This is a genomic window from Bradyrhizobium sp. INPA03-11B (assembly GCF_040446015.1).
GTDB lineage: Bacteria > Pseudomonadota > Alphaproteobacteria > Rhizobiales > Xanthobacteraceae > Bradyrhizobium > Bradyrhizobium macuxiense_A.
In genome coordinates this window covers 1-55,089 of record NZ_JASGSR010000035.1, presented here as the reverse complement: position 1 = coordinate 55,089, position 55,089 = coordinate 1, and the positions used below count along the sequence as shown (strand labels likewise).

The window sequence follows — 55,089 nt, the reverse complement described above, 5'->3', positions numbered from 1 at the left end:
CGATAGCCGTCGAGCAGGCGATAGCCGCCCTCGGCGCCGCGGTCGGCATAGACAGGCACGCCAGCGGCGGCCAGCGCGTCGATGTCGCGGTAGATCGTGCGCACCGAGACCTCGCAGGTCTCGGCCAATTCGGGCGCGGTGACCTGTCCCCGCGCCTGCAGGGTGGTGAGGATGGAAAACAGCCGGCTCGCGCGCATGGGAAAACTATACCTGACACAAGATGTCAGGTATAGGCGGACATAAGGAGGCCATGCCGCTGTCGGCGCAAGGAGACCTGCCCATGATTACCGCTGCCACCACCGAGCGCGTCACGCTGTATTACTCGCCCCAGAGCCGCGCCACCGGCACCCGCGTGCTGCTGGAGGAGCTCGGCGCGCCCTATGATCTGCACATCCTCAACATGAAGGCGGCCGAGCAGCGCAAGGACGCCTATCTCGCCATCAATCCGCTCGGCAAGGTGCCGGCGATCCGCCACGGCGACGCGCTGGTGACCGAGCAGGTCGCGATCTTCATCTATCTCGCCGATCTGTTTCCGCAGGCAGGTCTTGCGCCGGCGCTGAACGACCCGCGCCGGGGCCCGTATCTGCGCTGGATCGCCTATTACGGCTCCTCATTCGAGCCGGCCGTGATCGACCATTTCATGAAGCGCGTGCCGGCGCCGATCACGCAGTCGCCCTATGCCGATTACGATACCATGCTGGGCGCGCTCGAGGCGCAGCTCGCCAAGGGGACCTATCTGTTCGGCGATGAGATCACTGCGGCCGACATCCTGTGGGGGGTCGCGCTGAGCTGGACCATGATGTTCGGCATCGTGCCGAAAAGGGACGTCTTCGTCCGCTACGCCGAACGCATCACCGCGCGCCCGGCTTTCGTCCGGATGTCGAAGGCCGACGACGAGATGGCGGCGCAGCATGCCGCCGCCACCGGAGTGTGATACGGATCGTGCCGATGGCGAAAGTCCTGCACAGCACCAACTGCTTCAACACCCTGATCCGCGTCGCCGAGGATTGCCCGGCGCAGCGCGGCGAGGAGCCGCAGCCGCGCGGCGGTCAGCCGACGGTTGCCGTGCTGCAATTCCGGATGATTTCAGGCGCCCCCTACAAATACACCTCCGACGACGTGGTGTTCGCCACGTCTTCGGCCGGCCGCGCGCTCGATGCGAAGGCCGCGAAGAAGGAGCGCAGCCTCGCCCGGGAGACCTTCTTCTCGCGCGGCCAGGCCTGCATGCGCGCCTCGCCGCTCGGAAAACGCTTCGGCTGGGGCGTGCACGCGGATGCCGAAGGCCGCATCGCGATCTACGCCGTCGACAGCAAGCGCTACCAGGCACTGGCGCGCGACCCTGACATCACGCAGACGCGCGCGATGCGGAGCAAGCGGGCGTAGAGGGCTCTTCTTATCCTCCCCTGGAGGGGGAGGATCGACGCGAATGAAATGAGCGGCGAGGTGGGGTGATCTCTCCACTCGGGCAGCGCCCGTGCTGAGAGATCACCCCACCCCGGCTCACATTCCGCTGTGCTCCATGTGAGCCGACCCTCCCCCTCCAGGGGAGGGTAGCATCAGTCCGTTCCTGCTAAACCCGTCATCCCCGCGCAAAGGCTTCGCCTTTGTCGCTGGAGGAGCGCCAACGGGTCCGCGCGAAGCGCGGCCCGATGACAGGCTCCGCGCGTCTCGAAGGATGCACGGCCACCAGCCGGGCCGTCGACCCTTCGAGGCTCGCTCCGCTCGCACCTCAGGGTGACGGTATTGGTAGCACCATGCGCCGCGCTAAAACCTCCGCGCCCGCTTCTCCGCAAGCGCTTTGATGCCTTTCTTATCCTCCCCTGGAGGGGGAGGATCGACGCGAATGAAATGAGCGGCGAGGTGGGGTGAAGGTCTCTCCAAGCAGGCGCTGCCCGTGTTGAGAGATCACCCCACCCCGTCTCACATTCCGCTGCGCTCCATGTGAGCCGACCCTCCCCCTCCAGGGGAGGGTGAGAGAGCTCTGCCGCACGAGGCTGAACTAAAACCTTGGCGGCCGTTTCTCGGCGAAGGCCTTGATGCCTTCCTTGATCTCGTCGCCGCGCATGCTGTCGCGGTGGCGGGCGTCGGCGGCGGCCTCATCCAGCTCGCCGCGGGCGAATTCGTTGATCGCGCGCTTCATGCCGGCCATCGCCTTCGGCGCATTGCCGGCCAGGATCGTCGCAAGCCTGTCGACCTCCTCGTCGAGCAGGTCGAGCGACACCATCGCGGTGAGGTAGCCGATCCGCAGCATCTCCGGCGCGGTGATCTTCTGCGCGGTCAAGAACAGCATCTTGGCGTTGTCAACGCCGAGCCGCGTGACGTAGCGCTGGATGCCGCTCTTGTAATAGTGCAGGCCGAGCCGCGCCGCCGGCATGAACATCTCCGCGGTATCGACGCCGATGCGGAAGTCGCAGGCGAGCGCAAGGTCGGTCGAGCCGCCATAGACGCCGCCATTGAGCCGGCAGATCGTCGGTACGCTCAAATCCTCGAGGCGGTTGACCACGACCTCGAACGCCGAACCCGCGCTCTGCTGCTCATTGGCGCTCACTGCGCGCTCGGCCACCGAGTTGAGGTCGTAGCCGGCCGAGAATGCGCGGCCGGTTCCGGTCAGCACCAGCACCCGGATCGCGGGATCGGCGTCGATGCGGTCGAACAGGCGGACGAGCTCGCCGAGATCCTCGGCCTGCAGGCGGTTGAGATGCTTCGGCCGGTTAAGGCGGATCGTGGCGCGTGCGCCCGCAATTTCGAGCACGGGTCCGCTGGCGGTGTCGGCCGCGTCGGCCATCTTGGTCTCCATCATTGGTTCTCACGTTCGCGCCGCTTCGCCTCGGCGTCGATGGTCTCGGCGAGATCGGGATGCCTTGCCATCAACAGGCGGAAATCGACCAGGTCAAGCACCAACAGCCGGGTCACCTTGCTGGTCGCGACGCTGGCGCCGCGCTTGGCGTTGCCCAGCAGCGCCATCTCGCCGAAGAACGCGCCCTCGCCGAGCTTGACCTTGCGCCCGGGCAGGTCGACCTCGACCTCGCCGGCGGCGACGAAATACATGCAGTCGCCATTGGTGTCCTTGCGGATGATCATGGTGCGCGGCGGCAGGTCGATGGTCCGCAGCACCTGGGTGACGTCGGCGATCGCGGCGGGGCCGAGATGCGCGAAGAACGGCACCTTGCTGACGGTCTCCCAGGTTTTCAGGAAATTGTCGCGGCGGGTCTCTGCGGCAAAGCCGGTCGCCAGAATACCGGTCCACAGCCCGAACACGCCAAGGCCCGAGATCATCACCATGGCGGCGACCATGCGGCCGAGCGGCGTGATCGGCACCACGTCGCCATAGCCGGTCGTGGTCAGTGTCACCACCGCCCACCACAGCGCCGCCGGCACGCTGCCGAAGGTTTGCGGCTGGACGTCCCGCTCCAGGAAGTATTCGGCGACCGAGGCCAGGAACACCACCATCAGGAAGATCACGAGCACGCTGAGCAGCGGGCCGGATTCGACCACCAGCACGCGGCGGAGCTGGCGCAGGCCGGGAATGCCGGGCACCACCTTGAGCACCCAGAGCACGCCGAGCAGCCATGCGGTCTTCGGCTCGAGGCCGGCGAGCAGCGCCAACGGCACCGCCAGCGCGCCGGTCGCATCGACGATGCCGGCACTGGACAGCTGGTAGAACCAGAACTTGTCCTGCCGCCGCATGTGGCGCAGCCGCACCAGCCATTCGAACACGAAATAGGCAAGGCAGGCCCACAGCAGCGCATCGACCCAGTGCGGCACCGCGTCATAGGCCGGCGCGACCGTCAGCAGCGTCATCATGGCGACGCCGACCGTGACCGCGACATAGGCCGCCGTGGTCATGTTGCGGCCGGCGGTCGCGGAAACGAAGCGCGTCAAGGCCGGAAGGACGAGCGGCTTGGACATCGGAACGGAGCTTGCCTGTCGCTGAACTGCTGGAATCAAGGCCCTGTGAGCGGCGGAGCCTGTGTCACAACGTGCCTCTCCCGGTTGAGGCCGTCAACGCGCAGGCCGCGGCGGCATGATCGCGGCGAAGGTCCCATATGTTGGACGAATGGCCTAACCATGTTGCCCCGTTTTTGCGCTCGCGAATGTGAGAAATCAGACAAATCGTCGCTTTTTCTCCGTATATCAGGGATGCTGGCCGCCGACGCGAGGGCAGGCAACCTCGGCAGGAATGAAGCGACTAATAAGGCGATCTTGTTCACTTCTTGAGAATTGGTTGGTTTCCGATGGATACCTCACATCTCGCGGAGCACGCAGGCGCCGCCGGCAGTTTCTTCGCATCGATCTTCGTCGTCGCGACGCTGTCGATGCGGACCATGATCCCGTTGCGCGTCTTCGCCATCCTGACCAACATCATCCTGATCGCGACCGCGGTCCCGACCCACAATTACGCGACGCTGATCCTGCATGCCGTGTTGCTGCCGGTGAACACCTATCGTCTGCACCAGATGCTGCAACTGGTCCGCAGCGTGAAGAAATCGGTCAACAGCGATCTGTCGATGGATTGGCTGCGGCCGTTCACGACGGAGCGCAAATGCACCGCGGGCGAGGTCTTGTTCTACAAGGACGAGAAGGCCGACAGCATCTTCTACATCGTCAGCGGCCGCTTCCGCCTGGTCGAATCCGGCATCGAGCTGCCGGTCGGCGCCCTCGTCGGCGAGTTCGGCATGCTGTCGCCGTCGAACACGCGAACCCAGACGCTGGAGTGCGTCGAAACCGGCATGGTGCTGTCGGTGACCTATGACCAGGTGGAGCAGCTTTACGTCCAGAACCCGGCGTTCGGCTTCTACCTGCTGCGTCTGTTCAGCGCCCGCCTGTTCCAGAACATCGCGACGCTCGAGCAGCGGCTCGCGCAGCACGCCACCCCACAGGTCGCGGAGCCAAAACCTGCATGAGCCCCGCGACCAGTTCTGGAGGCGCCGCAGTGCCGGATGACGACAGTCTGCTGGCTTCGCTCCGTTACCTGTTTGCCGATATCATCGGCGATGAGGACGAGGGGCCGCCGGTGCTGCCCGAGGCCTGCCCGGACCATCTCGGGCCGGCAGTCACTGCGGCCATCCACCTGTTGATCGTCTATCAGAGCACGAGCTACGCCCAGCTCTATGTCGACCGGCTCAAGCGCTTCGTCGGGCGCCGCGGCGTTGACGACACCCTGCTTGCCGAGATCGCGCGGCTGATGGCTGAGCGCATGGCCTATGAGGATGCGATCCGCATCGCGCAGCTCAAGCTCGGCGAAGTCAGTGCGGCGGGCGGCCTTGCGGCGCGCTCCGCCGACGACGTCAAGAAACTCCGCCTCGACGAGCTGATCGATGCCTTGCCGGAGATGGTCGCCGATCCGGTGCTTGCCGTGCTCGATCAGTTTGGCTGGCGCCGCCGCCGGGTCTCGATCCGCTTCAGCGCCAACAACCGCTTCAGCGTTCGCCGGCTCAGGATCGAGGCTGGCCTGAAGCGCTGGCGGCTGTTCTCGGGCCGCTACGCCAAGGAGCGTGTCTGGGTCGAGCGCTGGCTGCACATGATCGACCGCAGCCTGACCAAGCAGCCGGCCGCGGCCCCGGCGATCGTGCAGACCGCGACCATGATCCAGGGCTATGGCGATCCCTATCGCCAGGGCATCGCGGACTGGCACGTGATCATCGACGGGCTGGTCAAGCCGACCTTCGACGGCGTGCTCGCGCTTGCCGACCTTGCCGGCGCCATCGCCGAGGCCCGCGCCGCCATCATGCCCGATCCGCGGCAGGTGTCGCTCAAGCGCAAGATCGCGGAGATTCGCGCGCGGGTGCCGGCGGCGTCCTAGCGCCGGCCTATCCACGTCATTGCGAGCGAAGCGACGACGCAATCCATGTCTGAACTTGCGGCACTATGGATTGCTTCGCTTCGCTCGCAATGACGCGGGGAGGGAATGCGTACCGTCATCCTGAGGTGCGAGCGGAGCGAGCCTCGAAGGATGAATCGGCCCCGCTGGTCGCCGTGCATCCTTCGAGACGCGCTACGCGCTCCTCAGGATGACGGGACGGACATCGCGGAGTTAAGCCTTCCTCGAAACCACCTACCGCTTCACGTGCGGCGGCTCGTCGTACCCGCGGCGGCTGGAATAGAACAAGAGGCCCATCAGGCCGACGCAGACCGTGCCCAGAACCGCAATTCCGATCGTGAACATGACGATGCCGGAGGTCGGCACCGGAGCGTCTACAGTGAGCCCTTCATAGGCGTAGACGCCGACGGCGACCAGGAAGACCAGCAGGCCGATGCTGATTGCAATGCGCATGGGTATCTGCCTTTGCTGAAGGCCAGAGGAGCAAGGCTGGCTGCATGCAGGGCAGGTTGTGCTGATTATCCCGCCGCCGCGGTGACCTTGGCCAGCGCCTGCTGTCCGGCTTGGGTGAGCTCGGAGAGCGTCGTCCTGCCGCTCTTGGCGCATTTGATGATGTATCTGGCAACGCGCCTGCGGGTGTCATGTTCCTCGCCGTGAAGCGCGTTGGCGCAGACGTGGTCGAGCGCAAAATTCATGGCGGCGAGCGTCCGTGAGTCAAATCGTTCCTCGATCATCCCGGCTCTCCCATCGCAGCTTGCTCCGGCCTTTGCGGCTATTTGCGGAGTGTCAGCTGCTCGCTGACTTCCATCACGGTCTCGGTCTGTCTGGCTTTCTTCATCAGCGTCTCGCGCTCCCGTCCCGGCGGCAGCTTGCGTGCCGCGATGCGCGAATCCTCGGCGAATTTTTGCAGGCGTTCCTCGAATGATCCGGGAGGTCGTGACCTGTTGCGTTTCCTCTTGACCATGCCGCCTCCTCGCTGGAACCAGCGATACTAGGCATGTCCCCGGAGGGCGTCGTTAACCCATGACATCGGCTTAAACGAAATCGCTGCCGGCACCGCAGGAACGATCTTCGGCGCCATGCGTAACGCTCACACGTTCGCTGCTTTGCTCCCCGAAGGCAGTGGACCGTTCCGGTGACGGGCCTCGGCGAATTGCATCGCCGGGGCCCGCATAGCTTCAAGGCAATTGAGACAAAGGAAGTGAACCAAGGGAAACAAGCCAAGGGAAACGAGCAATGGCACATTCGAACCACGGCATCGTGAAGGACGACAAGGGCCAGGAGCAGCCGGCCGACAAGGCGCGCGCACAGACCGCCCACAAGACGGATCAGCGAAAACCGGGAAAGCCCGAAGCGACGCGGGATCCGAAGTTGAACGACGCGGACAAAGCTCCGGGATCCGGCATGACGGCTGACGATCGCGGCGATCCCCCGACCGGCTGAACCGTGTTTTGCTGTGCAGCAACTGCGGCAACGTGGCAGGAACCAGGAACGAAGACCCTGCTCCATCGTTGGCCCCCGGAGATCAATGGAGAATGATATGGCGACGGACGAGAGGGAGCTCGGAAACCTGATCGGCAGCGACAAGGTCGAAGGCACCGCGGTCTATGGCTCGGACGAGCGCAAGATCGGCTCGATCGAGCGCGTGATGATCGACAAGAAGAGCGGCCGTGTGTCCTATGCCGTGCTCGGCTTCGGCGGTATTCTCGGCCTCGGCAACGACCACTATCCGCTGCCTTGGCAGTCGCTCAAATACGACACGAGGCTTGGTGGTTATGTCACCGGCGTGACCGAGAGCCAGCTGCGCGGCGCGCCGAAATACGGCAGCGAGCGGGACTGGAATTGGGCCGACATCGGCACCACGCGGGCGGTGAATGATTACTATGGCGTGCCGCTCGTCTGAGCGGCGGCAAATCCCGGAAGGCCCGCGCCTCAAGAGCGACGGGCCTCTGACGACTGAGCTGTACCGCGCATGAGGACAATAACCGTCGAGTCCTCTGGCGTCTGTACACTTGTGCACATACGTCAATAGCTGTGCAATGTAACATACGTTATTGAAAACGGCCCGGCAGTTACCCGATTAAACATGCGGGGAGATCAATGTCGTTGGCGTCGCTAGTCCGGAAATTGGAGCAGTTTGTACGGCTTTCGCCGGTAGACCACGTCATCCTCAATCGCGCATCCACCGAGCGCGTCCGCCATTTTGCGCCGCGCGTCGATATCGTCCGTGAAGGCGAGAAGCCGACGGATGTCCATCTGATCCTGTCCGGCTGGGCCTATCGCTACAAGCAGCTCGAGGACGGCCGGCGCCAGGTGGTGTCGTTCTTCCTGCCCGGCGACATCTGCGACGTGAATGTCTTCATCCTGCGCGAGATGGATCATTCGATCGGCACCATCACCGCGGTGTCGATCGCCGATCTCTCGCGCGAGTTCTTCGACAAGGTCGCAGCCGGGCATCCGCGCATCGTCACTGCGTTCTGGTGGGAAACCCTGGTCAATGCGGCGATCCAGCGCGAATGGACCATGAGCCTCGGCCAGCGCACGGCGCTGGAGCGGATCGCCCATCTGCTTTGCGAGATCTGGCTTCGGCTGCGCCTCGCCGGCCTGACCCAGGGCGACAGCTGCGACTTCCCGCTGACCCAGGGCGATCTCGCCGACGCCACCGGGCTTTCCAAGGTCCATGTCAACCGGACCCTGCAGGAGCTGCGCGCCGAGGGACTGATCGTGCTCAAGGGCAAGACCCTGTCCGTTCCCAATCTCGACCGGCTGATGCGCGCGGGCCTGTTCAATCCGAACTACCTGCATATGGATCACGAGGGGCGGCAGCTCGACGCTATCAGGACGCCGTCGGACGTTGCAGCGGGATGACCGGCGCGTCCTTCGGGGGAGGCGCAACGCGCTGTGCGCCACGGGCGCAAGCAGGATTTGGCGCGCCGCAGTTCCCATGAGCGGATGGCAGTTGCCGCCCAGCTAGGAACGATTTCCCTGTGGCTCCCGTTGTTGACCATGGCCGCCGACCATGACGGAGGCGATCGGATGTTGCGCTATTTCTTCGATATCAGGGATGGCACCGGGCTCTATCCGGATGAAGAGGGCCTGGAATTCCCGGATCAAAGATCCGCCGAAATGGAAGCCGCCCGCACCCTCGGCGAACTGGCCAGGGACTTTGCGGCGCTGGACGACCGGCACGACGTTGCAATTGAGGTGCGGACGGAAGACGGCGCCGTGTTCAAGGCTGCCTTCATTTTCGAAACCCGTCATCCAAGGCAATAAGTCTGTCTCTGTTCGGGGCGCAAATCGCTTATCCGTGTTCCGGATTCCCGGTCTGGCCGGTCAACCGGCGACCCCCGGCGCTGGAGGTTTCACGGCGCCAGGGATCACCACTCCCGATGGGCTTGGGGGCTGAAGTCGGGAGCTTCGAGTCGACTCCCGGTGTTCCGCTTGGTTCCAAGCGGGGTCTCCTAATTTCTGTTCGCCGGTGGTCCAACCGGAATGGCTGCCGGCTATCAGTGCGCGCCAACAGCGTGTTGTTCATTGGGTGCAAGTTTTCGATCTGTATCAGCCGCGCCAACGCAGCTCATCGCGTGCCGGGATGCTTCGCAACGGTAGCCTTGGCCCTGGCGATCGCCTCCTGGGTGCTTTGGAAGGTCTGCGTTCGGATCGTCGGACCGCCGGCAAGGGGCGTGATTTCGACCAGATAGCCGCCGCCGCGTTGCTCGACGATGGTTAGTCGATGCCCCTGATATTCGATCTCGTCGACTGGCATTTTTCGGGCTCGCCCATCTTCAATCGGTCGGTGCGCGCTTTCTGCTGATCCGGAGGCTTCCCGGATCGGTGGTCTTAGGTCGGCGAAGTCAGCCACTCGGTCATCTGGACGGCCATGTCGTCCTGACGAGCCTTGCGGAGCAGCGCATCGCGCCTGGGGCCGAGAGGAAGGGCTTTCGCCTCCTCGCGCAGATCGTTTGCCTCTTGGGCGAGGCGTTCTTCCAGCGACTGGATTTGGCGCACGCGACGACGACGTTTTGTCATACGCTGCTCCCTTGTTGATGCAGGCGGGAGCACTATTGGTCTCTCAGTCACCGACGCCTACGGGCCACGCCTTGGCCGGTGATGCAGGCAAACGGCTTGGTTGAGGGAAGGTTGCTATAAGTCGGAAATCCGACTCACGAACCTCTACTGCCTCTATCGCTATTGCCTCTATCATTCCTCCGGCCACCACGTCACAAGCGAGTCCGTCGCCGAAAGCTGGCTGGGAACCAGACATCCTTGTTTGCCAGGAGGCCTGGCTTCAAACGTGACGACCTAATTTTTGCGCGCGCCCTCGAAGTTTGCGAGAGGCAGACCCTCCTCATTCCGAACGGTGAGCGTTCGTCCGGTCAGCGCCGCAATCCGGCGAACGACGTCGAGCGCGGTTTCCTCGTCTGTGAGATCGAGAACGATGGCCGACGTTGAGGAACGCCCGGCGTCCGAAACCGTGAAGACGGAAGATCTTCTATCGTTCATGACTATCTCGGCGGCTGCAGTCCGGGCGAGCTGAGCCACTCGTCCAGATGCGCTGCCGTATCAGCCTGCCGCGCCTTGCGGAGCAGATCCTCCTTCCTGGGGCAGGGTGGGAGCGCAGCAGCATAGTCGCGCGCTTGCTGCGCGTAGGAGATGAGGCGATCTCGAAGTGTTTTCGTTTGCTCGAAACGACGCCGCTTTTGCATGGCGCACCTCCCTTGAACTGGGCGGGAGCGCAACTGGCGTTCTCATCACTGATGGTTGCCGAGGGCTAAGCAGTGATGGGGTCAGTAGATTCCCGTTATGTCGGGTTGTCGACTCAATTCTGCGCAGGAAGGGCAAAACAATTAGGAACCAGCTCGCTTCAGCAGCTCGTAGCACTCGCACGAATTGGCCAGCAGAAGGCGGCGATTCAGTATCTGCAGCTTCCCGCGCGAATAGGTGATGGCGCCCCGCTTTTGTATATCTTTCGCAGTATCCGTGATGGTGGTGCGGCGCACTCCGAGCATCTGGGAGAGCAATTCCTGCTTGAGGTCGAATTGATCGCTCTCGGCCCGGTCCGCAGTGTGAAGCAGCCAGCGGCAGAAGCGCTCCTCAACAAGGTGGAGTGAGTTGCAGGCCGCGGTAATCCGGGCCTGGTCGAGCAATACGTCAGCATTCTTGAGGCATATTTCTGCCATCGCGCTGCTGCTTGCCAGGATCGCCCGGAAGTCTTCCATCGAAATCCTCAGGGCGCGCACGGGCAACTGAGCGACGACACGGACCAGCGATGCCTGCGAGCCAAGGCCTGCGCGGGCACCGATCAGGCCTTCTCGCCCGACGACCGAAGTCTCAGCCATCCGCCCGTCTCTCAGAACAACCAGAAGCGAGAGCATGCCCGATAACGGGAAGTAGATGTCCGTGACTTCCTCGCGCTCCTTTTGGACGACGTCGCCTTGGGTGAACTCCACGACGCCTGACTTCGCCGTCAGCGACCGCAAGTCGCGACGAGGCAGCAGCGCCAGGAGTCCGTTGCGAAGAGGATTGTCCACGATGCGCAACCTTTCGCCCGATCGGTCGGGCAGGTCCGCAGTAAGTAGGTAACGCTCCGAAGGCGTTCCGCGGAATGGGATATGAAAATCCAATCAGGCCGGCACCGGTCCGTTCCTATTATTTTGGGGCATACGCGCTGACCATAGGTCGCGCAGCAACGCGCCCGTCGAGGGCATTCGGGGCCGCGTCGAAGCCTTGGCGGAGACGGGACCGGGCGATCCAGTACGCCGCGACCTCTCGGCTCAAGCACAGCCGCCTCTGGATTACCGGATCACCCGCATGCGCGGCTGATGACACCGAACAAGCCTCGCGAGCGTGACACATATTCGATGTCGTCCCTGCGAAAGCAGGGACCCATAGCCACCAATGGTCATTGTCGAGCGATGCTGGGACGACAGGTCCGATTCATGACAACCGCCGCGGAGTATGGGTCCCTGCTTTCGCAGGGACGACCCATGGGAAGAGCCGTGGACTCACGTACTGGATCACCCGCATGCGGGTGATGACACCGCGTGTCTGGCATCTTGAATCGAGAACCCATCCACATCGTCGTCCTGGGCAAGCCAGGACTCATTGCCCCAAATCTCGAATGCCGCGCGACGCTGTGGCCAGGACACCGTTCATCACCGAGTGCGGTGGTTATGGGCTGGCTTTCGCCAGGACGACAGCAATCAATGTGGCGCGACCAGCTCGCAAGATCAAATTTGGTCTTCACCCGTTCGCGGTCTTCACCACCACGAGGTTGTCATCCGGTGCTGCCGGATGGCGCTTGAGATGATCGCGGCGCAGGGCGATCTCGTCGCGGACCAGCTCGTAGCCGAGCTTGAAGGTATCGAGGCCGTCGCCGGAAACCGTGCCGTCGCGCAGGCCGATCACCGCGCCGCGCAGGATCGCCTCGAGCTCGTCCTGCAGTTCGTCGAGGTCTTCGCTGCAGGTGGTGTGCTCGACGCGCTCGCCGATGTCGAGGATCCGGCCCGCCAGCTCGCTGGCCCGCGCGGGCGCGACGCGGGTGATCTTGGTGTAGATCGCTGCGAAGATCGAGCCGATGATGCTGAGCGCGGCGGCGCCGAGATACATCACGTCGCTGTAGCGATCCATGAACGACTTGGTGTCGTCGTTGATGTATTCGGCAGCGCCCTGGTGGGCGACGATGAAGGCGTCCTTGTCGGTCGCGGCCGGTTCGATCCTGGAGGCGAAGCCGTTGTCGAGCGCGAGCTCGGACTTGTTCTCATAGACGATGCGCGCGAGCTCGGCGGCGGTCGTCGTCGGCATCCAGGATTGCGCCACCAGGAGCCATTCCAGACCGATGGTGTCGACCTCGTCGTCGGGGATCGCCGGCGAGGACGACAGCATGCCGGTCGAGACCGTCTCCTCCGAGATCGCCGGATATTTGCGCGCCAGCGCCTTGGCCTCGTCGATCGCGTTCAACGTAAAGCCGCCGGCGCGCTTGGTGTATTGCTCGTAGGTCTTGTCCTTGATGATCTTCGAGGCATGCTCGATCACGACCACGGCGGCAAAGCCCGACGCGAACAGTTTGTCGAACGGAGTGTTCGGCGGCGCCTGCTGCACCCGCTGCGCCGCATCCGGGCTGTCGGAAATCTCGAGCGCGCTGCGGACGAAATTGACGCCGTTCTCGCCGTCGCCGACGACGGCGATCTTCTTCCGCTTGAGTTCGGGCAGCGACTTGATCTTCTTGCCGCCGGGGCTGAGCACCAGCACCACGTCATGCTCGAGGATCGCGATGGCGCGGGCGCGCGGCGGCACCTTGGCGTCGGTGCGCAGGATGGCAAGCGAGGCGTCGCGACGATCGAACTGCGCCAGCGCCTTGGCGTTGTCGGGGTTCGGCGCGATCTTCAGCCGCAGCCGCGACGAATTGTTCTTCAGCACGGTCGCAAGGCGGGCGGCGAACTTCGCCTCCGGGCCGTTGGCATCGCCGACCGCGAACACCAGCGTTTCGGAATTGCGCAGCCAGACCCGGCCGCCGATCACAGTGATGGCGCTGAGCAGCAGCGTCAGCAGGGTGAAGATGATGATCTGCGTACGGTTGCTCTTGGCGACCGGAGCGCGCGGCCGCGGCGGCATCGGCGAAGGCGCGGGGGCTTCGGCACTCATGGCTGATCACCTGGCTCATCACGCGTCCGGGACGGCCCGTTGCCGGAACGGCGCTGCGCTGCCCGGTGAATCCGTAAATGACTATAAAAGAAAGAAAATTTCCCGTGCAGCCGACGATATACCTCACCGGCGGGAATGCAAACTAGCCACCGGCCGTAACCTTAATCCCCGGACGGCCTGCGCCGCGATGCCACATGACCATCGCCACTATCGACGGCTGAACCCAGATGTGATTTTCGAGGGACCGCAGGTGCATTCCGCCGCGGGAGATGTCATAAATGATACAAGCTTCGGTTTGCGGAATTGTGCTGACGGCCTGACCCGGATTTTCTTGCAATCACATTCATCGAAGTAAAAGGGCGTCAGCTTGTTGTTTCCTGCCATGTCATCGTCGGTGTCGGTTGGTGCCCTGGTGGGATGGATGTTGCTTCTCACCGCTAAGCACATCATCGCCGACTTCATGCTGCAGAACGCCTGGATGGCGATCGGCAAGGACCAGAAGACCGGTTGGGCCATGCCGCTGCTCGCGCATTGCCTGGTCCATCTCGCGGTCGCGCTGGCGCTGATCCTGGTGGTGGCGCCGCGGTTCTGGTACGTCGCCTTCGTCGACTTCGTGATCCACATCATCGTCGATCGCTGCAAGGGATACTGCGCCTCGCATTTCGGCGTGACGCTCGAATCCGGCCATCCCTGGTTCTGGACCCTGATCGGGGTCGACCAGGCGCTGCACCACCTCACCGGCTTCGCGCTGTCGATCTACATGGCCGCGAACTAAGCGGCCGGCGCACGCCGCTTCCTTCATTGCGAATCGCTGACCATCCGCCCACGGCGGGGGAATGTGATTCGCGTGCAACGGGCAAGCGTCTCCGGAAGCGACCGGAGGCCGTGGTTAACCTTTCGTTAGAGGATTGCGCGGCATCTTCCCGGTCGAGGGGGATTTGCAAATGTTTTCAAGCCGCGACGCCTTCGAGAACGATGCCTGCCCAGTTGCGGACGACCTGCTCGGCCAGATGTACCGCGCCAATCCCAACGGGCTTTCGCTGCTGGTTGCCAATGTCGCGCCCGACGTCAGGGCGAGGCTCGCGCTGTTCTGCTATCGCCGCAGCCATCTGCACGCACTCGCGGTGGCGATTGCGTCGAGCTGCAGCGAATGGGAGCTGGTCAATTCCGGCGGCCGTGTCGGATCGACGCTGTACGCGCTGTCGCGTGAGCCGGCTCGCGTGACGACCGCTTCGCATGGCGGCCGCAAGCCGATCACGCTGTCGACCAAGCCGCTGTCGAGCTTCGCACCTGTTGTCGACGACGAACTCGACGACGAGGACGTCAGCGAGACGGTGACTGTGACGGCCTAAGTCGTGCTCAATCAGGCTGTGCGCTCGGGATGAGCGGCAGCCCATGCCGGCGCCGCGCCATCGCACATTCCGCATCGCCCGGCAGACAGGTTCGGCACACTTCCGGCCGCACCGCATAGACCTCGCAGCGCGTTGCTTCTCCGACCCGCCCTGACAGCGCCGAGCAGCGGTCGCCCTCACAGCGCATCCCCGATTGCCGGGCGTTGACGAATTGCGCCGGGATCAGGTCGAGCTGCGCATCGTCCTCGATCGTGAAGCGCGGCCAGTTCGCCGAATAGCTGCAGCAGGCGCCGCAGGACTGGCAGGGGCTCGCATCCGCCGTATCGATCGCGTTGCCGGCCATCAGGTGTCCCTCGGTGCTTCCCACACCAGGCTGCGCCGCCAGCGCGCCCTGAGCAGGTCGCGCCGCTCCGGATACTTCTCGTCGTGGTAAACAGCGGTGACCACGCGGTCGGTGCGGAAGCTGCGGAAATCCTTGCGCAGCTCGCACCAGGCGGCGAGCAGCCGCACCGCTTCGTGATAGCCGACCGCGATCGGCCAGATCGTGCGCTCAGAGTCGCGGCCGTGCTCGTCGCGATAGTTGAGCGTGATCTTCTTGCCCTCGTGGATCTGGCTGCGGGTCCTGACCATGTCGATGCGGTCCGGCTCCCGGTTCCAGGCCGAGCGCGCGCGGCTCGCCGGCTCCAGCACGAACGGCCGCAGCCGGTCGGGCACGGTCTCGGCGATCTTGGCCATCAGGTCCTCGGCCGCGCGCGCCAATGCCGGATCGGCGTGACCGACCACCCATTGCGCGCCGAGCACGCAGGCCTCGATCTCGTCGGGTGTCAGCATCAAGGGCGGCAGGTCAAAACCCTTCTCGAGGATGTAGCCCATGCCGGCCTCGCCGCGGATCGGCACCCGCTGCTCGATCAGGCTCGCGATGTCGCGATAGATCGTCCGCTTCGATGTCTCGAGCTCGGCTGCGATTGCATCGGCGGTCAAAGGCTTACGGGTGCGGCGGAGCACCTGGATGATCTGAAACAGCCGGTCGGCGCGTCTCATGGCAGTTCTCTTCGGTCGCTCTCTTGCAGCTGTCTTGACGACTGTCTTGACGGATCTCGCGGTGTCTCGACGCGTCGGCTTTTCGCGCCCCCTGTCACTGCTGCTGACAGCATGTTGGCAGCAGGTGGGGGCTATACCAGGACAACACCTCAAGTGAAGGGAATTTGTCCATGACGAATCTTGACGAACTCGGTTTCAGGCAAGCGCAGAGCTTCGCGCTGGAACAAATGATCACGGTCTACTCTACCTCCGGCGACCTGCGCTGGGCCCTGGTCGCGCTGGTCGCACAGTCGATCGGCGCCGCCTGGTCCTATGGGCGGGCACGGCTGGTCAAGCGGGTTCGCGAGGCGGTTCGCCGCCTCGCACCCGCAGGCCTGCTCGGCAGGGAATGCCACTACTGCTGACACCATGCTGGCAGCAGGGGACAGCTAGCTTCGTTTTACGACCACAGGCGATCGGGAGCTTCATATGATTACGCTTTTTGGCTTTGGTACGGGCTTCGGTCTGCCGGAAATCAGCCCCTTCGTGACCAAGACCGAGGTCCAGCTCAAGATGGCCGGGCTTGCCTACACCAAGGAAAAGGCGATGCCGCCGGCCTCTCCCAAGGGCCAACTGCCGTTCATATCCGATGACGGCGAGACGATCGCCGATTCGACCTTCATCCGCGCCCATATCGAGGGCAAATACGGCTTCGATTTCGACGCGCCGCTGAGCCTGCAGGCGCGCGCCCAGGCCTGGGCCTTCGAGCGCATGATCGAACATCACGTCTACTGGGCGCTGGTCGGCGCGCGCTGGGTCGACGATACCAATTTCGCCAAGGGACCTGCGCATTTCTTCGACGGCGCGCCCGATCACATGCGCGACAAGTTGCGCGAGGACGCCCAGTTCCGCGTCGCCGAGAACTATCTGTTGAGCGGGCTTGGCCGCCACGGGCCCGACGAGGACGTCGATGTCGCCATGCGCTCGCTGTTTGCGCTGTCGGTGCAGCTCGGCGACAAGCCCTATCTGATGGGCAACGCGCCTTGCGGGACTGACGCCACCGCGTTCGGCGCGCTGGCGGGGATTCTGACGCCGTTCTTCGATTCGCCGCTGCGTGAGCGCACCGAGAAGTTCGACAACCTCACCGCCTATGTCGGCCGAATGATGCAGCAATATTATCCGGAGTTCGTCTGGGCGCCGTTGCAGCAGCAAGCGGCTTAAAGCGCGATCGCGCTTTCCTGTTTGGGCATGATCTCCGCGCAAACGCGTTCCGCGTTTGTCGCGAGGGAAAACCGCTTCACACTTTTCCGGATCATGCCTAGGGAGCGGGCTCGCCCTTCAATGCGGCGAGCTCGGCCTCGAGCTCGGCGATGCGCTGGTCGCGTGAGGCGAGGGCTTGTGCCACATCGGCCGCGTCGAACTTCTGCGGGATGTGCTGCGGGCAGTTGGTGTCCCACGCGGTGACCTTGAACAGGATCACCTGCTCGGGCCGTGCGCGATAGCCTTGCGGCATCAGTGCGCGTGACAGCGCCGGATCGTCCTCGACGACCCGCGCCTCGCCCCACAGCTTGACGCGGCGGCGGTGCGCATAGTCCATCACGAAGATGTACGCCTTCGCATTCTCCGAGAGATTGCCCTGCGTGATGAACTGCCGGTTGCCGCTGTAATCGGTGAAGGCGAGCGTGTGCTTGTCGAGCACCTTGATAAAACCCTTCGGCCCGCCGCGATGCTGGATGTAGGGCTGACCGTCCGCCGAGGCAGTCGCGAAATAGAAGCTGTTCACCTCGCCGAGAAAGTCGGCGAGGTTCTCGTCGATCTCGGTGCGCCAGCCGCCATGCGACTCGACCTCGGCGTAGGCGTCGCGCGAGCCCTTGCGGGCCTGGATCGCCTTGACCACCGGAGTGAAGGCGATATCGCTGGGATAGGTGCGGGCATCGGACATCTGGGCCTCCCGTAACGGGCGTCCTCACCCGACAACATGGATGTTTCCGGATCGTAGGCAATCTTGTAAATTGACACTTTACTGTTGCCGATTATGCAATAGTGCCATGGACCGGATCGACGCCATGCAGGCCTTCGTCGCGGTGGCGGACCTCGAGGGGTTTGCCCCCGCCGCCCGAAAGCTCGGCCTGTCGCCCTCGGCCATCACGCGGCTGATCGCGGCGCTGGAGGAGCGGCTGGGTGCGCGGCTGCTGCAGCGAACGACGCGGCAGGTGACGCTGACCGACGCCGGCTCGCGCTATCTGGAGCGGGCGCGGCGGATCCTGGCCGATGTCGAGGAGGCCGAGGATGCGGTCGAGAGCGAGCGCACCCGCCCCGAAGGGCGCCTCGTGATCTCGGCGCCGTTCGGCTTCGGGCGGCTGCACGTCAGTCCCGTCGTCTCCGCCTATCTGAAGCGCTATCCCGATGTCGGGGTCGACCTGCGGCTGTCGGATCGCCGCATCAACCTCGTCGAGGATGGCGTCGACCTCGCGGTCAGGCTCGGGCACCTGCCGGATTCGACCCTGGTGGCACGGCATGTCGGCCAGATGCGCCGGATCGTGGTGGCCTCGGCCGGCTATCTGAAGCTCCGCGGCGAGCCGAAGCGGCCGGCGGACTTGACCTCCCATGACACCATCCAGTTCGGCGCCATGACCGCGACGCCGGACTGGCGCTTCATGGAGGATGGCCAGGAGATCCGTATTACGCCGACGCCGCGTTTCACCAGCAACAGCTCGGACGCCGCCATCCAGTTCGCCGAGCAGGACGGCGGACTGACCCGGGTGATGGCCTACCAGGCCGCCGAATCGCTGAAAGCGAAGCGGGTCCGAATCGTGCTCGCCGCCTTCGAGCAGCCGCCGGTGCCGATCCACGTCGTCTACCCGACATCCCGGCTGCTGTCGGCGAAGGTGCGGACCTTCATCGATCTCGTCACCGAGATCACCGACTGGCACTTCGGCTAGCGCAAGTGCTTAGCTCACCGGCGGCTTCTTCGGCACCACGCGGAACGTGCCGCTGGCGCGCGCGATGGTCACGCCATCAGCCTTGATCAGGCTCTGCGCGAAGCAGATCGTGCTGCCGGTCTTGATCACATCGCTCTCGATCGCGAGCCACTGCCCGACATTGGCCGAGCCGACGAAATCGACCGTGAGCGAGATCGTCACATACGATGTCGTCCAGCCGGTGGCCTGGCCGCAGCTGTAGCCCATTGCGTTGTCGGCAAGGGCCGCGATCAGCCCGCCATGGATCAGGCCGCGGCCGTTGGTGTGCGGCCTGGCCAAGCGGAGTCCGATGATGACGGACCGCTCGGTCTTCTTTTGGTAAAGCGGCTCCCACGGCTCGGTGAGCGGGCTCTTGCGCAACAGCGGCTCGAAGCCTTGCGGGACGTCTTGGGGAATGTCGGGTGCGACTTGTGTATCGGTGGTCATCTCTGGCTCGCCTATGGCATTGCGTTGACGCCATTGAATGCGATGTCGATGACGGTTTCACCGCCTACAAAGTTTTAAACGGGATTTGCGCGGATGTTTGAAAGCGGCCCGGCGCTCGGTGCAAAATACAATGTCAGTCGCGGCGCTGTTCCTGATCGTGCTGGTGCCTGCCTATCTGGTACCAAGGCCGAAGGTTGCCACGGCATAGCGCCGGTACCACTTCCGTCACCCTGAGGTGGCCGCTTCTTCAGCGGCCCTCGAAGGGTCGACGGCCCGGCTGGTGGCCTGCATCCTTCGAGGCTCGCTGCGCTCGCACCTCAGGATGACGGAACGGACAGTCGGCGATCAGAACGGCAGCCCCACGTAATTCTCCGACAGCGAGGTCGACGCCGCCTTCGAGCTGACGAGGTAGTCGAGCTCGGCGATCTGGATGCGCGCGGCGAATTCGCCCTCGTCGGGGAATTTGTGCAGCATCGAGGTCATCCACCAGGAGAAGCGCACCGCTTTCCAGACCCGCGCCAGCGCCTTGGCCGAGTAGCCGTCGAGGCCGGCGGAGGATTTCTCGTCGTAATATTCGCGCAGCGCCTGCGACAGATAATGCACGTCGCTGGCCGCAAGGTTCAGCCCCTTGGCGCCGGTCGGCGGCACGATGTGCGAGGCGTCGCCGGCCAGGAACATGCGGCCGAACCGCATCGGTTCGGCGACGAAGCTGCGCAGCGGCGCGATGCTCTTCTCGATCGACGGGCCGGTGACGATCTCGTCGGCGGCCTTCTGGTCGAGACGCCGCTTCAATTCATCCCAGAACCGCTCGTCCGACCATTGATCGACATGATCGTCGAGCGGGCACTGCACGTAGTAGCGGCTGCGATGGGTCGAGCGCATCGTGCAGAGCGCAAAGCCGCGCTCGTGGTTGTTGTAGATCAGTTCCGGCGAGACCGGCGGCGTCTCCGACAGGATGCCGAGCCAGCCGAACGGGTACACCCGCTCATAGCTGGTGATCGCCGAGGCCGGCACGCTGGCGCGGCTGATGCCGTGGAAGCCGTCGCAGCCGGCGATGAAATCGCAGGCGATTTCGTGGGTGACGCCGTCCTTGACGTAGCTGACGCGCGGATGATCGGTGTCGAAATCATGCGGCTTGACGTCGGCGGCGGAGTAAATCGAGGTCAGGCCGGCCGCCTTGCGGGCGTTCATCAGGTCGAGCGTGACCTCGGTCTGGCCGTAGATCGTCACGGTCTTGCCGGTCGCCGCATGCATGTCGATGCGATGCCGTGCGCCGCCGAACGCCAGCTCGACGCCATGATGGACCAAGCCCTCCTGGTGCAGGCGGGCAGCGGCGCCGACACTGTCGAGCAGCGACACCGTGCCTTCCTCGAGCAGGCCGGCGCGAATCCGCCCCAGCACGTATTCCGGGGTTTGCCGCTCGAGAATGACGTTGTCTACGCCGAAAGTATGAAGTAGTTGCCCAAGCAACAGTCCGGCCGGACCTGCACCTATGATTGCTACTTTTGTCCGCAATACCTGCTCCTCCCGATCGGATAGGCTTGAGCCGGGCGCCCGCGCCGGGGCGGCCACCGTCAACTTGCCATGGCAACTATATCATATAACAGGTTTGGCAAGGCCGATTTGCCGCGGAATGCTTTCGCCGCAGCGCAAGATGCCGGAGGGCCGGGTGCGACGAGGCGTCCGCCCGGCGGATTTCGTCTTGAATATTCGCGCGAATTAGATAACATGTTAAGTAATGAGACCGGGCAGGAAGCCCGCCGTCCTGGAGAGGAGGAGACGTGATGAGGAAGAGTTTGTTGGCGCTGCTGATGGCAGCCGCCATCGTGCCGGCCGCAGTCCCTGCCATTGGACCTGCCTTGGCGCAGGACAAGACCGTCAATCTCAAAGTGTCGCTCTGGGTGCCGCCGGCGCATCCGCTGGTGCCGGCGACGCAGGCCTGGGCCGCCGACATCGAGAAGGCGTCGGGCGGCACCATCAAGGTCACCGTGTTTCCGTCCGAGCAGCTTGGCAAGGCGTTCGACCATTACGACATGGCGCGCGACGGCATCGCCGACGTCACCTATGTCAATCCCGGCTATCAGCCCGGCCGCTTCCCGATCGCAGCAGCCGGCCAGCTGCCGTTCGTGTTCTCGGACGGCAAGAAGGGCACGCTGGCGCTGAACGAGTGGTACCACAAATACGCGCCGACCGAGATGAAGGACACCAAGCTGTGCTTCGCCTTCATCCACGATCCGGGCGCGCTGCACGGCAAGAAGAAGATCGTGCTGCCGAGCGACCTCTCCGGCGTCAAGGTGCGGCCGGCGCAAAGCACCATCGGCGAGATGGTCAAGATGTTCGGCGGCACCAACGTGCAGGCCTCCGCGCCGGAATCGCGCGACGCGATCGAGCGCGGCGTGGCCGACGAGATCACCTTCCCCTGGGGCTCGATCTTCCTGTTCGGCATCGACAAGGTGGTGAAGTACCACATGGACGTGCCGCTCTATACGACGGTGTTCACCTACAACATGAACCTCGCCAAATACAATTCGATGTCGGATGCCCAGAAGAAGGTGATCGACGATCACTGCACGCCGGAATGGGCTTCCAAGGTCACCGACCCCTGGACCGATTTCGAAGCCAACGGCCGCACCAAGATGAAGGCGCTGCAAGGCCATGAGGTCTATCCGCTGACGCCTGATCAGCTCGCCGAATGGAAGAAGGCGGTCAAGCCGCTGCGCGACAGCTGGGCCGAGGCGGTGAAGAAGGCCGGCGGCGATGCGGAGAAGATCGAGGCCGATCTGCAGGCCACGCTGAAGAAGTACGAGGCGGGGATCTGATCGCGTTCTCCCTTCACCTCTCCCCGCTTGCGGGGAGAGGTCGGATCGCCCCTTGGGCGATCCGGGTGAGGGGGTACCGGTCTTTTCACTCGCACCAGTTTCGCGGATAGCCCCCTCACCCCAACCCTCTCCCCGCAGGCGGGGAGAGGGAGCTCATCGAGCAGCGCATGACGCAATCTGCCGAAGTCTCTCAAGACGGCGCGATCACCGGTCCACCCGAGCCGGTGCGCAAGAATTTCATGGACCGCTTCATCGATTCGATCGAATGGGTGGCGGCGTTTTTCGTCGGCGTCGTCGCGCTCAACACCTTCACCGCGGTGTTCATGCGCAAATTCTTCGCGGTGACGATCCCCGATTATTACAATTTCGGCCAGTTCCTGCTCGGCATCCTGATCTTCTGGGGCATCGCGGCGACCAGCTATCGCGGCACCCACATCACGGTCGATCTGGTCTGGGCCAATGCCACGCCGCGCCATCAGCGCTGGATCGACATCTTCGCGACGCTGGTGCTGCTGTTCGTCGTGTCGGTGCAGACCTACACGCTGGTCGACAAGGTGATCGACACCAGGAACAGCCACATCGTCACCATGGATCTCGGCGTGCCGGTCTGGCCGTTCTTCCTGGTGTCATGGATCGGCGACGTCTCTGCGGTGCTGCTGATCGCGATCCGCACCTATCGCCTGATCTTCCATCCGGAAGATATCCACGATGCCAAGATCAAGACCGCGGAGTAGACGGCCATGAGTCTCGATTTGAGTCCCGAGGCCGTCGCCGTCATCGGCTTTGTCAGCCTGTTCGTGCTGATGCTGCTGCGCGTGCCCGTCGGCATGGCGATGGGCCTCGTCGGCATCACCGGCTTCGGCTATCTCACCGGCTTCGCCCCGGCGCTGAAATTGGTCGGCCAGACCACGATGCGCACGGTGACGGACTATTCCTTTGGTGTGATCCCGATGTTCCTGTTGATGGGCGCCTTCGTGTCCGTCTCGGGCATCAGCCGTGAGCTGTTCCGCGCCGCCAACACCTTTGTCGGCCACTGGAAGGGCGGGCTCGGCATCGCGACCATCGCGGCCTGCGGGGGCTTTGCCGCGATTTCGGGCTCGTCGGTTGCGACCGCGGCGACCTTCTCCGCGGTGGCTTATCCCGAGATGCGCCGCTTCGGCTATCCGCAGTCGTTCGCCACCGGCGTGATCGCGGTCGGCGGCACGCTCGGGGCGATGCTGCCGCCGTCCACGGTGCTCGCGGTCTACGGCATCATCACTCAGCAGGATATCGGCAAGCTGTTCATCGCGGGCGTGGTTCCGGGCCTGCTCGCGATCCTGATGCACATGGTCACGATCGGCATCATCGGCGTGACCCGGCCGGGCTTCCTGCCGGCGGGCAAGAAGGCGTCGTGGCATGAGCGCTTCCTGGCCCTGCGCGACGTCTGGTCGCCGCTGTTGCTGTTCCTGTTCGTGATCGGCGGCCTCTATGGTGGCTTCTTCGTCCCGACCGAGGCCGGCGCGGTCGGCGCGGTCGGCGCCTTCATCATCGGCATCCTCCGCGGCAAGCTCACCAAGGACGGCATCCTGCAATCGCTGCTGCAGGCGACGCGCACCGCGGCTGCCGTGTTCACCGTGCTGATCGGCGCGCTGTGCTTCGGCTATTTCCTCACCATCACCCAGACGCCGCAGAACGTCACCGAATTCCTCACCGGGCTCGGCATTGGACCCTATGGCGTGCTGGCGCTGATCCTGCTGATGTATCTGGTGCTCGGCTGCCTGATGGATGCGATGGCGATGGTGATCCTCACCGTGCCGATCGTGTTTCCGGTGGTGACCTCGCTCGGCTTCGATCCGGTCTGGTTCGGCATCATCATCGTGATGACGGTGGAGCTCGGCCTGATCCATCCGCCGGTCGGCATGAACGTGTTCGTGATCAAGAGCGTGATCAAGGACGTCAACATGTCGACCATCTTCGTCGGCGTGCTGCCGTTCGTGATCACCGACCTGATCCGGCTGGTGATCCTGATCCTGTTCCCGTTGCTCGCGACCTGGCTGCCGCAACGCATGATAGGTTAGGCGTATGAGCCCCGAGCTTCAGACCAGATACGTCTTCACCATCACCGCCCGGATTGCCGAGGTGACGTCCGCCGGCGACATCGGCACCGGCGTCCGCCGCATCATTCCGATCATCGGCGGCGAGGTGAAAGGCGAGGGGATCAACGGCAAGGTGCTTCCCTTCGGCGCGGACTTCCAGATCATCCGGCCCAACGAGCTGATCGAGCTTGAGGCAAAATACGCGTTCGAGACCGACGACGGCGCCGTGGTCTATGTCGAGAACAAGGGCGTCCGTTTCGGGCCGGTCGAGCTGTTGCAAAAGCTCAAGCGCGGCGAGCCGGTCGACCCGAAGCTGATCTATTTCCGCACCGTGCCGAAATTCGAAGCCGGTGCCGAAAAATACCGCTGGCTGATGGAGCACATCTTCATCGGCTCCGCCGCCCGCCACGCCGACCGCGTCGTGATCGACGTGCATCAGGTGTTGTGACCTCCTCTTATCCTCCCCTGGAGGGGGAGGATCGCCGCGCATGAAATGCGCGGCGAGGTGGGGTGACAGTCCCTCCATTCAGGCGCTGCCCGCGTTGAGAGATCACCCCACCCCGTCTCACATTCCGCTACGCTCCATGTGAGCCGACCCTCCCCCTCCAGGGGAGGGTGGAGACATCGCCACAATCTCGGGGTGTTGCTGACCGTGTCGCCAGCGATGTGCGTGGGGTGCTGTGAGGAAGCGCCCTGATCTCCATCCTCCCGTGGAGGGGGAGGATCGCCGCGCATGAAATGCGCGGCGAGGTGGGGTGACAGTCCCTCCATTCAGGCGCTGCCCGCGTTGAGAGATCACCCCACCCCGGTTCGCATTCCGCTGTGCTGCATGCGAACCGACCCTCCCCCTCCAGGGGAGGGTGAAAGATCCGTGGCATCCCGCGTCGCCGCACCCGTATTGACTCCTGCGATGATAGTTATAAAACATAACTATTCTAACCAGGAAACAATAACGCCATGGGAAACGCTGCCGACGCGGGTGACGCTTCGCTGCTCAGGATCGAGACGCGGGGGGCGGTGCTGACGGTCGGGCTCAACCGGCCCGCCAAGCGCAATGCGCTGAACGACGGCATCATCCTGGCGCTGCGGGATTGCTTTGCTGCCATCCCTGAAGAAGTCGGCGCGGTGGTCGTCCACGGCGTCGGCGATCATTTCTCGTCCGGCCTCGATCTCTCCGAACTGACCGAACGCGACGCCACCGAGGGGCTGGTGCATTCCCAGATGTGGCACCGCGTGTTCGACCGCATCCAGTATTGCCGCGTGCCCGTGATCGCCGCGCTGAAGGGCGCGGTGATCGGCGGCGGGCTGGAGCTGGCCTGCGCCGCGCATATCCGGGTTGCCGAGCCTTCCGCATACTTCGCGTTGCCCGAGGGCCAGCGCGGCATTTTCGTCGGCGGCGGCGGATCGGTGCGGCTGCCGCGCCTGATCGGGGTGCCGCGGATGGCGGACATGATGCTGACCGGCCGGGTCTATTCGGCGACCGAAGGCGCAGCCTACGGCTTCTCGCAATATCTCACCGAGCAAGACGGCGCGCTGCCGAAGGCGCTGGAGCTCGCCGAGCGCGTCGCCGCCAACGCACCGCTGACCAACTTCGCCGTGTTGCAGGCGCTGCCGATGATCGCCGAGGCCAATCCGCAGACCGGCCTCCTGATGGAATCGCTGATGGCCACGGTGGCGCAGAGCGACAAGGAAGCCAAGAAGCGGATCCGCGCCTTCCTGGATCGCAAGACCGCCAAGGTGAAGCCGACATGAGCACTACGTCGCCTGCGTCTACTGCGAGCGTGCATCCGCTGCGCCCGATCTCGTTCGGCAATCCCGACGTCACCGTCGAGCGGCGCGACGACGGCACCATCTATCTTCGTCCCAAGCTCAAGCTCGCCGACTTTCCCGTTCGTCTCACCGACCGGCTGCATCACTGGGCGCAAGCCGAGCCGAACCGCGTGTTCATGGCCGAGCGTGCCGCCGGCGGCGGCTGGCGGCAGATCACCTACGCGCAACTGCGCGAGACCACGCGGCGCATCGCCTCCGCGCTGATCGCGCGCGGATTGTCGGCCGAGCGGCCGATCGTGATCCTGTCGGGCAATTCGATCGATCACGCGCTGATCGCACTCGGCGCGCTCTATGCCGGCATTCCATTCTGCCCGGTGTCGCCGGCCTATTCGCTGGTGTCGCGCGACTACGGCAAGCTCAGCTTCGTCATCAAGCTGCTGACGCCAGGCCTCGTCTTCGTCGACGACGCCGACAAATTTTCCGATGCGCTGCGCGCCAATGTCGGGTCCGATGTCGAGATCGCGGCAAGCCGCGGAGACGTGGCCGGCCGCGATGTCACGCGGCTCGCCGATCTGATGGCGACGCCAGAGGACGGCGGCCTCGACGCGATCCATGCGGCAGTCGGCCCGGACACGATCGCGAAATTCCTGCTGACCTCGGGTTCGACCGGCAATCCCAAGGCCGTCATCAACACCCAGCGCATGATCTGCGCCAACCAGGTGATGCTGCGCGAGACGCTGGCGTTCCTGAAGGACGAGCCGCCTGTGATCGTCGACTGGCTGCCGTGGAATCACACCTTTGGCGGCAACCACAATGTCGGGCTGACGCTGTTCAACGGCGGCTCGATGTATCTCGACGAGGGCAAGCCAATGCCCGGCGGCATCGAGGAGACCGTGCGAAACCTGCGCGAGATCTCGCCGACGGTCTATTTCAACGTGCCCAAGGGCTATGAATCGCTGCTGCCCTATCTGCGTGATGATGCGGCCTTGAGGGCGAAATTCTTCCACCGGCTGCACGCGATGTTCTTCTCCGGCGCCGCGCTGTCGCCGTTCATCTGGAACAGCCTTGATGCGCTTGCCGTGCAGGAGAAGGGCTACCGTGTGCCGATGCTGACCGGCCTCGGCGCCACCGAGACCTCGCCGTTCTTCATGTCGGTGCGGCCCGATACCAGCCGCTCCGGCCACGTCGGGCTTCCGGTGTCGGGCAATGATGCGAAGCTGGTGCCGAACAACGGCAAGCTCGAGGTGCGTGCCAAGGGCCCGAATGTGACTCCCGGTTACTGGCGGCAGCCCGAGCTGACAGCGAAGGCGTTCGACGAGGAAGGCTTCTACAAGTTCGGTGACGCGCTGAAGCCGGCGAATCCCGGCGATCTCGACGCCGGATTCGATTTCGACGGCCGCATCGCCGAGGATTTCAAGCTCGCGAGCGGCACCTGGGTCAGCGTCGGGCCGTTGCGGGCGCGCTTCGTCGGCACCTGCGCGCCGCTGGTGCGCGACGTCGTGATCGCGGGCCTCAATCGCGACGAGTTGGCGGCGATCGTGATCCTCGATCTCGATGGCTGCCGCCTGATCAATCCGGGGCTTGCCGCCGGCGACATCGCAGCCGCGGCCAACGATCCGCTGGTGCGTGCCGCCTTCCGCGAACGTTTCGCGCGCGTCTTCGCCAGCGCCACCGGCTCGTCGAACCGGATCGCGCGGGCGATCCTGCTCGACACGCCGTTGTCGATCGATCGCGGCGAGGTCACCGACAAGGGCTCGATCAACCAGCGTGCGGTGCTGGAGCATCGCACCGACATCATCGAAGCGCTCTATGCGCCGGTGCCCCCGGCATCGGTCATCACACTCGTCTGAGTATTGAAGAGGAGAATGCCATGCAGTTGAAGGACCAGGCCGCCATCGTCACCGGCGGCGCATCGGGATTGGGCGCTGCGACCGCGCGCCGGCTTGCCGCGCAAGGCGCCAAGGTCGCGGTCTGCGACCTCAACGCCAAGCTCGCCGAGAGCGTCGCGGCAGAGATCGGTGGCATCGCTGTGGTTTGCGACGTCGCTGATGCAGCGGCAGCCGAAGCCGCGGTCGCTACCGCCGCCAAGGCGCACGGCCCGGCGCGCGTGTTGGTCAACTGCGCCGGCATCGGGGTGGCAAAACGCGTGATCGGCCGCGACGGGCCGATGGCGCTCGCCGACTTCGACAAGGTGATCAAGGTCAATCTGCTCGGCTCGTTCAACATGCTGCGGCTTGCGACATCTGACATGTCGAAGCTCGAGCCGCTTGCGACCGGCGAGCGCGGCGTCGTGATCTCGACCGCCTCGGTCGCGGCCTATGACGGCCAGATCGGGCAGGCAGCGTATTCGGCCTCCAAGGGCGGCATCGTCGCGATGACCCTGCCGATCGCGCGCGAGCTCGCGCAATTCGGCATCCGCGTGCTGACGATCGCGCCCGGCCTCTTCATGACGCCCTTGCTTGCGGGGCTGCCGCAGGAAGCGCAGGATTCGCTCGCCGCCGCGATCCCGTTCCCGCGCCGGCTGGGCCAGGCCGACGAGTTCGCCTCGCTGGCGCTGCACATGATCGACAATCCCTATCTGAACGGGGAAGTGGTGCGGCTCGATGCCGCGCTCCGGATGGCGCCGCGCTGACGCATGATTGTGACCCGAGAATATTCGACGAAAGCGCTTCCACCCCTCCCATTGGGAGAGGTCGGATCGCGCAGCGATCCGGGTGAGGGGTTAGGATCAACAACGAAGACCGTACCCCCTCACCCCAGCCCTCTCCCCATGGGAGAGGGAGCCCACTTCCGTTGCGGTGCAATCGGAGTCCGGTAAACCATGTTCGTCAATCGGCGCGACGTGCAGATCCAGTGGGGCGATTGCGACCCCGCCAACATCGTCTATTACCCGCGCTACTTCGCGATGTTCGACGATTCGACCTCGATCATGTTCGAGGCGGCCGGCTGCTCGAAGCAAGACCTCGTCCACAAATACGGCCTGGTCGGCATTCCCATGGTCGACACGCGGGCGAAATTCCACATCCCGTCGACCCATGGCGACTGGATTACCATCGAGAGCCGGATCGAGAGCATCAAGCGCTCGAGCTTCGAGGTGATGCACCGCGTGTTCAAGGGCGAGGCACTGGCGATCGAGGCGTTCGAGACGCGGGTGCTGGTCGGCCGTCACCCGGACGATCCCGCCAGGCTGAAATCGGCGCCATTTCCGCAGGAGATCATCGACCGCTTCTTGAACGGCTGAGGTGCGCGTGAAGGGCTGACTCGCGGCTCCTCAATGGCTCGACTTTTGGAGCATGTGCCCCGCGCAAACGCGTTCCGCGTTTGTCGCGAGGGAAAACCGGTTTCCACTTTTCCGGATCATGCTCTAAAGAAGGGGCTGAATTGGCCCGCAAGACTGGTTTAAACCCAAAAAACATATCCGCAGGGAGGAATGAATGAGGAAGGCCACTCTCGCCGCAGCGGCGCTCGCAGCTGCTTTCGCGCTGCCGGGTGCGCCCGCACTGGCGCAGACCAATGAGATCACCATCGGCATCTCGATCTCGACCACCGGGCCCGCCGCGGCGCTCGGCATCCCCGAGCGCAACGCGCTCGATTTCGTGCCGAAGGAGATCGGCGGCGTGCCGCTGAAGCTGATCGTGCTCGACGACGCCGGCGATCCGACGGCTGCGACCACCAATACGCGGCGCTTCGTCACTGAGTCCAAGGCCGACATCATCATGGGCTCCTGCATCACGCCGACCACGATCGCGGTGTCGACGGTCGCCAACGAGGCCGGCATCCCGCATCTCGGCCTCGCGCCATTTCCGATCAACGAGGCCCGCGCGAAATGGTCGGTCGACCTGCCGCAGTCGATCCCGATCATGGGCAAGGTGCTCTACGAGCACATGAAGGCGCACAACATCAAGACCGTCGGCTATATCGGCTATTCGGATTCCTATGGCGATCTCTGGGTCAATGACTTCAAGGCGCAGGCCGTGCCGATGGGCCTCACCATGACCGACGAGGAGCGCTTCGCGCGTCCGGACACCTCGGTCGCGGGCCAGGTGCTGAAGCTCGTCGCCGCCAATCCCGACGCCATCCTGGTCGGTGCCTCCGGCACCGCCGCGGCGCTGCCGCAGACCGCGCTGCGCGAGCGTGGCTACAAGGGCCTGATCTACCAGACCCACGGTGCTGCCACGATGGACTTCATCCGCATCGCGGGCGCGTCGGCGGAAGGCGTCATCATGTCGGCTGGTCCGATCATGTCGCCGGAAACCCAAGCCGACGGCGCGCTGACCAAGAAGCCGGGCCTCACGCTGAACGCGGCCTATGAAGCCAAGTACGGCGCCAACAGCCGCAGCCAGTTCGCCGGCCATTCCTTCGACGCCTTCGAGGTGCTGAAGCGCATCATCCCGACCGCGCTGAAGACCGCCAAGCCCGGCACGCCGGAATTCCGCGAGGCGATCCGCCAGGCGTTCATCTCCGAGAAGGAGATCGTCGCGAGCCAGGGCGTCTACAACTGGACCGAAAAGGACCGCTACGGCCTCGACGACCGCTCGCGCATCCTGCTGACGGTAAAGGACGGCAAATACGTCCCGGCGATGTAAGCGCGTCGCTACCTGTGAAACAAGGCAGCCGGTCCCGATGAGGGGCCGGCTTTTTTCTTACCCTCCCCTGGAGGGGGAGGGTCGCTTCGCATCGCGCCAGCGATGCGGAGCGGGGTGGGGTGAAGGTCTATCGTCGCCGGAGGTGCGTCAGTCGCACGGCCTCCGCTCCGCGAGCACCGTAGAGCTCGACATAGATCCGTTCCAGCACGGCGCTGAGGTCAGCCGTGATCTCCGAGTTCCAGAACCGGATGACGCGATATCCCTCGTTCTCCAGCCACTGCTGCCGCTCGCGATCACGCTCTGCCGTTTCATCTTCGTTGTGGTGCCCTCCGTCCAACTCGATGACCAACCGCTTGGCCGGACAGATAAAGTCGACAACGTAAGGACCGATCGGCGCCTGGCGTCGGAAGTGGGAGCCATCAGTCGGCAGCTCCCTCAACGCTCGCCACAGGATTCGTTCATGCGGAGTCGTGTTCGCGCAGCTTCTTCGCGGTCGCTCTTCGGATCGATGCTGAGACCACTTGCGCGGCTTCACCCCACCCCGATCGCACCCGACGATGCTGCGCATCGCCGCGCGCGCTCGACCCTCCCCCTCCAGGGGAGGGTGAAGTGGAGCGCAATCCTTGCGCGAATGCAAGCGTGGCCAGATATGCTTATCTGAGGACGCGCCTTCCTTCATCCTCCCCTGGAGGGGGAGGATCGACGCGCATGCAATGCGCGGCGAGGTGGGGTGACGGTCTCTCCGCGCTGGTGGTGCTTGAACCGCCGCAGTCGTCGCACGTCAGCGCCTTAAATCGCGCTCTCGCCTTCGTGCTGGAAGCCGAGATAGCTCGCGGCGACGCCCTTGTTGGCGGCGATGTCCTTGGCCGGGCCCGACAGCACGAACTCGCCGAGCTCCATCACATAGGCGCGGTCGGCGATCTGCAGCGCCGCCTGGGCGTTCTGCTCGACCAGCAGCACCGAGACGCCGGCCGAGCGGAGCTCGCCGACGATGCGGAAGATGTCGGCGACGATGATCGGGGCGAGGCCGAGGCTCGGTTCGTCCAGCATCAGGAGTTTCGGTGCGCCCATCAGCGCGCGGCCCATCGCCAGCATCTGCTGCTCGCCGCCGGACAGCGTGCCGGCGAGCTGCTTGCGGCGCTCCTTGAGCCGCGGAAACAGCGTGTAGACCCGCTCCAGCGAGGTGGCCGCGACCGCCTTCGTGATCCGGAAGGCGCCGAGCTCGAGATTGTCCTCGACATTCATGGTGCCGAACAATTCGCGATGCTCAGGCACCAGGCTGAGGCCGGTGGCGACGCGATCCTCGATATCCAGCGGCGCCATGTCGACGCCGGCAAAGGTGGTGCGGCCCCTCAGCGGCAGCACGCCCATGATGGCATTCAGAAGCGTGGTCTTGCCGGCACCATTGGCGCCGATGATGGTGACGATCTCGTTGTCTGCGACGTCGAGCGAGACGCCGCGCACGGCCTCGACCTTGCCGTAGGCGATGTGGACGTCGGTCACCGATAGCAGCGCGCTCATGCGGCGGCTCCGAGATAGGCCTTGATCACGTCGGGGTTGCGCTTGATCGCGGCCGGCGTGCCTTCAGCGATCTTGGTGCCGAAATCCAGCACCACGATGCGGTCGGCAAGATCCATCACGAACCCCATGTCGTGCTCGACCAGCAGCACCGACATGCCGCCGTCGCGCAATTGCCGGAGCAGCGCGGCGAGGCGCTGCTTCTCCATGTGGCGCAAGCCAGCGGCCGGCTCGTCGAGCAGCAGCAGCATCGGATCGACGCACAGTGCGCGGGCGATCTCGACGATGCGCTGCTGTCCGAGCGACAGCGAGCCCGCGAGCTGGTCGATCTGGTCGGACAGGCCGACGCGTTCGATCTGGCGCGCGGCTTCCGCCAGCAGTTTCGCCTCGTCGGCACGGTCGAGCCGCAGCATGCTGGAGATCGCGCCGGAATTGCCGCGCAGATGCGCGCCGATCGCGACGTTCTCCAGCACGGTCATGTCGGGCACCAGTTTGACGTGCTGGAACGTCCTGCTGACGCCGAGCTTGACCACCTCTTGCGGCGGCGCGTTCTCGACCTCCTTGCCCTGCACGAAGATCTTGCCGCCGGTCGCAGCCAGCACGCCGGTGATCAGGTTGAAGGTCGTGCTCTTGCCGGCGCCGTTGGGGCCGATCAGCGCGACGATCTCCCGCGCGTTGACGTCGAACGAGACATCGTTCACCGCGAGCACGCCGCCGAACTGTTTTCGTGCTTTCTCGATATGCAGCAGCACCGGTGACGTTCCCGGGGCGCGTTCACGGTGTTCCAGCTTCACCGACGTGTCCGGTGTCTTGCGGGTCGGCTTGAACGGCAGTTTTGACATCAGCCAGGGCCAGACGCCCTGTGGTGCGAGCTGCAGCAGCAGCACCAGCATGATGCCGAACACGATGGTCTCGAGCTGGCTCTGGCCGCCGAAGATGTAGGGCAGGTAGCTCTGCAGCACCTCTTTCAGGATCACGACGACGGCGGCGCCGAGCACGCCGCCCCAGACATATCCGGCGCCGCCGACCACGGCGATGAACAGATACTCGATGCCGGCCTGGGCACCGAACGGCGTCGGGTTGGCGGCGCGCTGGAAATGCGCGTAGAGCCAGCCGGACAGGCCGGCCAGCACGGCGGCATAGATGAACACCAGCAGCTTGGCGCGTGGCGTCTGCACGCCGAACGCCTCGGCCGCGACATGGCCGCGCCGCAAGGCGCGGATGGCACGCCCGGTGCGGGAATCCAGCAGGTTCATGGTCAGCAGCGCCGAGAGCAGCACCGCGACCCAGATCGCGTAGTAGATCGCATCCGGGCTCAGCATCTTGAACGAACCGATCGACAGCGGCGGAATGCCTGAAATGCCGTCGTTGCGGCCGAGGAATTCCAGCTTGCTGAACAGATAGAACAGGCCGATGCCCCAGGCGATGGTGCCGAGCGGCAGATAGTGGCCCGACAGCCGCACCGTGACGAGGCCGAGCAGCACCGCCGCAATGCCGCTGACCAGCAGCGAGGCCGGCAGCGTCAGCCACGGCGAGACGCCATAGGCGGTGGTCAGCACCGCGGTGGTGTAGGCGCCGAAGCCGCAGAATGCGGCCTGTCCGAATGAGGTGAGGCCGCCGACGCCGGTGAGCAGCACGAGGCCCATCGCGACCAGCGCGGCGAGGCCGATATTGTCGAGCAGCACGATCCAGAACGGCGGGATGCCCGGGACAAGCGGGATCACCGCCATCACGAGCGCGAAGATGATGAGAGGAAGCCGCTGCGTCATCGCGCTCAATCCTTCTCTTCTTCGACCTGGGGCGCTGCGAGCGAGCGCAGCACCAGGACCGGGAGGATCAGCGTGAACACGATGACTTCCTTGAAATTGCTGGCGTAGAACGAGGAGAAGGCCTCGACGATGCCGACCACGATCGCCGCGACCGCGGTCAGCGGATAGCTGACAAGCCCGCCGATGATGGCGGCGATGAAACCCTTCAGGCCGATCAGGAAGCCGGTGTCGTAATAGAGCGTGGTGATCGGCACGATCAGGATGCCGGAGATAGCGCCGATGACGGAAGCGAGCAGGAACGCGATCTGGCCCGACAGCGTGGTGCGGATGCCGACCAGGCGGGCGCCGAGCCGATTGACCGCGGTGGCGCGCAGCGCCTTGCCGGTCTTGGTGTAACCGAAGAACAGCCACAGCGCGACGATGAAGCCGACCGTCAGGCCGTAGACGGCAAGGCTCTGGCCGGTGAAGCGCAGCGGACCCGCGGTCACTCCGGCATTCGACAGCGCCGGGCCGCGCAGGCCTTCGGCGCCGAAGAACACGAGGCCGAGGCCCTGCAGCGCCAGATGGCAGCCGACCGAGGCGATCAGCAGCACCAGCACCGAGGTGTGCGCGATCGGCTGGAACGCGATGCGATAGAGGAACAGCCCGATCGCCGCCACGATCAAGAGCGCCAGCGCGATGTTGACGGCGATCGGCGTATGGGGACCGACCAGCGCATAGACGAGGCCGAGCAGCGCCACAGGGAAGACGATGTTGAGCGCGACCGAGCGGATCACCAGCCGCGCATGCAGCGCCTTGCGGGCAAAGAACAGGTCGAGCGCGAAGGCGACGAGGCCCATCGCGACCGCAAGCCGCGCCGTGCCGGGCACCTGGCCGGTCGCCAGCATGGCGTAGCTCAGCGCGCCATAGGTGACGAATTCGCCCTGCGGGATCAGGATCACCCGCGTCACCGCGAACACCAGCACCAGGGCCAGCCCCAGCAGTGCGTAGATCGCGCCATTGGTGATGCCGTCCTGCAGCAGGAACAGCATGATCGTCGTGTTCAAGGCCGAGCGCTCCCCCTTAAGCGTCGGACCGCCGCAGCCGGCTGTGCCGGCCGGGTCGGCCGATATCGGTTGTTGAAAGCAGCCGATATTTGATATACCCGATAACAATTATTAAATATAATCTCAAGGTCCCCGAGCGTCCCGCGGGGTTTTTGTACCGGGATTGCGAGCCTGGAGCGATGACTGTTTCAAAGACCGCCTCCGATGCCGCCAGATCGTCGCGCGCCCTGCGCAGGGAACCGGTCGATCCTGCCGGGGACGACAGCATGCTGCAACTGGGCGAACTGTCCGGATTGCTCGGCTATTCGCTGAAACGCGCCCAGCTCAAGGTGTTCGAGGACTTCCTGCGCTGCGTCGCGCCGCTGCAACTGACGCCGGCGCAGTTCTCGGTGCTGCTGCTGCTCGACAAGAATCCGGGCCGCAACCAGACCGAGATCGCCAATACGCTCGGCATCCTCAGGCCGAATTTCGTCGCCATGCTGGACGCGCTGGAAAGCCGCGACCTATGCGCGCGGATGCGCTCGACCAACGACCGCCGCTCCCACATCCTGGTGCTGACCGACCGGGGCCGCGCCGTGCTGGCGCGCGCCAAGAAGCTGGTCGCCAACAAGCACGAGGCGCGGCTGATCGAGGTGCTCGGCCCGGCCAACCACGCCGCGCTGCTGGAGATGTTGGCGAAGCTCGCGCAGGAGTTTTGAGCGGGGACCCCTCAGGCGTCGTTGCGAGCCGCCGGCTCGCGCGAAGCGGAAGCAACCCATCTCGCCACCTGGCGGAAAATGGATCGCTTCGTCACTCCCATGCAGCCGCTAGAGCTTGTAGCCGATCTTTCGCAGCAGGTCCTTCCGCCACGCAATGTCGGCGTCGGTTTCGACACCCAGCGGCGAGGCGCCATCTATCACGCCGAGCACGCCGCGACCCAGCTCCGTTTGCGCGACGATCACCTGTGTGGGATTGGCCGTCGCGCAATAGACGCGGCAGACCTCCGGCACTGCGCGGACCGCAGCGAGCACGTTGACGGGGAAGAACCCGTCACCCAGGAAGATCAGGAAGGTGTGGCCGGCGCCGACGGCCAATGCGTTATCGCGTGCGAGGGCGAGTGAGGCTTCGTCGTTGCCCGAGCAGCGTACCAGCCGCTTACCGGAGGCCTCGCAGAAGGCCAGCCCGAAGCGGATGCGCGGAACCGCGCCCACCACCGCCTCGTGGAGGTCTTCCACGGTCTTGATGAAATGCGACTGGCCGAAGATGAAGTTGGTCTCGTCCGGCTTCGCGATCGGCACCACGGTGAGTTCCATGGCTTCGCTCCTGCACAGTGAGCTACGTGATCCATGGTAGGCCGTCGGAAGGTGATTGCAAGCCGCCACGGGCGTTCGTTGCCGGCCTGCCAGCAAGCTCCCGGCCGGCGTTGGAGCTCAGCTTCCCATGGCCGACCCGGCAGGAAGAAGGTGGAGCGGCCAAAACGACGCGAATGACTCTCGCTGGACGGTGCGCGCCCACAGACGGGAACTGTGATATTCTCTGTCAAGCGCACGATGGGAGCGCCCGGACGTTGCACGCCCACCGGCGATAGTGGCCGCCAAGCGTACCGAGCGATTGCACGAGGATGCGAACGTCGCGCTCCCGGACTTCGAGGAGGATCAACGCCGTGAAGCGGGACTTCGACCTCATCGTCCATGGCGCGACGGGCTACACCGGCCGTGTCATCGCCGAATACCTGGCGACATCCTGTCGCGGTGACGATGCTCCGTCCTGGGCGATTGCAGGACGCTCGACCGACAAGCTCCAGAAGGAGCGTGCCGACATCGGCGCACCAGATGATTTACCGTTGGTGAAGGCGGATGCCGCCGAGCCAGCCAGTCTCCGTTCGATGTGCGAGCGTGCGGCCGTGATCATCACGGCGGTCGGGCCTTATCAGCTCCACGGTTCCGAGCTCGTGGCGGCCTGCGCGGCCACGGGCACCGCCTATGTTGATCTGTGCGGAGAACCGGCCTGGATGCGGCGCATGATCGATACCCATCACGAGGAGGCGAAGCGAACCGGTGCGCGCATCGTCTTCTCCTGTGGCTTCGATTCCATCCCGTTCGATCTTGGTGTGCTCACGTTGCAGGAGAAGGCGCGCGAGAAATTCGGACGCCCGGCGCGGCGGGTCAAAGCCCGCCTGCGCAAGGTGAAGGGCGGCATGTCTGGCGGCACCGCGGCGAGCGCTCAGGCGACGTTAGCCGCTGCGGCGCGCGACCCGACTCTGATCCGGCTGCTGACCGATCCCTTCGCGTTGACGCCGGGGTTCACCGGGCCGTCTCAGCCGTCGGGCCTCATCCCCGAATACGACCCGAGCATGAACGCGTGGCTCGTGCCGTTCCCGATGGCGCCGATCAACACCAAGAACGTGCACCGTACGAATTTCCTGTTGGGTCATCCCTACGGCACCGACTTTGCGTATGACGAGATGATGGTCGCGCCGGGATTCGGGGAATTCGGTCGCGTGGCGACGGAGACGTTCGCCACGGTGGTTTCCTTGTTCGGGACCGGCGGTCTCAAACCCGGCGCAGGTCCGACCCGGGACGAGCGCGAGAAGGGCTTCTATGACATCCTCTTCGTGGGCGAGTTGCTGGACGGTGGACGGGTCGAGGCGGTCGTCACAGGTGACGGCGATCCGGGCTATGGCTCGACCAGCAAGATGATCACCGAAAGCGCTCTCTGCCTCGTGCGCGAGGTACAGGGCGAGGGCGGCATCTGGACGCCGGGCGCGCTGATGGGGCCGGCCTTGCGCAAGCGTCTGAAGGAGCGCGCCGGCCTCACTTTCAGTGCGCGTTGAGGTCACGCAGTCGGCAGGTACAGCAGCCCGTTCGGTTAAAGAGCGACTAGAGCGCGATCATACGGTCTTCCGCTACGATGCTTGAGTTTGGCTCCGACTCATCTGCTTGCAACGAAGGCAGCCCTAATCCAGGGCCAAGCAATTGACGGCAGCGAAGCAGCGCTGCGAATCCGAACAGTGCGTCGAGACCGGTCCGAAGCAGCATCGGTAACTCGCTCGGCTGTCTCATTATCGCACGGGTCAGCGCGGCGAGATCGATCGTTCCGTTTGCACGCACTGCAGCCAATGCAGCGGTAGGAAGCCGCCGGCCGGCCGGATCCATGATAACGCGGAGGGCAGTCATAGGCAGGCCGCGCGCTGCAGCGACACTCGCCGCCACATGGGATTCGTTGTCGACCGCCAGTGCGCCTGTGCTCATATGCAGCGAGCGCTTCGCCTCTGGATGCATGGCGATGGTTGTCACGCCGGCGATAGGGCCATAGATCGAACCGGGGATGAGTCGAAGCAAGGCTTGCGACCAGTTCCGATCAGTGGAGAGCTGAATCGTTTCCGAAACGATCGTCGATCCTACGATGCATGCGCCTGCCGGGAGATCGGGCGAAAGGCCGCCCGCGATGCCAAAGCTGATGAGACCGTCGCAATCCTCAGCAATTGCCGACGCGAGAGACTCCGCGAGCGCGCTGCCATCGCCTCCGCAGATCGCCTGCGCATGCAGGTCTGCGGCGATCCGTGCCTCAAATGCAAGTCCCGTGACTCCAATCACCGCTGCCATGAGTCCACTCCCGGATGCCGCGCTGGACGACGGGTGCCCGCGCACCGCAAGGCACGCACTTGTATCATTGGCGCCAATGCATGTGGGCCGTGTCATGAGTGTTCTGCTCCAGCACCCGATCGCAAATGACTAATGAGTTAGTTTCTGACGGATATGTCAGCTGCTTTGTTTTGCCGTCGTGATAAATGCTGCCCTACGGGCCGGGATCGGTGGCGAGCGTGAGATCGTGCCGGAGGCTGGAACAGCGCACTCGACGAGCCAAATCGGCGCCCTCGCGGGGCGCGAACCGATGCAATATCCATGGCGTCTCCAAGTCATTGTGCGGAACGATTTGGAGCATTGTCCGCGCTGGCAGTTCGCCTTCGCGAACGAGCGCAAGGATCATCGATACTATGAGTTGGTCGAGGATACCCTTCATCCCGAGTTCGAATACGGGTATTTCGTCATTAGGGATGCGGTTGACCAGGCCTATGCTGTACAGCCTTTTTTCCTGATGGACCTGGATTTGCTAGCCGGTGCGAGCCCGCGGTTTGGCGTGCTGATCGACGCCGTTCGCCGGATGTGGCCAGGTCTGATGCGCGCCCGTGCGCTCATGGTGGGGTGCGTCGCCGGGGAAGGTCATCTTGACGGGGACGAGGCCTGCCATCGGGGCCGCATGGAACTGCTGGCCTCAACGATTGCAGTACATGCTCGCAGGCTCGGGGCGCGGCTGATCGTATTCAAGGAGTTTCCGGCGCGATACCGATCAATCCTCGACTGCCTGATTGCTCACGGGTTCACCCGCATCCCCAGCCTGCCCATGACCAGGCTTTGCATCGATTACGCCAATTTCGATGACTACATGAATCAAGCGCTCAACAGCGCAACCCGCAAGAAGCTTCGCAAGAAATTTGAGGCGACAGCGCAGGCCTTCCCACCCATCGAGATGAGCGTCATCAACGACGCGACGCCGGTGATCTCGCAGATCTATCCATTGTATCTCCAAGTCTATCAGCGTTCGAAACTGCACTTCGAAAAGCTGACAGAACAATACTTCTGCGACTTGGGGCGGCGGATGGGGGACAAGGTCCGCTTCTTCCTCTGGCGTCAGAACGAGCGGATCGTCGCGTTTGCTGCGTGCATGGTACACGGTGACGCGATTTATGCGGAGTACATAGGCCTCGATTACGATGTCGCCTTAGACCTGCATCTCTATCATTACGTGTTTCGCGACATGGTGAGCTGGGCAATCGCCAACGGGTACCAATGGTTTCGCAGCGGCGGGCTGAATTATGATCCGAAGCTGCACCTGAGGCACTTGCTTGACCCGATCGACCTATACGTTCGGCACACCTCCACGCCGATCAACGCCGCGTTGAAGCGCATTTTGCCGGTGCTCGAGCCGACGCGATATGACGAGACGCTTGCGAAGTTTCGTAACTATCAGGAGCTTTGGGCGCAGCCCGAGACTGGCCCTGGGTCCATCGAGGATACGGCCTAATCCACCAGGATCACCCGGACATCGTTGACATTGGTCAGCGTCGGTCCGGTCAGCAGCAGATCGCCGGTCTGCGCGAAGAACCCCGTGGCATCGTTGTTCTCGAGATACGCCTTGGGATCGAGGCCGATCGATTTCATCTTCGCGAACGTCGCCTGATCGATCACCGCGCCTGCGGGGTCGGTCGCGCTGCCGGCGCCGCCATCGGCGCCGTCGGTGTCGGCGGCGAGCGCCGAAATGTCGGGCGCATCCTTGAGCAGGTCGGCGAGCGCCAGCGCGTATTCCTGGTTGGGGCCGCCGCGGCCATTGCCGCGCACGGTCACGGTGAGCTCGCCGCCGGAAATGATCGCAACGCGCTTGCCTTCGCTGCGCGCCTTGAGCGCAAGCCGCGCGTGCGCGGCCGCGATCTCGCGGGCCTCGCCTTCGAGATCGGCGCCGAGCGCGATCGTCTCGTAGCCGGCATCCTGCGCGACCTTCACTGCGGCGTCGATCGAGGCCTTCGGCTTTGCCAGCAGCTCGAACGTCGCCCGCGCAAAGGCGGGATCGCCGGGCTTGCAGCTCTCATTGTTGGGATCGTCGAGCGCGCGGCGGACCGCATCATCGACGGAGAGATTGTACTTGGCGACCAGCGCGCGGGCATCCGACAGCGTGGTCGGATCCGGCACCGTCGGCCCCGAGGCGATCGCGGAGGGATCGTCATGCGGCACGTCCGAGATCGCCAGCGTGACGATCTCGGCGGCGTGCTGGCCGGCGCGCGCCAGCCGTCCACCCTTGATCCGCGACAGATGCTTGCGGACGGTGTTCATCTCGCCGATCGGCGCGCCGGAGCGCAGCAGGGCGCGGTTGACCTGCTGCTTCTGGGCAAAGCTCACGCCCTCGACGGGTGCGATCCAGTTCGCCGAGCCGCCGCCGGTCAGCAGCACCAGCAGCAGATCGTCGGGCGTGGCTTCGGCCGCCAGCCGCAGCGTATCGTCGGCCGCGCGCAGGCCGGCCTCATCGGGCACGGGGTGGCCGGCCTCGACCACCTTGATGCGGCGGGTCGGCACGCCATGGCCGTGGCGGGTGGTGGCGATGCCGACCAGCCGCGACGGCTCGAGGCCGAGCGTGTCGAGATAGTGCCGCTCCGCCGCCGCGGCCATGGCGCCGGCGCCCTTGCCGGCGGCGAGGCAGATCACGCGACCCTTCGGCACCGGCCGCAGCCGCGACGCCAGCACGACATCGGGATGCGCAGCTGCTACCGCAGCATCGAAGATCGAACGCAGGAATGGACGTCGGTCGGTCATGGCTGTGCTTTCTTCGGACGGGAGGCGCCGTTGGTTTCCGTTCCCTCTCCCGCTTGCGGGGGAGGGCCAGGGTGGGGGTATCGCCGCTGCTCACATGGTGGAGAGAGCCCCCACCCGAATCGCATCTTTGATGCGATCCGACCTCCGCCGCAAGCGGGAGAGGTGAAATGAAACCGCGGAGGCCGCGGCGCAACCAATGGCGTCGTATCGAGCTCAGTTGCCGCCAATCTCGCCGCTGATGACGTCGCCGAACAATTGCCAGCGCTCGCCCTTGAACTGCATCAGCTGCAGTTGCTCGATCGGCTGGAAGTCGTTCGGACCGGTCGACAGCGTCACGCCGGGCAGCAGGCCGCCCTGCGCAAACTGCTTCAGGCTCGCCGCCTGCTTCATCACATTGGCGCGGGTGAGGTCGTCGCCGCAGCGGCGGAGCACCTCGACCATGGTGGTCGCCATGTTGTAGCCGGTCATTGCCGAGGCATCGACGCGGTTGGTGTCGGGCATGTACTTGGCGAGCAATTCGTCGAACGCCTTCATGCCGGCGTCGTCCTTCCACTGCGGATCGCTGGCGTCCTTGGCGTAGGCTGCCGAGATCACGCCCTGCGCGTTGTCGAGCCCGGCCGGGCGCATCACGGTTGCGGTGGAGGCCGAGACGTTGGAGACGATCGTCACCGGCTTCCAGTTCATTTCGCCGAGCTTCTTGATCGCCTGGGCGCCGAATTTCGGCGTGGTGAAGAAGATGATGACGTCGGGATTGGAGGATTTCAGCCGCACCACATGGGAATCGATGGTGGGTTCGGCGACTTCGTAGCTCTCCTTGGCGGCGATCCGCGCGGGATCGCCGGCGAAGCCGTCTTCCAGGCCCTTCAGGTAGTCCTTGCCCATGTCGTCGTTCTGGTAGAGCACCGCGACCTTGGCGGTGGGCTTCTCCTTGAGCAGATATTTCGCGTAGATCCGCGACTCGCTCTGGTAGCTCGGCAGCCAGCCCATGGTCCACGGGAACGCCTTCGGATCGTTCCATTTGGTGGCGCCGGTCGCGACGAACAGCTGCGGCACCTTCTTGGCGTTGAGATATTTCTGGATCGCGGTGTTGGAAGCGGTGCCGAGCGTGCCGAACAGGAACAGCACCTCGTCGCTCTCGACCAACTTGCGGGCCTGCTCGACCGCTTTCGGCGGCGAATAGGCGTCATCGTAGGAGATGAAGTTGATCTTGCGGCCGTTGATGCCGCCGTCGTCGTTGACCTTCTTGAACACCGCGGTCATCGCCTTGCCGACCACGCCATAGGCCGACGCCGGGCCGCTATAGGGCACGATATTGCCGATCTTGATCTCGGTGTCGCTCGCACCGGTGTCGTATTTCTTCTGCGCCCAGGCGGCGTGTCCGGTCGCGGCGGCGACGGCGAGGCCGAGCAGGGCGGTTGCGACACGGTGGCGGATCGGCTTCGGCATTTCCCGAAAACTCCTTGTTGTTGCCGCCGCAGGGGCGACGGTTTCTTGTCGGGTTTCCTAGCGCATTGCCAGGCAAAGCGTAAGCAGGCATCGCGCGGGGGCGGCCGGCGAGCAGCCGCCATGGCCAATGAAAAGGCCAATGAAAAAGCCCCCTGCGACGGTATCGCAGGGGGCCGTTGTCAGTCGACCGTCGGCGCGACAATCAGCCGCCGACGTCGGCGCTGATGACCTCGCCGAACAGTTCCCATTTCTCGCCCTTGAACTTCATCAGCTGCAACTGGCTGATCGGGGCGAAATCGTTTGCGGCGGTATTGATCTTGATGCCGGGCAACAGCACCTCGGTGCGGAAATCCTGCAGGCTCGCCGCCTGCTTCATGATGTTCTCGCGGGTCAGGTTGTCGCCGCACTGCTTCAGCACCTGCACCAGCGTCTGCGCCACGCCGAAGCCGACCACGGTGCCGCCGTCGAGCTTGTCGCCCTCCGGGAAGTCCTTGGCCATGAAGGCGTAGAATTCCTTCATGCCGGGATCATTGTCCCACTGCTTGTCGGAGGCATCCTTCAGATAGGCGGCGGAGATGATGTCCTGCGCGTTCTCGAAGCCGGCCGGTTTGATCACGCTGCCGACCGAGGCCGACACGTTGTTGAGGAAGTGGGTCGGCTTCCAGCCGATCTCGGCGGCCTTCTTGATCGCCTGAGCCGCGAATTTCGGCGTCGCGATGTCGGTGAAGACGTCGGCGTTGCTCGCCTTCAGCTTGACGATGTTGCTGTCGATGGTCGGCTGGGAGGTCTCGAAGCTCTCCTCGGCGACGATCATGCTGGCGGCCTTCTGGCCGAGGCCGTCCTTCAGGCCCTTCAGATAGTCCTTGCCGTAATCGTCGTTCTGGTACAGCACCGCGATCTTGGCGTTCGGCATGTTCTTCAGGATGTACTTGGCGTAGATCTGGGTCTCGCTCTGGTAGTTGGGCTGCCAGCCCATGGTCCAGGGAAAGTCCTTCGGATCGTTCCACTTGGTGGCGCCGGTGGCGACGAACAGTTGCGGCACCTTCTTGGAGTTCATGTATTTCTGGATCGCCGAGTTCGACGGCGTGCCGAGCGAGTTGAAGATCAGCAGCACCTCGTCGCTTTCGACCAGCTTGCGGGCCTGCTCCACGGCCTTCGGCGGCGAGTAGGCGTCATCGTAGGAGATGAAGTTGATCTTGCGGCCGTTGATGCCGCCGGCGTCGTTGATCTTCTTGAAATAGGCGGCCTCGGTGCGGCCGATGATGCCGTAGGCGGAAGCGGGGCCGCTGTAGGGCATGATGTTGCCGATCTTGATCTCGGTGTCCGTGGCGCCGGTGTCGTATTTCTTCTGGGCCAGCGCAGCGCTGCCGGACGTCGCGACGAGCGCTAGCGCGGCCCCGAGGACCGCAAGTCTTGTGGTAGCGGACATTGATGTCTCTCTCCCTGTTGTCAGACGAATGTGTCGCGGCCCCTTGTTTCGAGGGCTCTGTTATTTGACTGCAATGACTACCATCTCAGGCGGCCCGTCTCAATGAAAAGCCCCTGCGACAACGCCGCAGGGGCCGCGTCCTTAGTCGACATTTAAGGGTTAACCGCCGACGTCGCCGCTCAAGATGTCGCCAAAGCGATCCCAGGTCTCGCCCTTGAACCGCATCAGTTGCAGTTGCGAAAGCGGTGCGAAGTCGGTCGCCGAGGTGTTGACCTTGATGCCCGGCAGCAAGCCGTCGAGCTCAAGGTCGCGGATGCTGGCGGCCTGCTTCATGATGTTCTCGCGCGTCAGATTGTCGCCGCACGCCCGCAGCACATGCTCGAGGCCCTGCGCGACGGTGTAGGCGTACATCACGGACGCGTCGGCGCGGTTTGCGTCGGGGTAGTACTTATCCAGGAATTCGTTCCAGGCGATCATTCCCTTGTCGGTCTTCCACTGCGGATCGGTCGGATCCTTCAGGTATTGCGACGAGATGATGCCCTGGGCGGCCTCGAAGCCCGCCGGCTTGATCACGCTGCCGATCGAGGACGAGACGTTGTTGAGGAAGTGCATCGGATGCCAGCCGAGCTCATTGTTCTTCTTGATCGCCTGGGCCGCGAATTTCGGCGTGGTGATGTTGAAGAACACGTCGGCGCCGGAGGCCTTGAGCCTGACGATGTGGGAATCGATGGTCGGCTCCGTGACCTCGTAGCTGTCCTCGGCGACGATCATCGACGCCGCCTTGCTGCCGAGCCCGTCCTTGAATCCCTTCAGGTAATCCTTGCCGTAGTCGTCGTTCTGGTAGAGCACCGCGATCTTCGCGTCCGGCTTGTTCTTCAGGATGTACTTCGCATAGATGATCGATTCGCTCTGGTAGTTGGGCTGCCAGCCCATGGTCCATGGAAACTCCTTCGGGTCATTCCACTTGGTGGCGCCGGTGGCGACGAACAGTTGCGGCACCTTCTTCTGGTTCATGTATTTCTGGATCGCCGAGTTCGGCGGCGTGCCGAGCGAATTGAAGATCATCAGCACTTCGTCGCTCTCGACCAGCTTGCGCGCCTGCTCGACGGTCTTCGGCGGCGTGTAGGCGTCGTCGTAGCTGATGAAGGTGATCTTGCGGCCGTTGATGCCGCCTTCGGCATTGATCTTGCGGAAATAGGCGTCCTCGGTCTTTCCGATCACGCCATAGGCGGAAGCTGCTCCGCTATACGGCATGATGTTGCCGATCTTGATTTCGGTGTCGCTGGCGCCGGTGTCGTACTTCTTCTGGGCAAGTGCCGCGCTGCAGGATGCGGAGACGAGCGCGAGCGCAACGGCAATTGCCGCCAGATGTCGTATTGCAGACATACGGTTTCTCTCCCTGATGGCAGATGATGTGTCGCGGCCCCCTGTTTCGAGGGCTCATTGTTGTCAGCAAAAGCTATCATCTTACCTGGGGCGTCTCAACGAAAAGCCCCCGCGGCATGGCCGAAGGGGCTGCGTCTTTAGTCGCGCTCGCCGATCTGGCGGAGCCAACCGCGGAGATTGCGGTGAGTGCTCGCGACGCTGTTGAGTTGCGCGCGCGGATGCCAGCGGCAGTCCGCGAAGATCAGTTGCTCAGATTGCTCGAAATGATGTCGCCGAACAGCTCCCACTTCTCGCCCTTGAAGCGCATCAAGCGCAATTGCTTGATCGGCGCGAAGTCGGTCGCCGAGGTGTTGATGCTGATGCCCGGCAGCAGCGTGTCGGGGACATAATCCTTCAGGCTCGCCGCCTGCTTCATGATGTTGGCGCGGGTGAGATCGTCGCCGCACATCTCCAGCACGTGCACCATGGTCTGTGCGGCGGCGTAGCCGTAGGAGGTGGCGCCGTCGAGCTTGTTGGCGTCGGGATAATCCTTCTTGAGGAAGGCAAGGAATTTCTGCATGCCGGGATCCTGATTCCATTGCGGATCGGCGCCGTCCTTGATGTAGGACGCCGACAGGATGCCCTGCGAATTTTCGAAGCCGGCCGGCTGCATCACGCCGCCGACCGAGGCCGAGACATTGGCGACGATCTGCAGCGGCGTCCACGCGATTTCGGCGGCCTTCTTGATCGCCTGCGCCGCAAATTTCGGTGACGTGACGCTGATGAACGTATCGGCGCCGGCGGCCTTCAGCTTGACGATGTGATTGTCGATCGCGGGTTCGGAGGTTTCATAAGCCTCCTCGGCGACGATCATCGACGCCTTGTCGCCGAAAGCGTCCTTCAGGCCCTTGAGGTAGTCCTTGCCGAAGTCGTCATTCTGGAAGAGTACGGCGACCTTGGCGTCGGGCTTGTGCTTCATGATGTATTTTGCGTAGACCCGCGCCTCGTCCTGGTAGGACGGCTGCCAGCCCATGGTCCACGGATAGTTGTTGGGGTCGTTCCACTTGGAGCCGCCGGAACCGACGAACAGCTGCGGCACCTGCTTCTCGTTCATGTACTTTCGGATCGAAGCGTTGGTTGCGGTACCGACCGAGCCGAACACCAGCAGCACCCCGTCGTCCTCGACCAGCTTGCGGGTTTGCTCCACGGTCTTGGCCGGCGAGTAGCTGTCGTCATAGGAGATGAAGGTGATCTTGCGGCCGTGGATACCGCCGGCCTCGTTGATCATCTTGAAGTAGGCCGCCTCGGTCCTGCCGATCACGCCATAGGCTGAGGCGGGGCCGCTGTAGGGCGCGGTGTTGCCGATCTTGATCTCGGTGTCGCTGGCCCCGGTGTCGTATTTCTTCTGCGCCAGCGCGACATTGCAGCTCGTCAGGATCAGAGCGAATGCGGACAACAGCGCCGTCAGGGACGGACGTGCGGCAGTCATGGTTTCCCCACCTCGGGTTCTTCGTTTCGGGTATTCAATACCATCGGCGCGGGGCGTCAACAAAAAGCCCCCGCGACGGGTATCGCGGAGGCTGTCGTTTTATTCCCGCAGTGCAACCTCACTCCGAGGGGACATCGCCGGAAATGATGTCGCCGAACAGCTCCCACTTCTGGCCCTTGAAGCGCTGCATTTGCAGCTGGGCGATCGGGGCGAAGTCGGTGGCCGAGGTGTTGATCTTGACGCCGGGCAGCAGGGTGTCGGGCGTGAAGTCCTTCAGGCTCGCCGCCTGCTTCATGACGTTGGCGCGGGTGAGATCGTCGCCGCACATTTCGAGCACCTTGGCGAGCGTCTGGGCGGCACCATAGCCGTAGACGTAGCCGCCGTCGGTCTTGTCGGCGCCCGGCATGTACTTGTCGAGAAACTCGGCCCACTTCTTCATGTTCGGATCGTTGGCCCACTGCGGATCGGCACCGTCCTTGGCATAGGCCGCCGACAGCACGCCCTGGGCGTTGTCGAAGCCGGCCGGCTGCATCACGCTGCCGACCGAGGCCGACACGTTGGTGATGATCTGCAGCGGCTTCCAGCCGAGTTCGGCGGTCTTCTTGATGGTCTGCGCGCCGAACTTCGGCGTCGTGTAGATCAGCAGCACGTCCGGATTGGCGGCCTTGATCTTGACGATGTGGCTGTCGATCGATGGCTCGGAGATCTCGTAGCTCTCCTCCATCATGATGCTCGTGGCGGCCTTGGCGCCAAAACCATCCTTGGTGCCCTTGAGGTAGTCTTTGCCGAAGTCGTCGTTCTGATAGAGGATCGCGACCTTGGCGTCGGGCTTCTCCTTCATCAGCCACTTGGCGTAGATCTGGGCTTCGCTCTGGTAGCTCGGCTGCCAGCCCATGGTCCACGGGAAGTTCTTCGGATCGTTCCACTTGGTGGCGCCGGTGGCGACGAACAGCTGCGGGATCTTCTTGGAGTTCAGGTATTTCTGGATCGCGGTGTTGGACGGCGTGCCGAGCGGGTTGAAGACCAGCAGCACTTCGTCGCTCTCGACCAGCTTGCGCACCTGCTCGACCGCCTTCGGCGGCGAATAGGCGTCGTCATAGCTGACGAAATTGACCTTGCGGCCGTTGATGCCGCCGCGGTCGTTGATCATCTTGAAATAGGCTTCTTCGGTCTTGCCGATCACGCCGTAGGCGGAGGCTGGTCCCGAATAGGGGATGATGTTGCCGACCTTGATCTCGGTATCGCTCGCGCCGGTGTCGTATTTCTTTTGGGCGAATGCGGCGGTGGACGTCGCGGCAACAGCGACGATCGCCGCGGAAATCGCGGCGATCCGAACGGTAGAAAGCATAATGTCTCCTGGTTTGGTTCTATAGGCTCTTAACTGGTTTGAGCATGATCTCTTCCGGAAAACCGCTTCGCACTTTTCCGGATCATGCTCTTAGTTCTTCTTGAGCTTTGCGGCCAATTGCTGGGCAACGATCGCAACCTGCCTGGCGCCGTGCGGCACGAGGAAGATGACGAGGAACAGCAGCACGCCGAACACCGCACCCGAAAGGCCCTTGGAGATGCCTTCGGCAATGTTCGGCACGAAGATGATGAAGGCGGAGCCGACGATCGAGCCGGGCAGCCAGCCGACGCCGCCGACCACCATGCCGAGGAACAGCGAGATCGCGAGCTGGATGGTGTAGCCGTCCGGCGCCACGAACTGCACCGCGATGGCGCCGAGACCGCCGGCGACGCCGGTGATGCCGGCCGAGACGCCGAACGCCAGCGTCTTGTACAGCGCGACGTCGACGCCCATCGCGGACGCCGCGATCTCGTTGTCGCGGATCGCCATGAAGGCCCGGCCGGAGCGCGAGCGCAGCAGGTTCACCGAGGCGACGTAGATCGCGATCGTGACCACCAGGGTGAAGTAGTACAGCCACATGTCCTGCGACAGCGGCAGGCCGAACGGCGCATCCGGCTTGGTCACCACGAGACCCTGGACGCCGCCGGTCCAGTGCTCGAAATAGCCGAGCTTGAGCAGCTGCGGCATCGCGGTCGCGAGCGCGAAGGTCGCGAGCGCCAGATAGACGCCGGAGAGCCGCAGCGCCGGCTGGCCGAACAGGAAGCCGAAGCCGAAGCAGACGATGCCGGCGATCGGCAGCGTGAGGGCATAGTTCATGCCCGCATGCTCCATCAGGATCGCCGAGGTGTAGGCGCCGACGGCGTAGAACGCGCTCTGGCCGAGCGAGAACTGGCCGCTTCCGCCGGTCAGGATGTTGAGCGCCAGCACCGCAAGGCCGTAGATCAGAAGCATCGTCATCTGGAAGATGATGAAGTTCTTCACGAACAGTGGGATCAGGACCAGCGCGGCGAGCACCACGAGCGAGGTGCCATAACCCAGCGTCATGGCGCGCTTGGGCACGGCCTCGACGGCCTGGCCCTCGGTGACGACTTCGACTTCTTCAGCGGCGCTCATGATCAAACTCGCTTGACGATGGCGCGGCCGAACAGGCCTGCCGGTTTCACGACCAGGACGACAATGATCAGCGCAAGCGCGATCGGAAGTTTCAGCTCATTGCCGACGCCGGGGATGTAGGTGCCGACGAGGTTCTCGAAGATGCCGACCAGGAAGCCGCCCATCACGGCGCCGAACGGCGAGCTCAGGCCGCCGAGCACGGCTGCGGCAAAGCCGTAGATCAGCACGCCGAGCATCATGTTCGGCTCGAGGAACACCACCGGGGCGATCATCATGCCGGCGATCGAGCCGATCGCCGAGGCCATGCCCCAGCCGAGCGCGATCATCCACGAGGTGTTGATGCCGACCAGCCGGGCCGATTCAGGCAGCGAGGCGGCCGCGCGCATCGCAAGGCCGACCCGGGTGAAGCGGAAGAAGAAGAACAGCAGCAGCAGCATCAGCAGCGTGATGCCGATCATGCCGGCCTGGTGGGTCGAGATCAGCTGGCTGCCGAGGAACGGCGAGGAGCCGAACGGCGTCGGATATTGCTTGATGGTGAAGTCCCAGATCAGGCCGGCGACCGAGTTGATGATCGCATACAGCGCGATGAAGCCGGCGACATTGGTCAGGATCGGCGCCTTGGCCAGCGGCTTGAACAGCAGCCGCTCGATGACGATGCCGGCGGCGAACGAGAAGGCGACGGTGAGCACGAAGGCGCCCCAATACGGCACGCCCCACTGCATCAGCTGCCAGGACACGAAGGTCGAGAACATCGCCATTTCGCCCTGGGCGAAATTCAGATGGTCGATGGCCTGGTAGATCATCACGACCGCGAGCGCCATGCAGGCGTAGATCGCGCCCGTGGCGATGCCGGCCAGGACCTGGTTGGCAAAAAGCTCCATTGTGCCAGCTCCCTCAGTAGCCGAGATAGGATTTGCGGACGTCTTCGTTGTTCGCGATGTCCTTGGCATTGCCCGACATCACGATCCGTCCGGTTTCGATCACATAGGCCTGGTCGGCGAGCTCGAGCGCGAGCTGCGCATTCTGCTCGACCACCAGGATGGTCACCTTTTCCTCGCGATTGATCTTGCCGAGGATGCGGAACAGGTCGCGCACGATCAGCGGCGCGAGGCCGAATGACGGCTCGTCGAGCAGCATCAGGCGCGGCCGCAGCATCAGCGCGCGCGCCACCGCGAGCATCTGCTGCTCGCCGCCGGACAGCGTGCCGGCCTGCTGGGTGTAGCGCTGCTTCAGCACCGGGAAATGCTCGTACATCCGCTCGATGTCGGCGCCGATGGCGCCCTTGTCGGAGCGGCTGATGGCGCCGAGCTGCAGATTCTCCTCCACCGTCATGTTGGTGAAGGTGCCGCGGCCCTGCGGCACATGGGCGATGCCGAGGCGGACCACGTTCTCGGTGGAACGGGTGCCGATCGGCTTGCCCTCGAACTCGATCGCGCCGGTCGAGCGCACCATGTTGCAGATCGCCCGCAGCGTGGTGGTCTTGCCGGCGCCGTTGGCGCCGAGCAGCGTGGTCAGCGAGCCCTCGTTGAGGGAAAAGCTGAGGCCGTGCAGGGCCTGGACCTGGCCGTAATAGGCGCGCAGGTCCTTGACGTTGAGCATCGCTGTCATTGGTCCTTGCTCCCCAGATAGGCCTTGATCACATCAGGGTCGGCCTGGACCTGGGCCGGCGTGCCTTCGGCCAGCTTGCGGCCGAAATTGAGCGCGACGACGTGGTCGGCGATCGACATCACGAGTCCCATGTGATGCTCGACCAGCAGCACCGTAATTTTACGGTCATCGCGGATTTTGCGGATCAAATCGCCGAGCACATAGACTTCCTCGTGATTGAGGCCGCCGGCCGGCTCGTCGAGCAGCAGGATCTTCGGATCTGCGGCCAAAGCGCGCGCCAGCTCGACGCGCTTCTGGGTGCCGAACGGAAGTCCCGAGACCACGGTGTGGGCGACGTCCTCGAGATCGAGATAGCCGAGGATGTCGTGCACTTTCTTGTTCATGTCGCTCTCGCCGCGGCGGACCCAGGCGAGACGGAGCGAGTCGCTGACGATGTCGCTCGAGGTGCGCGCATGCGCGCCGACGCGCACATTGTCGATCACGGACAGATTGGGAAACAGCGCGACGTTCTGGAAGGTGCGGCCGATGCCGATCTCGGCGATCCGGTGCGGGGGCCGCGACAGGATGCTCTTGCCTTCCATCAGGATGTCGCCGGACGACGGCTGGTAGAGCCGCGACAGGCAGTTGAACAGCGTCGTCTTGCCGGCGCCGTTCGGTCCGATCAGGCCGAGGATCTGTCCATGGCGCATGTCGAACGACACGCCATTGAGTGCGATGATGCCGCCGAACACGACGCTGACGTCGCGAACCGCGAGCAAGGGATCATTCCCTTGCGCGAGCTGTGCCTGCGTCATCTCGTCTCGCCCGCCGTCTTCGAGCGGTGCGAGCGGCCCTGCGATGCGTTTCGCTGGACGTGATGGAGGCTATCTGATCCCCTCGGCCAAACGTGCAACTTTCCCTCCTACTTTGGTCTTTTTGCGTTCTTCTTTTTTGGATTGCGGCGCCATTCCACCGAGCGCCTGCTCGATGTTCCTTACCATCGCGACAAGACGAGGTCCAATGTCGTTGAGCAATCTATCTTCCGTGAAACGGAATGCCGGCGCGCCGCAATTGAAGGCGTAGGGACCGGTTCCGTCGTTCAATCTCAATGCAACGCCAACCGCGGCGACGTCGTCCTGCCAGTCGCCGGTCGACATGGTGAAGCCGTGCTTCGCCACCGTCTCGCCGGAACGTTCGATGCCGTCGCGCATCTTGGCCCAGCGGCTGCCATAGTGATCCCGCAGCTCGCGTAATAAAGCCGCGCGCTCCTCGGGTGGCAATGCCCAAATATAGGCACGTCCCATCGCGGTGGTGGCGATCGGCACGCGCGAGCCGACGTCGAGCTGCACGCCGAGCGCCAAGCCGTTCCGGCTCTGGCCGAAATAGATCATGCTGTGACGGTCGCGGCCACCGACGGCGACGGCGCCGCCGGTCGCGCGCATCACTTCTTCTCGATAGGGTTCGGACAAATGCCGAACGCCGAGATTGGCGAGCGCCGCGTAGCCCAGCGCCATCGCCGACGGCGCGAGCTGATACTTTTCGAATTTCGGTACAGGTGTAAGGTATCCCAGCTTGGTCAGCGTGTAGGTCAGCCGGGAAATGGTTGGCTTCGGTAACTTGGTGCGGGCGGCAATCTCCTGATTGCCGAGCAGCCCGTCATTGGGTTGAAATGCGCGCAGAACGTCCAGTCCGCGGGAAAGCGCGACGACGAAATTGCGATCGGTCGCTACCTTCTTGCTGGCGCGCTTCATCCCTATCCTTGTCCTGCCCTTGTCATGCTCGTTGACAAGGCTCGTGCTTCAAAATAACCCTCCGTGTCAAGATGTGGAATTAAATTTCGCAGTGCGAAATTGGTCTAATCGTAGCGGCTCAACGCAAGTCGTGCAGCTACTCAACACAAGTTCAAGAACAAGCATCCAGGGAGAGTCCCGGTGAGTGAAGTCGTCAAGCTCGAACGTCATGACAATATTGCCGTGGTCACGGTTAACAGTCCGCCCGTGAATGCGCTCAGCGCTGCGGTGCGCGGCGGCATCTTCGAGTGCATCAAGGCCGCGATCGACGATGCGCAGGTCCAGGGCATCGTGCTGACCTGCGCCGGCCGCACCTTCATCGCCGGCGCGGACATCACCGAATTCGGCAAGCCGCCGAAGCCGCCCGGCCTCGCCGAAGTGCTGAGCCTGATGGAAAGCTCGCCGAAGCCGATCGTTGCCGCGATCCACGGCACCGCGCTCGGCGGCGGCCTCGAGGTCGCGCTGGCCTGCCACTACCGTGTCGCCACCAAGGACGCCAAGCTCGGCCTGCCCGAGGTGAAGCTCGGCCTGCTGCCGGGCGCCGGCGGCACCCAGCGCCTGCCGCGTGCGGTCGGCCCCGAACTCGCGGTCAAGATGATCGTCGGCGGCGATCCGATCAGCGCCGATGCGGCGCTGAAGGCCGGCCTGATCGAGGAGATCGTGGAAGGTCCGGCCTCGGGCGGTGAGGCATTTGCGCGCAAGGTGGTCGCCGAGAAGCGTCCGCTGCGCAAGCTGCGCGATGACGACTCGAAGCTCGCGGCGGCCAAAGCCGACCGTTCGATCTTCACCAATGCGGTCGCCGCGATGACCAAGAAGTCGCGCGGCCTCGAGGCGCCGTTCGCCGCTGCCGATGCCGTCGGTGCCGCGATCGACCTGCCGTTCGACGAAGGCCTGAAGAAGGAGCGCGAGGGCTTCCTGAAGCTGGTCTCGAGCGACCAGTCCAAGGCGCAGCGCTATGCGTTCTTCGCCGAGCGCGAAGCCGCCAAGATCTCCGGTGTGCCCGACGGCACGAAGGGCCGCAACGTGGCGCGCGTCGCCATCCTCGGCGCCGGCACCATGGGCGGCGGCATCGCGATGTCGTTCGCCAATGCCGGCATCCCGGTCACGCTGATCGAGACCGGCGAGGAGCAGCTCAAGCGCGGCATGGGCATCATGCAGAAGAACTATGAAGCGACCGCCGCGCGCGGTGGCATCCCGGCGGACGCGCCCGCCAAGCGGATGGCGCTGATCAACGGCGTCGTCGGGATCGAGAACGTCGGCGACGCCGATCTGGTGATCGAGGCCGTGTTCGAGACCATGGCGGTCAAGAAGGAAGTGTTCGGCAAGCTCGACCAATACGCCAAGCCGGGCGCGGTGCTGGCCTCCAACACCTCCTACCTCAACATCGACGAGATCGCGCAGTCGACCAAGCGTCCGCAGGACGTGCTCGGCATGCACTTCTTCTCGCCGGCCAACGTCATGAAGCTGTGCGAGATCGTGCGCGCCGACAAGACCGCGCCCGACGCGCTGGTGACTGCGGTGTCGATCGCCCGCAAGATCGCCAAGGTGCCGGCCGTAGTCGGCGTCTGCGACGGCTTCGTCGGCAACCGCATGCTGGCGCAGCGCGGCAAGCAGTCCGAGAAGCTGCTGTTCGAGGGCGCACTGCCGCAACAGGTAGACGCCGTCGTCACCAAGTTCGGCATGCCGATGGGCCCGTTCGCGATGGGCGATCTGGCCGGCCTCGATATCGGCTGGCGCTCGCGCAAGGACCGCGGCATCAAGTCGGAGATCGCGGATGCGCTCTGTGAAGCCGGCCGCTTCGGCCAGAAGACCGGCAAGGGCTACTACAAGTACGAGCCGGGCTCGCGCGCGGCGCTGCCCGATCCGGAGGTCGAGAAGCTGATCGACGAGACGCTGGCGCGCCTCGGCCGCAAGAAGCGCGTCGTGACTGACGACGAGATCCTCGAGCGCATGATGTATCCGATGATCAACGAGGGCGCGAAGATCCTCGCCGAGGGCATCGCGGCGCGTCCGTCTGATATCGACGTGGTCTGGCTCTATGGCTATGGCTGGCCGATCTATCGCGGCGGCCCGATGTTCTGGGCCGACACCGTCGGCCTCAAGCACATCGCCGATCGCCTGGCCTTCTACGCCAAGGAGACCAACGATCCCTCGCTCGAGCCGGCGCCGCTGCTCAAGAAGCTCGCCGACGAAGGCAAGACCTTCGCCTCGCTCGCCGCAGCGTCGAAGGCGGCGTGATTGGCTTCCTGGCCACGGACTCGCTGGTAGGGTTCCCTCCCCCCTTGTGGGGGAGAGTTAGGGAGAGGGGTGGCCGCATCGGGACTGCCCGAGTGACCCCCCTTCCCCAACCC

58 protein-coding genes (1 of these 58 only partly in view) are annotated in these 55,089 nt (G+C 64.1%); 26 read left to right on the top strand and 32 right to left on the bottom strand.

Annotated elements, in window-relative coordinates; genetic code table 11:
- Positions 1-197 carry the 5' portion of a YafY family protein gene (locus QMZ05_RS17160; RefSeq protein WP_353701814.1) on the bottom strand. Its footprint begins 808 nt before the window's first position, so the window shows 197 of its 1,005 coding nt (coding positions 1-197); the start codon lies at positions 195-197; its stop codon lies off the left edge, out of view.
- 83 nt (positions 198-280) lie between these two features.
- Here QMZ05_RS17160 and QMZ05_RS17155 point away from each other — a divergent pair, with 83 nt between their 5' ends.
- Together QMZ05_RS17155 and QMZ05_RS17150 are read left to right on the top strand one after the other, a co-directional pair.
- Positions 281-934 (top strand): glutathione S-transferase family protein, encoded by a 654-nt coding sequence (locus tag QMZ05_RS17155; protein WP_353701813.1) that lies wholly within the window; start codon positions 281-283, stop codon positions 932-934.
- Positions 935-948: 14 nt separating this feature from the next.
- Positions 949-1,383: a DUF6157 family protein gene (locus tag QMZ05_RS17150; RefSeq protein WP_353701812.1), complete on the top strand. Its 435-nt coding sequence runs from the start codon at positions 949-951 to the stop codon at positions 1,381-1,383.
- Between the two features lie 616 nt (positions 1,384-1,999).
- Here QMZ05_RS17150 and QMZ05_RS17145 read toward each other — a convergent pair.
- Both QMZ05_RS17145 and QMZ05_RS17140 read right to left on the bottom strand, forming a co-directional pair.
- Positions 2,000-2,785 (bottom strand): enoyl-CoA hydratase/isomerase family protein, encoded by a 786-nt coding sequence (locus QMZ05_RS17145; RefSeq protein WP_353701831.1) that lies wholly within the window; start codon positions 2,783-2,785, stop codon positions 2,000-2,002.
- Positions 2,786-2,796: 11 nt separating this feature from the next.
- Complete coding sequence (locus QMZ05_RS17140; RefSeq protein ID WP_353701811.1) at positions 2,797-3,909, bottom strand: cyclic nucleotide-gated ion channel; 1,113 nt, start codon at positions 3,907-3,909, stop codon at positions 2,797-2,799.
- A gap of 326 nt (positions 3,910-4,235) precedes the next feature.
- Here QMZ05_RS17140 and QMZ05_RS17135 point away from each other — a divergent pair, with 326 nt between their 5' ends.
- The gene (locus tag QMZ05_RS17135; protein ID WP_353701810.1) at positions 4,236-4,904 is read left to right on the top strand and encodes a Crp/Fnr family transcriptional regulator; all 669 of its coding nucleotides are present in this window, start codon (positions 4,236-4,238) and stop codon (positions 4,902-4,904) included.
- Entirely contained in the window at positions 4,901-5,803 is a 903-nt protein-coding gene (locus QMZ05_RS17130) for a DUF6537 domain-containing protein (RefSeq protein WP_353701809.1), read from the top strand. The genes QMZ05_RS17135 and QMZ05_RS17130 overlap by 4 nt, the downstream gene beginning before the upstream one ends.
- Positions 5,804-6,055: 252 nt before the next feature.
- Here QMZ05_RS17130 and QMZ05_RS17125 read toward each other — a convergent pair whose 3' ends face one another.
- The 3 genes from QMZ05_RS17125 to QMZ05_RS17115 form a co-directional block, all read right to left on the bottom strand.
- Positions 6,056-6,274, bottom strand: a complete 219-nt coding sequence (locus QMZ05_RS17125) for a hypothetical protein (protein WP_353701808.1) — start codon at positions 6,272-6,274, stop codon at positions 6,056-6,058.
- Between the two features lie 65 nt (positions 6,275-6,339).
- Positions 6,340-6,555, bottom strand: coding sequence for a hypothetical protein (locus tag QMZ05_RS17120; RefSeq protein WP_353701807.1), 216 nt, complete (start codon positions 6,553-6,555; stop codon positions 6,340-6,342).
- Between the two features lie 38 nt (positions 6,556-6,593).
- Positions 6,594-6,785, bottom strand: a complete 192-nt coding sequence (locus QMZ05_RS17115; RefSeq protein ID WP_353701806.1) for a hypothetical protein — start codon at positions 6,783-6,785, stop codon at positions 6,594-6,596.
- Positions 6,786-7,057: 272 nt separating this feature from the next.
- On the opposite strand from QMZ05_RS17115, the gene QMZ05_RS17110 reads away from it, so the two are divergent.
- The 4 genes from QMZ05_RS17110 to QMZ05_RS17095 all read left to right on the top strand — a co-directional run bounded on the left by QMZ05_RS17110 (position 7,058) and on the right by QMZ05_RS17095 (position 9,094).
- Complete coding sequence (locus QMZ05_RS17110; protein WP_353701805.1) at positions 7,058-7,264, top strand: hypothetical protein; 207 nt, start codon at positions 7,058-7,060, stop codon at positions 7,262-7,264.
- Positions 7,265-7,361: 97 nt separating this feature from the next.
- Positions 7,362-7,724: a PRC-barrel domain-containing protein gene (locus QMZ05_RS17105; RefSeq protein WP_353701804.1), complete on the top strand. Its 363-nt coding sequence runs from the start codon at positions 7,362-7,364 to the stop codon at positions 7,722-7,724.
- A gap of 203 nt (positions 7,725-7,927) precedes the next feature.
- Complete coding sequence (locus QMZ05_RS17100; protein WP_353701803.1) at positions 7,928-8,689, top strand: Crp/Fnr family transcriptional regulator; 762 nt, start codon at positions 7,928-7,930, stop codon at positions 8,687-8,689.
- Between the two features lie 168 nt (positions 8,690-8,857).
- On the top strand, positions 8,858-9,094 hold the full coding sequence (locus QMZ05_RS17095) for a hypothetical protein (RefSeq protein ID WP_074126788.1): 237 nt from the start codon (positions 8,858-8,860) through the stop codon (positions 9,092-9,094).
- Between the two features lie 304 nt (positions 9,095-9,398).
- Here QMZ05_RS17095 and QMZ05_RS17090 read toward each other — a convergent pair whose 3' ends face one another.
- From QMZ05_RS17090 to QMZ05_RS17075, 4 genes are all read right to left on the bottom strand, one after another.
- A complete protein-coding gene (locus QMZ05_RS17090; protein WP_050425501.1) occupies positions 9,399-9,587 on the bottom strand; it encodes a hypothetical protein in 189 nt (62 codons plus the stop codon).
- A gap of 74 nt (positions 9,588-9,661) precedes the next feature.
- The gene (locus tag QMZ05_RS17085) at positions 9,662-9,850 is read right to left on the bottom strand and encodes a hypothetical protein (protein WP_353701802.1); all 189 of its coding nucleotides are present in this window, start codon (positions 9,848-9,850) and stop codon (positions 9,662-9,664) included.
- Between the two features lie 818 nt (positions 9,851-10,668).
- Positions 10,669-11,445, bottom strand: coding sequence for a Crp/Fnr family transcriptional regulator (locus QMZ05_RS17080; RefSeq protein ID WP_353701801.1), 777 nt, complete (start codon positions 11,443-11,445; stop codon positions 10,669-10,671).
- A gap of 619 nt (positions 11,446-12,064) precedes the next feature.
- A complete protein-coding gene (locus QMZ05_RS17075; protein WP_353701800.1) occupies positions 12,065-13,465 on the bottom strand; it encodes a TAXI family TRAP transporter solute-binding subunit in 1,401 nt (466 codons plus the stop codon).
- Positions 13,466-13,886: 421 nt separating this feature from the next.
- On the opposite strand from QMZ05_RS17075, the gene QMZ05_RS17070 reads away from it, so the two are divergent.
- The gene (locus QMZ05_RS17070) at positions 13,887-14,240 is read left to right on the top strand and encodes a DUF3307 domain-containing protein (protein WP_208764108.1); all 354 of its coding nucleotides are present in this window, start codon (positions 13,887-13,889) and stop codon (positions 14,238-14,240) included.
- A gap of 169 nt (positions 14,241-14,409) precedes the next feature.
- Entirely contained in the window at positions 14,410-14,817 is a 408-nt protein-coding gene (locus tag QMZ05_RS17065) for a hypothetical protein (RefSeq protein ID WP_353701799.1), read from the top strand.
- 7 nt (positions 14,818-14,824) lie between these two features.
- Here QMZ05_RS17065 and QMZ05_RS17060 read toward each other — a convergent pair whose 3' ends face one another.
- The gene (locus tag QMZ05_RS17060; protein ID WP_353701798.1) at positions 14,825-15,160 is read right to left on the bottom strand and encodes a YkgJ family cysteine cluster protein; all 336 of its coding nucleotides are present in this window, start codon (positions 15,158-15,160) and stop codon (positions 14,825-14,827) included.
- Positions 15,160-15,858 (bottom strand): YafY family protein, encoded by a 699-nt coding sequence (locus QMZ05_RS17055; RefSeq protein ID WP_028336549.1) that lies wholly within the window; start codon positions 15,856-15,858, stop codon positions 15,160-15,162. Before QMZ05_RS17055 ends, QMZ05_RS17060 begins: the two co-directional genes overlap by 1 nt.
- 170 nt (positions 15,859-16,028) lie before the next feature.
- Between QMZ05_RS17055 and QMZ05_RS17050 the strand changes: the two genes are divergently transcribed.
- Complete coding sequence (locus QMZ05_RS17050) at positions 16,029-16,262, top strand: hypothetical protein (RefSeq protein ID WP_353701797.1); 234 nt, start codon at positions 16,029-16,031, stop codon at positions 16,260-16,262.
- Between the two features lie 64 nt (positions 16,263-16,326).
- A complete protein-coding gene (locus QMZ05_RS17045; RefSeq protein WP_353701796.1) occupies positions 16,327-17,058 on the top strand; it encodes a glutathione S-transferase family protein in 732 nt (243 codons plus the stop codon).
- A gap of 97 nt (positions 17,059-17,155) precedes the next feature.
- Here the strand turns inward: QMZ05_RS17045 and QMZ05_RS17040 are convergent, their stop codons facing one another.
- Entirely contained in the window at positions 17,156-17,779 is a 624-nt protein-coding gene (locus QMZ05_RS17040; RefSeq protein WP_353701795.1) for a pyridoxamine 5'-phosphate oxidase family protein, read from the bottom strand.
- Positions 17,780-17,885: 106 nt separating this feature from the next.
- Between QMZ05_RS17040 and QMZ05_RS17035 the strand changes: the two genes are divergently transcribed.
- Entirely contained in the window at positions 17,886-18,779 is an 894-nt protein-coding gene (locus QMZ05_RS17035; protein ID WP_353701794.1) for a LysR family transcriptional regulator, read from the top strand.
- A gap of 9 nt (positions 18,780-18,788) precedes the next feature.
- On the opposite strand, the gene QMZ05_RS17030 is transcribed toward QMZ05_RS17035, so the two are convergent.
- Together QMZ05_RS17030 and pobA are read right to left on the bottom strand one after the other, a co-directional pair.
- Entirely contained in the window at positions 18,789-19,244 is a 456-nt protein-coding gene (locus QMZ05_RS17030) for a PaaI family thioesterase (protein WP_353701793.1), read from the bottom strand.
- Between the two features lie 345 nt (positions 19,245-19,589).
- Entirely contained in the window at positions 19,590-20,759 is a 1,170-nt protein-coding gene (pobA, locus tag QMZ05_RS17025; RefSeq protein WP_353701792.1) for a 4-hydroxybenzoate 3-monooxygenase, read from the bottom strand.
- 269 nt (positions 20,760-21,028) lie between these two features.
- Between pobA and QMZ05_RS17020 the strand changes: the two genes are divergently transcribed.
- The 9 genes from QMZ05_RS17020 (at position 21,029) to QMZ05_RS16980 (ending at position 30,494) form a co-directional block, all read left to right on the top strand.
- Positions 21,029-22,063 carry a TRAP transporter substrate-binding protein gene (locus QMZ05_RS17020; protein WP_353701791.1) on the top strand — a complete coding sequence of 345 codons (1,035 nt, stop codon included), beginning with the start codon at positions 21,029-21,031 and terminating at the stop codon, positions 22,061-22,063.
- Between the two features lie 224 nt (positions 22,064-22,287).
- Positions 22,288-22,797 (top strand): TRAP transporter small permease, encoded by a 510-nt coding sequence (locus tag QMZ05_RS17015; RefSeq protein ID WP_353701830.1) that lies wholly within the window; start codon positions 22,288-22,290, stop codon positions 22,795-22,797.
- An 18-nt stretch (positions 22,798-22,815) separates the two neighbouring features.
- Positions 22,816-24,120, top strand: coding sequence for a TRAP transporter permease (locus tag QMZ05_RS17010; protein WP_353701829.1), 1,305 nt, complete (start codon positions 22,816-22,818; stop codon positions 24,118-24,120).
- A gap of 4 nt (positions 24,121-24,124) precedes the next feature.
- On the top strand, positions 24,125-24,586 hold the full coding sequence (locus QMZ05_RS17005; protein ID WP_353701790.1) for a DUF3237 domain-containing protein: 462 nt from the start codon (positions 24,125-24,127) through the stop codon (positions 24,584-24,586).
- 509 nt (positions 24,587-25,095) lie between these two features.
- Positions 25,096-25,890 (top strand): crotonase/enoyl-CoA hydratase family protein, encoded by a 795-nt coding sequence (locus tag QMZ05_RS17000; protein ID WP_353701789.1) that lies wholly within the window; start codon positions 25,096-25,098, stop codon positions 25,888-25,890.
- Complete coding sequence (locus QMZ05_RS16995; protein WP_353701788.1) at positions 25,887-27,758, top strand: feruloyl-CoA synthase; 1,872 nt, start codon at positions 25,887-25,889, stop codon at positions 27,756-27,758. Before QMZ05_RS17000 ends, QMZ05_RS16995 begins: the two co-directional genes overlap by 4 nt.
- A 20-nt stretch (positions 27,759-27,778) precedes the next feature.
- Positions 27,779-28,540 (top strand): SDR family NAD(P)-dependent oxidoreductase, encoded by a 762-nt coding sequence (locus tag QMZ05_RS16990; RefSeq protein WP_353701787.1) that lies wholly within the window; start codon positions 27,779-27,781, stop codon positions 28,538-28,540.
- Positions 28,541-28,729: 189 nt separating this feature from the next.
- Positions 28,730-29,149, top strand: a complete 420-nt coding sequence (locus tag QMZ05_RS16985) for a thioesterase family protein (protein WP_353701786.1) — start codon at positions 28,730-28,732, stop codon at positions 29,147-29,149.
- Positions 29,150-29,342: 193 nt separating this feature from the next.
- The gene (locus tag QMZ05_RS16980; RefSeq protein ID WP_353701785.1) at positions 29,343-30,494 is read left to right on the top strand and encodes an ABC transporter substrate-binding protein; all 1,152 of its coding nucleotides are present in this window, start codon (positions 29,343-29,345) and stop codon (positions 30,492-30,494) included.
- A 127-nt stretch (positions 30,495-30,621) separates the two neighbouring features.
- Here the strand turns inward: QMZ05_RS16980 and QMZ05_RS16975 are convergent, their stop codons facing one another.
- The 4 genes from QMZ05_RS16975 to QMZ05_RS16960 all read right to left on the bottom strand — a co-directional run bounded on the left by QMZ05_RS16975 (position 30,622) and on the right by QMZ05_RS16960 (position 34,827).
- Entirely contained in the window at positions 30,622-31,062 is a 441-nt protein-coding gene (locus QMZ05_RS16975) for an endonuclease domain-containing protein (protein ID WP_353701784.1), read from the bottom strand.
- Positions 31,063-31,283: 221 nt separating this feature from the next.
- Entirely contained in the window at positions 31,284-32,015 is a 732-nt protein-coding gene (locus QMZ05_RS16970) for an ABC transporter ATP-binding protein (RefSeq protein WP_353701783.1), read from the bottom strand.
- A complete protein-coding gene (locus QMZ05_RS16965) occupies positions 32,012-33,781 on the bottom strand; it encodes a branched-chain amino acid ABC transporter ATP-binding protein/permease (RefSeq protein WP_353701782.1) in 1,770 nt (589 codons plus the stop codon). Before QMZ05_RS16965 ends, QMZ05_RS16970 begins: the two co-directional genes overlap by 4 nt.
- 5 nt (positions 33,782-33,786) lie before the next feature.
- Positions 33,787-34,827 carry a branched-chain amino acid ABC transporter permease gene (locus QMZ05_RS16960; RefSeq protein WP_353701781.1) on the bottom strand — a complete coding sequence of 347 codons (1,041 nt, stop codon included), beginning with the start codon at positions 34,825-34,827 and terminating at the stop codon, positions 33,787-33,789.
- Between the two features lie 179 nt (positions 34,828-35,006).
- On the opposite strand from QMZ05_RS16960, the gene QMZ05_RS16955 reads away from it, so the two are divergent.
- Entirely contained in the window at positions 35,007-35,525 is a 519-nt protein-coding gene (locus QMZ05_RS16955; protein WP_050425473.1) for a MarR family transcriptional regulator, read from the top strand.
- A gap of 108 nt (positions 35,526-35,633) precedes the next feature.
- On the opposite strand, the gene QMZ05_RS16950 is transcribed toward QMZ05_RS16955, so the two are convergent.
- The gene (locus QMZ05_RS16950; RefSeq protein ID WP_050425472.1) at positions 35,634-36,119 is read right to left on the bottom strand and encodes an adenosine-specific kinase; all 486 of its coding nucleotides are present in this window, start codon (positions 36,117-36,119) and stop codon (positions 35,634-35,636) included.
- Positions 36,120-36,469: 350 nt separating this feature from the next.
- Here QMZ05_RS16950 and QMZ05_RS16945 point away from each other — a divergent pair, with 350 nt between their 5' ends.
- Positions 36,470-37,639: a saccharopine dehydrogenase NADP-binding domain-containing protein gene (locus QMZ05_RS16945; protein ID WP_353701780.1), complete on the top strand. Its 1,170-nt coding sequence runs from the start codon at positions 36,470-36,472 to the stop codon at positions 37,637-37,639.
- 46 nt (positions 37,640-37,685) lie between these two features.
- On the opposite strand, the gene QMZ05_RS16940 is transcribed toward QMZ05_RS16945, so the two are convergent.
- Positions 37,686-38,411 carry an adenosylhopane nucleosidase gene (locus QMZ05_RS16940; RefSeq protein ID WP_353701779.1) on the bottom strand — a complete coding sequence of 242 codons (726 nt, stop codon included), beginning with the start codon at positions 38,409-38,411 and terminating at the stop codon, positions 37,686-37,688.
- A 226-nt stretch (positions 38,412-38,637) separates the two neighbouring features.
- On the opposite strand from QMZ05_RS16940, the gene QMZ05_RS16935 reads away from it, so the two are divergent.
- Positions 38,638-39,891, top strand: coding sequence for a GNAT family N-acetyltransferase (locus QMZ05_RS16935; RefSeq protein WP_353701778.1), 1,254 nt, complete (start codon positions 38,638-38,640; stop codon positions 39,889-39,891).
- Here QMZ05_RS16935 and QMZ05_RS16930 read toward each other — a convergent pair.
- The 11 genes from QMZ05_RS16930 to QMZ05_RS16880 form a co-directional block, all read right to left on the bottom strand.
- Entirely contained in the window at positions 39,888-41,171 is a 1,284-nt protein-coding gene (locus tag QMZ05_RS16930) for a glycerate kinase (RefSeq protein ID WP_353701777.1), read from the bottom strand. The genes QMZ05_RS16935 and QMZ05_RS16930 overlap by 4 nt on opposite strands.
- Before the next feature lie 213 nt (positions 41,172-41,384).
- Positions 41,385-42,617, bottom strand: a complete 1,233-nt coding sequence (locus tag QMZ05_RS16925; RefSeq protein WP_353701776.1) for an ABC transporter substrate-binding protein — start codon at positions 42,615-42,617, stop codon at positions 41,385-41,387.
- Between the two features lie 202 nt (positions 42,618-42,819).
- Complete coding sequence (locus QMZ05_RS16920; RefSeq protein ID WP_353701775.1) at positions 42,820-44,046, bottom strand: ABC transporter substrate-binding protein; 1,227 nt, start codon at positions 44,044-44,046, stop codon at positions 42,820-42,822.
- A gap of 159 nt (positions 44,047-44,205) precedes the next feature.
- Positions 44,206-45,432, bottom strand: coding sequence for an ABC transporter substrate-binding protein (locus tag QMZ05_RS16915; RefSeq protein WP_353701774.1), 1,227 nt, complete (start codon positions 45,430-45,432; stop codon positions 44,206-44,208).
- Positions 45,433-45,673: 241 nt separating this feature from the next.
- Positions 45,674-46,900 (bottom strand): ABC transporter substrate-binding protein, encoded by a 1,227-nt coding sequence (locus tag QMZ05_RS16910; protein ID WP_353701773.1) that lies wholly within the window; start codon positions 46,898-46,900, stop codon positions 45,674-45,676.
- 118 nt (positions 46,901-47,018) lie between these two features.
- Complete coding sequence (locus QMZ05_RS16905) at positions 47,019-48,248, bottom strand: ABC transporter substrate-binding protein (protein ID WP_353701772.1); 1,230 nt, start codon at positions 48,246-48,248, stop codon at positions 47,019-47,021.
- Between the two features lie 90 nt (positions 48,249-48,338).
- Positions 48,339-49,361 (bottom strand): branched-chain amino acid ABC transporter permease, encoded by a 1,023-nt coding sequence (locus tag QMZ05_RS16900; RefSeq protein ID WP_146988813.1) that lies wholly within the window; start codon positions 49,359-49,361, stop codon positions 48,339-48,341.
- Between the two features lie 2 nt (positions 49,362-49,363).
- Positions 49,364-50,242 carry a branched-chain amino acid ABC transporter permease gene (locus QMZ05_RS16895; RefSeq protein ID WP_024581729.1) on the bottom strand — a complete coding sequence of 293 codons (879 nt, stop codon included), beginning with the start codon at positions 50,240-50,242 and terminating at the stop codon, positions 49,364-49,366.
- 13 nt (positions 50,243-50,255) lie between these two features.
- Positions 50,256-50,969 carry an ABC transporter ATP-binding protein gene (locus QMZ05_RS16890; protein WP_353701771.1) on the bottom strand — a complete coding sequence of 238 codons (714 nt, stop codon included), beginning with the start codon at positions 50,967-50,969 and terminating at the stop codon, positions 50,256-50,258.
- Positions 50,966-51,763: an ABC transporter ATP-binding protein gene (locus QMZ05_RS16885; RefSeq protein ID WP_050406254.1), complete on the bottom strand. Its 798-nt coding sequence runs from the start codon at positions 51,761-51,763 to the stop codon at positions 50,966-50,968. The genes QMZ05_RS16890 and QMZ05_RS16885 overlap by 4 nt, the downstream gene beginning before the upstream one ends.
- A 69-nt stretch (positions 51,764-51,832) precedes the next feature.
- Positions 51,833-52,699, bottom strand: coding sequence for an IclR family transcriptional regulator (locus tag QMZ05_RS16880; RefSeq protein ID WP_353701770.1), 867 nt, complete (start codon positions 52,697-52,699; stop codon positions 51,833-51,835).
- Between the two features lie 180 nt (positions 52,700-52,879).
- Between QMZ05_RS16880 and QMZ05_RS16875 the strand changes: the two genes are divergently transcribed.
- The gene (locus tag QMZ05_RS16875; protein WP_353701769.1) at positions 52,880-54,976 is read left to right on the top strand and encodes a 3-hydroxyacyl-CoA dehydrogenase NAD-binding domain-containing protein; all 2,097 of its coding nucleotides are present in this window, start codon (positions 52,880-52,882) and stop codon (positions 54,974-54,976) included.
- The last annotated feature ends 113 nt before the right edge of the window (positions 54,977-55,089 follow it).

What these genes read in the sequence shown, in the direction of transcription:
- QMZ05_RS17155 (WP_353701813.1), top strand. Translation starts at nt 281, where the DNA reads ATGATTACCGCTGCCACCACCGAGCGCGTCACGCTGTATTACTCGCCC.
- QMZ05_RS17150 (WP_353701812.1), top strand. Translation starts at nt 949, where the DNA reads ATGGCGAAAGTCCTGCACAGCACCAACTGCTTCAACACCCTGATCCGC.
- QMZ05_RS17145 (WP_353701831.1), bottom strand. Translation starts at nt 2,785, where the DNA reads ATGGCCGACGCGGCCGACACCGCCAGCGGACCCGTGCTCGAAATTGCG.
- QMZ05_RS17140 (WP_353701811.1), bottom strand. Translation starts at nt 3,909, where the DNA reads ATGTCCAAGCCGCTCGTCCTTCCGGCCTTGACGCGCTTCGTTTCCGCG.
- QMZ05_RS17135 (WP_353701810.1), top strand. Translation starts at nt 4,236, where the DNA reads ATGGATACCTCACATCTCGCGGAGCACGCAGGCGCCGCCGGCAGTTTC.
- QMZ05_RS17130 (WP_353701809.1), top strand. Translation starts at nt 4,901, where the DNA reads ATGAGCCCCGCGACCAGTTCTGGAGGCGCCGCAGTGCCGGATGACGAC.
- QMZ05_RS17125 (WP_353701808.1), bottom strand. Translation starts at nt 6,274, where the DNA reads ATGCGCATTGCAATCAGCATCGGCCTGCTGGTCTTCCTGGTCGCCGTC.
- QMZ05_RS17120 (WP_353701807.1), bottom strand. Translation starts at nt 6,555, where the DNA reads ATGATCGAGGAACGATTTGACTCACGGACGCTCGCCGCCATGAATTTT.
- QMZ05_RS17115 (WP_353701806.1), bottom strand. Translation starts at nt 6,785, where the DNA reads ATGGTCAAGAGGAAACGCAACAGGTCACGACCTCCCGGATCATTCGAG.
- QMZ05_RS17110 (WP_353701805.1), top strand. Translation starts at nt 7,058, where the DNA reads ATGGCACATTCGAACCACGGCATCGTGAAGGACGACAAGGGCCAGGAG.
- QMZ05_RS17105 (WP_353701804.1), top strand. Translation starts at nt 7,362, where the DNA reads ATGGCGACGGACGAGAGGGAGCTCGGAAACCTGATCGGCAGCGACAAG.
- QMZ05_RS17095 (WP_074126788.1), top strand. Translation starts at nt 8,858, where the DNA reads ATGTTGCGCTATTTCTTCGATATCAGGGATGGCACCGGGCTCTATCCG.
- QMZ05_RS17090 (WP_050425501.1), bottom strand. Translation starts at nt 9,587, where the DNA reads ATGCCAGTCGACGAGATCGAATATCAGGGGCATCGACTAACCATCGTC.
- QMZ05_RS17085 (WP_353701802.1), bottom strand. Translation starts at nt 9,850, where the DNA reads ATGACAAAACGTCGTCGTCGCGTGCGCCAAATCCAGTCGCTGGAAGAA.
- QMZ05_RS17075 (WP_353701800.1), bottom strand. Translation starts at nt 13,465, where the DNA reads ATGAGTGCCGAAGCCCCCGCGCCTTCGCCGATGCCGCCGCGGCCGCGC.
- QMZ05_RS17070 (WP_208764108.1), top strand. Translation starts at nt 13,887, where the DNA reads ATGTTGCTTCTCACCGCTAAGCACATCATCGCCGACTTCATGCTGCAG.
- QMZ05_RS17065 (WP_353701799.1), top strand. Translation starts at nt 14,410, where the DNA reads ATGTTTTCAAGCCGCGACGCCTTCGAGAACGATGCCTGCCCAGTTGCG.
- QMZ05_RS17060 (WP_353701798.1), bottom strand. Translation starts at nt 15,160, where the DNA reads ATGGCCGGCAACGCGATCGATACGGCGGATGCGAGCCCCTGCCAGTCC.
- QMZ05_RS17055 (WP_028336549.1), bottom strand. Translation starts at nt 15,858, where the DNA reads ATGAGACGCGCCGACCGGCTGTTTCAGATCATCCAGGTGCTCCGCCGC.
- QMZ05_RS17050 (WP_353701797.1), top strand. Translation starts at nt 16,029, where the DNA reads ATGACGAATCTTGACGAACTCGGTTTCAGGCAAGCGCAGAGCTTCGCG.
- QMZ05_RS17045 (WP_353701796.1), top strand. Translation starts at nt 16,327, where the DNA reads ATGATTACGCTTTTTGGCTTTGGTACGGGCTTCGGTCTGCCGGAAATC.
- QMZ05_RS17040 (WP_353701795.1), bottom strand. Translation starts at nt 17,779, where the DNA reads ATGTCCGATGCCCGCACCTATCCCAGCGATATCGCCTTCACTCCGGTG.
- QMZ05_RS17035 (WP_353701794.1), top strand. Translation starts at nt 17,886, where the DNA reads ATGGACCGGATCGACGCCATGCAGGCCTTCGTCGCGGTGGCGGACCTC.
- QMZ05_RS17030 (WP_353701793.1), bottom strand. Translation starts at nt 19,244, where the DNA reads ATGACCACCGATACACAAGTCGCACCCGACATTCCCCAAGACGTCCCG.
- QMZ05_RS17020 (WP_353701791.1), top strand. Translation starts at nt 21,029, where the DNA reads ATGAGGAAGAGTTTGTTGGCGCTGCTGATGGCAGCCGCCATCGTGCCG.
- QMZ05_RS17005 (WP_353701790.1), top strand. Translation starts at nt 24,125, where the DNA reads ATGAGCCCCGAGCTTCAGACCAGATACGTCTTCACCATCACCGCCCGG.
- QMZ05_RS17000 (WP_353701789.1), top strand. Translation starts at nt 25,096, where the DNA reads ATGGGAAACGCTGCCGACGCGGGTGACGCTTCGCTGCTCAGGATCGAG.
- QMZ05_RS16995 (WP_353701788.1), top strand. Translation starts at nt 25,887, where the DNA reads ATGAGCACTACGTCGCCTGCGTCTACTGCGAGCGTGCATCCGCTGCGC.
- QMZ05_RS16990 (WP_353701787.1), top strand. Translation starts at nt 27,779, where the DNA reads ATGCAGTTGAAGGACCAGGCCGCCATCGTCACCGGCGGCGCATCGGGA.
- QMZ05_RS16985 (WP_353701786.1), top strand. Translation starts at nt 28,730, where the DNA reads ATGTTCGTCAATCGGCGCGACGTGCAGATCCAGTGGGGCGATTGCGAC.
- QMZ05_RS16980 (WP_353701785.1), top strand. Translation starts at nt 29,343, where the DNA reads ATGAGGAAGGCCACTCTCGCCGCAGCGGCGCTCGCAGCTGCTTTCGCG.
- QMZ05_RS16975 (WP_353701784.1), bottom strand. Translation starts at nt 31,062, where the DNA reads ATGCGCAGCATCGTCGGGTGCGATCGGGGTGGGGTGAAGCCGCGCAAG.
- QMZ05_RS16970 (WP_353701783.1), bottom strand. Translation starts at nt 32,015, where the DNA reads ATGAGCGCGCTGCTATCGGTGACCGACGTCCACATCGCCTACGGCAAG.
- QMZ05_RS16965 (WP_353701782.1), bottom strand. Translation starts at nt 33,781, where the DNA reads ATGACGCAGCGGCTTCCTCTCATCATCTTCGCGCTCGTGATGGCGGTG.
- QMZ05_RS16955 (WP_050425473.1), top strand. Translation starts at nt 35,007, where the DNA reads ATGACTGTTTCAAAGACCGCCTCCGATGCCGCCAGATCGTCGCGCGCC.
- QMZ05_RS16950 (WP_050425472.1), bottom strand. Translation starts at nt 36,119, where the DNA reads ATGGAACTCACCGTGGTGCCGATCGCGAAGCCGGACGAGACCAACTTC.
- QMZ05_RS16940 (WP_353701779.1), bottom strand. Translation starts at nt 38,411, where the DNA reads ATGGCAGCGGTGATTGGAGTCACGGGACTTGCATTTGAGGCACGGATC.
- QMZ05_RS16930 (WP_353701777.1), bottom strand. Translation starts at nt 41,171, where the DNA reads ATGACCGACCGACGTCCATTCCTGCGTTCGATCTTCGATGCTGCGGTA.
- QMZ05_RS16925 (WP_353701776.1), bottom strand. Translation starts at nt 42,617, where the DNA reads ATGCCGAAGCCGATCCGCCACCGTGTCGCAACCGCCCTGCTCGGCCTC.
- QMZ05_RS16920 (WP_353701775.1), bottom strand. Translation starts at nt 44,046, where the DNA reads ATGTCCGCTACCACAAGACTTGCGGTCCTCGGGGCCGCGCTAGCGCTC.
- QMZ05_RS16915 (WP_353701774.1), bottom strand. Translation starts at nt 45,432, where the DNA reads ATGTCTGCAATACGACATCTGGCGGCAATTGCCGTTGCGCTCGCGCTC.
- QMZ05_RS16910 (WP_353701773.1), bottom strand. Translation starts at nt 46,900, where the DNA reads ATGACTGCCGCACGTCCGTCCCTGACGGCGCTGTTGTCCGCATTCGCT.
- QMZ05_RS16905 (WP_353701772.1), bottom strand. Translation starts at nt 48,248, where the DNA reads ATGCTTTCTACCGTTCGGATCGCCGCGATTTCCGCGGCGATCGTCGCT.
- QMZ05_RS16900 (WP_146988813.1), bottom strand. Translation starts at nt 49,361, where the DNA reads ATGAGCGCCGCTGAAGAAGTCGAAGTCGTCACCGAGGGCCAGGCCGTC.
- QMZ05_RS16895 (WP_024581729.1), bottom strand. Translation starts at nt 50,242, where the DNA reads ATGGAGCTTTTTGCCAACCAGGTCCTGGCCGGCATCGCCACGGGCGCG.
- QMZ05_RS16890 (WP_353701771.1), bottom strand. Translation starts at nt 50,969, where the DNA reads ATGACAGCGATGCTCAACGTCAAGGACCTGCGCGCCTATTACGGCCAG.
- QMZ05_RS16885 (WP_050406254.1), bottom strand. Translation starts at nt 51,763, where the DNA reads ATGACGCAGGCACAGCTCGCGCAAGGGAATGATCCCTTGCTCGCGGTT.
- QMZ05_RS16880 (WP_353701770.1), bottom strand. Translation starts at nt 52,699, where the DNA reads ATGAAGCGCGCCAGCAAGAAGGTAGCGACCGATCGCAATTTCGTCGTC.